Source organism: Aureimonas sp. SA4125, assembly GCF_019973775.1.
Taxonomy (GTDB): domain Bacteria; phylum Pseudomonadota; class Alphaproteobacteria; order Rhizobiales; family Rhizobiaceae; genus Plantimonas.
On sequence record NZ_AP025032.1, the window covers coordinates 3,050,228 to 3,106,421 of the forward strand.

Here is a 56,194-nt window from a genome sequence, read left to right on the forward strand (position 1 = left end):
ACTGGAGGGTCTGGGCGCCAAGGGCCCCGGTACGCGATACTTTTCCCGGAGGCGGAGGCGTCTTTCGTCGCTCCCCAGTTATCGCAGGCAGGTGTTACTCATCCTCTAACGCCGCGCATTTCTGTCGGCCAGAACAGCCCTTACCGGGCCCGGGTCCCGTGATTGAAGCCAGCGAATGGCCGGAATGAAATGACGCACACGCCTCCGCCCGATGGCCTTACCACGCGCTCGCCCCGCCGCGCCCTGGGTAGTGTCCGCGCTCGTGGTGGAAATTCCGACATTGAAAGGTGTGGCTGAGGCGGTCACCGGATAGGGCGGCTAAGGTGGAGTTGCGAGACTTCAACCTGACCGGAGAACCCGATGACCGAGGACAGACTACCGCTTGCCGAGCTTTTTGCGAAAGCCGGGGACGGCGATTTCCTGAGAACGATAGCCGAGAGCGTGATGCAGCTCCTTATGGAGGTCGACGTTGAAGGCATGATCGGCGCCGGGCGCCACGAACGGACGCAGGAACGGGCGACTTATCGCAATGGCTACCGCGACCGCTCGCTCGACACGCGGCTCGGCTCGTTGCAGCTTCGGATACCCAAGCTTCGGCAGGGCAGCTACTTCCCGCCGTTCCTGGAGCCGAGAAAGCTCTCGGAGAAGGCCTTGGTTGCCGTCATTCAGGAAGCTTGGATCAGCGGCGTTTCCACCCGGCGGGTCGACGATCTGGTACAGGCCATGGGGCTGTCGGGGATCGGCAAGAGCACCGTATCGAAGCTGTGCAAAGACATCGACGAACGCGTCGGCGGCTTCCTCGACCGTCCTCTCACTGGCGACTGGCCCTACCTCTGGCTGGATGCGACCTACCTGAAGCAGCGCGAGGGTGGACGCATCGTTTCGGTCGCCGCCATAATCGCCGTGGCCGTGAACACGGACGGCAAGCGCGAGATCGTCGGCCTTCACATCGGCCCCTCGGAAGCGGAGACGTTTTGGTCGAGCTTCCTCAAGAGCCTCGTGCGCCGCGGCCTGTCCGGCGTGAAGCTCGTGATCTCGGATGCTCACGAAGGGCTGAAAGCCGCCATTCGCCGGGTGTTCAGCGCCTCCTGGCAGCGCTGCCGGGTGCATTGGATGCGCAACGCCCTGTCGTATGTCCCGAAGGCGCAGCAGAGCATGGCGGCGGCCGCGCTGCGCCAAGCCTTCGCCCAGCCCGATCGTGCTAGCGCCAGCCAGGCGCTGCGCCACGTCGCCGACCAGCTTCGGGGAAAGTGTCCAAAGCTCGGGGCCTTCATCGACAACAGCGAGACCGACGTGCTGGCGCACATGGATTTTCCCAGTCAGCACCGGACCCGGATCCATTCGACGAATTCCCTGGAGCGCCTGAACAAGGAGGTGAAGCGGCGTGCCGACGTCGTCGGAATCTTCCCGAACGAGGGATCCATCATCCGGCTCATCGGCGCCGTCCTTCTCGAGGCCAACGACGAATGGCAGATCCAGAACCGCTACATGCAGACCGAACCCATGGCCGACCTCATGGCCATGGGCAACACTGCAAAACCCGAACAGATTTCCACCGAAGTCGCCTGAAACGGAGCCGCTTCAGCTACACTCAATTTCCACCACGTTGACGGACACGACCGCGCCCTGCGTGGACACCCGTCCCCGACCCCAGCTCATCGGCCCGGCACCGATCCTCCGGGATCTCGTCGCGTTGCGGCCGCTAAAGCGGGATGGCTTTTCTTCGAATCGCCGAGCCGCTTTCGTTCTTTGTTTCCGCATGATCTCTTTCCGAAAGCCGGAGGCCACCTTTCGGGATCATGCTCTAATGCCGCAGAGACAACGGTCGCCGTCGCGTTCGGACATGTGCGCCATCTGTGGTGCCATAGGCTGACAGTGCCGAAACGATGCCAGCCGCAGGGAGGCGCCTCAATATCAAGCCTCGGTGCCTAGCACCCCGGGATTGGTTGAACACCTGCGTGATGGGTTCAGAATAAATCAGAAAACGGTTGGATTCGCAGACGTGACGGGCTAGCCTTGTATCAACACAACGGTCGTAGCGTAGTGCTTTCTGATAAAGTGCCGAATATGCAAGCATTGACTTGCTGCTAATGCGCTTCGTTGTGATTTCATTGGTGCATATTTTCTCTCGAAAGGCCGGATATGAAGAAACTTCTCGCATCGACCATTCTCGCTGCCTCGATTTTCGGCTTCGCTGGAGCCGCATCGGCCGCGGAAGACTGTGGCAGCATGACGATTTCTGCGATGAACTGGGCGTCTGCCGAGGTGCTGGCCTCGATCGACAAGTTCATCCTAGAAAACGGCTATGGCTGCGACGCCTCGCTCGTGCCGGGCGACACCATGCCGACTTTTGCCTCGATGACCGAGAAGGGCCAACCCGACATCGCGCCGGAAATGTGGGTTAACCAGTTCCGCGACCAGATCGACGGCGCCGTGAAGGACGGCAGGGTCATGTACGGCGCCGAGTCTCTGACGGACGGCGGCGTCGAAGGATGGTGGGTCCCCACCTATTTCGCCGAGGCACATCCCGAGATCAAGACGATCCAGGATGCGATGGAGCATCCCGAACTCTTCCCGTCGAGCGAGGATCCGTCGAAGGGGGCGGTCTACAACTGCCCGTCGGGCTGGGGCTGCCAGATCACCACGACGCAGTTCTTCAAGGCCTATGAGGGCGAAAAGAAAGGCTTCGTGCTCGTCGATACGGGCTCGGGCGCCGGCCTCGACGGCTCCATCGCCAAGGCCTACGAGAACAAGCAGCCCTGGCTCGGCTACTACTGGGCACCGACCGCCGTGCTCGGCAAATACGACATGACCAAGCTCGGCTTCGACACCACGTTCGACGAGGGCGAATGGAAGCGCTGTACCTCGGTTGCCGACTGCCCGGATCCGAAGATCAACGCCTGGACGAAGAGCGAGGTCTTCACCATGGTCACGCCGAAAGTCGCCGAATCCTCGAGCGGCGCGGCCGAATATCTGAAGACCCGCGGCTGGAGCAACGACATCGTCAACAAGCTGCTCGCCTGGAAGGAAGACAAGCAAGCGAACGGCGAGGACACGGCGCTGCACTTCCTCGAGAGCCAGCCGGACGTCTGGACCAAGTGGGTCCCGGCTGACGTCGCAGAAAAGGTCAAGGCGGCCCTCTAGGCCCCTTCCCGGCAGGAGCCGCACCGGCTGCTGCCAACCGACCAACCCGACGGGAGCCACAGGCTGGCTCCCGTCGAACTCCCTCTCCGCTTCGGGCTTGCCAGTCAGGGCTCGCCCCAGGGGAGCTGGCACCCCACAGGCCGAACGCCGCCGGTTTTGCGGCCCTGCTTCAGGCGCCATGGTGGATCTCCGGGATCAGCAGGCCGGCTGATCGGCCCGGCGACATCAGCCCCGAAGCAACGCGGCACGGCCCACCTCGTTGGATTGGTTGAAACTGTGCCGAACTGGTTTTATGAGTTCCCCGAGATGGACCGCGGCCTGCTCCGGGAGGGAACGCGCGCCGTCGACCAGGCCTACAAGGCTTTTTCCCGTGCCTGGGGCGACACGATCGAGGCGGTCTTTCGGCCGCTCCTCGACTTCCTGCTCTGGTTCGAATCTCTGTTGCTGACCACGCCCTGGTGGATCGTGCTGCTGGTCGCCACAGCCATCGTCTGGTTTTCCAGCCACTCCCGCAAGATCACGATCGGCACGGTTGTGGCCCTCCTCCTCATCGGCCTCTTCGGCATGTGGGAAGATACGATGCGCACGCTGTCGATCATCGTCGTGTGCACGCTCCTGTCGATCGTCATCGGCCTGCCGATCGGAATCCTGATGTCGCGCTCCGACAGGGTTCAGGCTGTCGTCTCGCCGATCCTCGACGTCATGCAGACCATGCCGTCCTTCGTCTATCTCATCCCCATCGTCATGCTGCTCGGCATCGGGCTCATTCCGGGCCTCCTCGTCGTCGTCATCTACGCCATGCCGCCGATCATCCGCCTGACCAATCTCGGCATCCGGCTCGTCGACAAGGAAGTGCTGGAGGCGGCCGACGCCTTCGGCGCGTCGAACTGGCAGCGGCTGACCGGCGTGCAGCTGCCGCTCTCGCTGCCGACGATCATGGCAGGCATCAACCAGACCATCATGATGGCGCTCGCAATGGTCGTCGTCGCCTCGCTGATCGGCGTGCGCGGCCTCGGCCAGCCGGTGCTGCAGGCGATCACCAATCAGTATTTCGCGCAGGGCGTGATGAATGGCCTCGCCATCGTCGCCATCGCCATCATCTTCGACCGCACCAGTCAGGCCTACGGGCGCCGGCTGCAGCGCCACCGGGAGGCCTCCCATGGATGACGTCGCGATCCGGATACGCTCGCTCTACAAGATCTTCGGCTCCGACGACCGCCGCCTGGTGGAGGAGGTCAAGGCGGGCATGAGCAAGGCCGAGCTGATGGAGCGGCATCAGCACGTCCTCGGCCTGAAGGACATCAACATCGACATGCCGAAGGGCGGCATTCAGGTGGTGATGGGCCTGTCGGGTTCGGGCAAGTCGACCCTCATCCGCCACATCAACCGGCTGATCGAACCGACCTCCGGCGAGATTCTCATCGGCGGCGAGGACGTACTGGCGATGTCGCCCGCGCGCCTGCAGGATTTTCGCCGGCACAAGATCTCGATGGTGTTCCAGCGCTTCGCCCTCCTGCCGCACAAGACCATCATCGACAACGTTACCTACGGCCTCTCGATCCAGGGCAAAAGCGAGGCGGAAAAGCAGGCCGCCGCCAAGCGCTGGATCGATCGCGTCGGCCTTTCCGGCTACGAGAACCGCTATCCCGCGGCGCTGTCGGGTGGCATGCAGCAGCGGGTCGGGCTTGCTCGCGCGCTCGCCACCGACGCCGACATCCTGCTGATGGACGAGGCCTTCTCCGCGCTCGACCCGCTGATCCGCAGCGACATGCAGTCCGTGCTGCTCGGCCTGCAGGATGAGCTTCACAAGACCATCGTCTTCATCACCCACGATCTCGACGAGGCCCTGCGCATCGGCAACCGCATCGCGATCCTGCGCGACGGCGAGATCGTGCAGCAGGGAACGGGCGAGGAGATCGTCCTCAAGCCGGCCGATGCCTACATCGCCTCCTTCGTCCGGGAGGTGAACCGGGGTCGCGTGATCCAGGTCCAGACCATCATGCAGCCGCCCTCGGCGGAAGGCGGCACGAGCGGGCCGGCGGTGGCCAAGGGCACGCTCATCGAGGAGGCGGCCCGTCTCATGTCGGAAAGCGGAAGCCAGTCGGCGCACGTCGTCAACGGCACGGGCCTGCCGATCGGCATCCTGACCCTGCAGGGCATCATGACCGCAATGGTCAACCCGCCGGACCATCCCGCCCCTTAGGGAGAACCTGGCGACGCCGGCATGGTGCAAATGCGGCAGTAGGCAGCAAAGGCCACCAAGGTGGTCTAACTATAAGGGGGCTCGAGAAGCGCCGCACCGCGGGATCCAACGGATCAACGCCGCAACGCATGCCGATGGCCTCGACGCATTTGCCTGCCGAGATCGCACCCGGAAACGGGCTACCCTTCTTGTGGCTTTTTGTACCGAATGCCGCAAAAATCCGGGAGCGCTGTGTTGCTTGGCCGGCTCCTGCTGCGACCGGATACGATCGGCGGGGGAAGGCGGACGCCCGGACTTGCAGAGCGGCTACACGGGTCGGCGCAGAACCCGGACCGGGCAGGCCGGATGTTGCACGCATCCAGGGACCGGACCCGTCTCACGCAGTCCGGCGCATGAAGCGAAAGTGTCGATGCGTCGTCGGCGCGCCCGAAGGCGCCGGCGCCACTCTATCCGCGGCGTGCGCCGGCAACGGTGCGCGGCATCGTCGCGAGGCACTCCTCAAGCGCTACGAGACCGCTCGGTTTTGCTGATTTCGTCAGCGATCCCTTGATCTTGCCCGGCTGGATGCCGGCGTTGATCAGCATCTGGACCAGAGCCCCCACGGTCACGTGGACGTCGTCCTGGTCGTTTTGGTGTTCCCTCTCCGGAAGCTGCGTCACGTCTTGGCGTCTCCTCAGGATCGTGAGGGGACTGTGTCTTACCGCCATTAAAGCGGGGTTAAGGACCGCCGCCGTTCCGCCACGAGAAAGGGGAGCCGCATGGCGACTCCCCTTTTGGCAGGCTGCTCTTCGTCAGCTTATCGCGCGACGTCGTTCACCGCAGCGCCGGTCGCATCGACCGTGTTACCTACGTCACGGCCGACGCCGCGAACGGTATTGGCGCAGGCCGAGAGCGTCAGGATGGCGGCGAGACAAAACGAGACGGCAGCAATTCGGTTCGACATAACTCAGGCTCCAATTACAATCTCTGTGGCGGCAAAACGGCCAAACCGTGAATTGGTTCCGTCGTCCGCATTGCCCGGAGGTGGACGGGTTCAAGCTGCGCTCCCGCGTCATCACGCTGCCATCGGCTCCATGCGATCAAGGCATGAGGCGGCCATCTGCCGGCTCTCCTGCCAGGAGCGCGACCATGCCCGCCCCGAATGCCCCCCCCCCCGAAGCGGCGATACCGCGTCGACGCATCTCGGCCATCCTGCGGGCCCTGGCCGCGTCCGAGCGGCCGACGACCTTCGGCGAGATGTCGACGGCCTTCGATGGTCGCGTCTTCGGTGCCTTCCTGATCCTCCTCGGCGCCTTCAACCTCATCCCGTTCCCGCCCGGCGCCTCCCTTGTCGCCGGCGTGCCGCTGTTCATGGTCAGCGTGCAGATGACGGCCGGGCGCCGGACGCTGTGGCTGCCGGCGCGGATGACCAGCCTGCCGATCTCGGCGGCAACGCTGACGTCCGTGATGCGCCGGCTCGGCCCCCCATTGCGCCGGATCGAGCGTCTGGCCCGCCATCGATTGTGGCCCGCGTCAGACGTCCTCCTGGCACGCTCCGTCGGCGCATTCACTCTCTTGCTGTGGATCCCCGTGATTCTGCCGATCCCGCTTTCGAACGTGCTTCCCGGGATCGGCATCGCGCTCCTCGGGATCGGGCTGACGGCGCGCGATGGGGTGTGGCTGACGGCGGGCTTCCTCGCCGGCATCGCGGCGCTAATCGCCCTGACGGTGATCTACGGGGCCGCGATCATGGCGGTTCTCCGCTTTATCTGAAACCGGGGCAATTTCGCCCAGCGGCCGAAACCTATTTGTTCGCAAATGCGAAATAGGCTGTGGGCGAGTGAACGCTCAGCGTCCCGCTGCGTTGTCGCGATGTGTAGTGCCACGTCGTAGCCTCCCGGAAAGCAATCCCGATGACCATCCCGACATACAGAGCTGCCACCGCCATGACGACGCTCGCCATGGAAGCCCCTTTCGTGATCGCCAGTCGCCTGACGGAGTTCTGGATGACGGCGGCGTCGCCGACGGCGAGCTCGAAGCGCGAGGCGTCGCAGATGGTCACTGAGAAACTGCAGGCCATGGGCGAAAGCGCCGTGGCGATGAACCAGGCGATCGTGAAGGTGGCGATGGAGACGACGATGAGCGCGATGACCGGCGTCATGCGCAGCTGCCATAACGATGCCGACGACGTTCTTTCCGCCGCCCTGCATCCATATTCCCGCCGCGTCACGGCGAACGGCAAGCGTCTGTCGCGCTAGCGCCGGATCGGTCTCGACGTGCGGTCGTGGTCCGGGATCGAATCGAAATGACAGCAGTGCGGGCGGGAGAGGCTGCAAGGCGAAGACGCTGCTCGCATGTCGCAGTCCGCGCTGGCCACGCGCTGGAGGCGCATTCGATCGCGGCGGTGGGCTAAACTTAAGCAGCACTCTGGAATCGGCGCAAAAATGATCGCAGGCGCTTGAATGCCTTCTGGATTCCGCGCACTTTGGAATGACGGCAAACAAGCCGCCCCGACCGAGTTGCCATGCTCCAGCTGCCTGTCCCAGTGCCCGTCCCGCAGCGGCCAGAGGCGTCGAAGACGCTGAAGCGCACGATCGTTTTCCTGCTCGTGCCGAATTTCTCCATGATTGCCTTTGCGACGGCCATCGAACCGCTGCGCATCGCCAACCGGCTGCTCGGCTACGAGGCCTATCGCTGGCGCCTCGCCTCGCCCTCGGGCGCTCCTGTCTTTGCCTCCAACAATGTCGAGATCACCGTCGGCGGATCGGTCGAAACGGAACGTCGGGCGCTGATGGGGGAAGGCAAGCCGTCGATGGTCTTCGTCTGCTCCGGCGTCTTCGTCGAGGATTTCAACGACCGCGCCAGCTTCTCCTACCTGCGAGAAACGCACCAGCGCGGCGTCTCCGTTGGCGGCCTGTGCACTGGTGCCTGGATTCTCGCCCGCGCCGGGCTTCTGGCCGAGCGGCGCTGCGCCATCCACTGGGAGAACCTGCCGGGCTTTGCCGAGGCATTTCCTCGGGCGGACGTGCATGCCGACCTTTTCGAGATCGACCACAACATCTTCACCTGCGCCGGCGGCACCGCCGCGCTCGACATGATGCTGGCGCTGATCGGCGAGGATCACACCGACGATCTCGTCAACCGGGTCTGCGAGCAGGCGCTGACCGATCGCGTCCGCGCCAGCCACGACCGCCAGCGTCTCCCGCTGCGCGCCCGCCTCGGCGTCCAGCACGCCAAGGTGCTGGCGATCATCGAGATCATGGAGGCCAATCTCGGCGAGCCGCTGTCGCTTGTCGAGATCTCGCGCCGCGTCTTCCTCTCCCGCCGCCAGGTTGAACGCCTGTTCGACAAGGAGATGAACCGCTCGCCGGCGCGCTACTATCTCGAGATCCGCCTCGACCGCGCCCGCCATCTCCTTCTGCAGTCGGCCCTCCCCATCGTCGAGATCGCCGTCGCCTCGGGTTTCGTCTCCGCCTCGCATTTCTCCAAATGCTACCGCGAACTCTACGGCCGCTCGCCGCAGCAGGAACGCGCTGCCAGGGCCGCGCTCAACGCGCCGCCGCCGGCGGTGGCGAAATACGGTTGAAAATCAGCCGCGGGCCCCGGGCTGATTGCGCTATGGATAGAGCGGACCGGCACGGGACGGTCTCGGGTTCGTCATTCTCGCGCGCAGCGCGGGGATCCATACCGCGGCCAGTCAAACCAATATCCGCCTCAATGGGCGCGCTATCCGTCGTGTCACGCGCGCGGCATGGATCCCCGGGGCCAAGGCCCCGAGGATGACGAAATCGAAGCTTGGCGTCTCTCGAAGAGCAAATTGGTAGGTGCGTCGTCTGCCGGGCAGGAAGCCACACATCTGAACGGCGCGGCTCGCCCCCCCTTCCTCGTAGCTCCCCATGCCTTCCCTATTTGTCGTCGTCGATCCAGAGACCCTGGCGCTGCTGCCATTGGCGCTCGCCGATGAGGCAGTCGGCCGCCGCGCGGCCGGCGACGGGCATGGCTTCCACCCGTTGCGCCGGCGGCGCCGGCCAGACGCTGGCGAGTTCCATGACCAGCTTGCGTCGGACGGCGTCGGGAAACTGGGCCCAGTCGTTGACCGGAATGACAAAGGCGCCGGGACCGCCGATGACGCAGTCGGCATAGTATGTGTCGAGGTTGGGTATGGAACCCCAGGAGAGATAGCCCGAGGACTCGCCCGACGTCATCAGCGGCAGGCCGTTGATGGTGATGCCGCGTTTGACCGCATCGTCGCGGGCGTGGTTGACCGCCCGCCCCTGGTTGTTCGGCCCGTCGCCGGACACGTCGATGACCTTGCGCAGGCCGGAAAAACCGTTGCCGTCGAAGAGGCCGGCGGAAAAGTCGATGGCCGAGGCGATCGACGTCCGGCGCTCGCGCGCCGGTTCCTCCTCGGCGAGCCGGTAGGCAAAGCCGTCGGCATCCGCCTTCGAACCGATGAGCGTCCAGGGCACGACAACCGACTGCGAGAAATTGCCGGCCCATTCGACATAGGTGACGGCGACCCGCTGGTTGCCCCCGTCGAGGATCGCCTGCTGGACCTCCGGGCTACGGAAGGCGGCGACATAGCCGTCGCGCTGCAGGCGCTGCTCGCCCGAATCCATCGACCAGGAGACGTCGACGGCCAGCACCAGTTCGACGTCCACCTCGGTCTCCCCCTCCGCGGCCACAGCAAACTCGGTCCCCGAAGCCATAAGGCAGCACAGGGAGAGAAGGCGGGCAGTCGTCGGGTCAAGACAAGCGCGCATGGTCGAAACGTCGCGCCGATCCCGCGGCGCGGCAATTCACGAGTCCGTCATTCCTGTCGGCCCGGAAGGGCAGCCATCGAGCCTCAGGCCCGCAGGCGTTCGTTTTCCGGATCGAACGGGCTTTCGCCGACCACCACGGCGTCGTGGAGCCTGCCAAGGATCTTGATCGTCAGCCGTGTTCCTTCGACGGCCAGGTCCGGGCGCAGCATCGCCAGTGCCAGGCTCTTGCCGGTGCGCCAGCCGAAGCCCCCGTTCGTCGCCCGGCCGATCAGTTCGCCGTTCTGATAGACCGGCTCGGAGCCGCGGGCGTCGGCATCGGTGACGCCGTCGACCTCCATCGTCGCAAAGCGCCAGCGCAGGCCCTCGGCCTCCGCCTTGAGGACGCCCTCACGGCCGATGAACGGCCCCTTCTTCGGCTGCACGAAGCGGTCGAGGCCCGATTCCAGCGCGTTGTACTCGATCGACATTTCGCGCGGCAGCTGACGATAGGACTTCTCCAGCGCCATGGCGTTCATCGCCCGTATGCCGAAGGGCTTGATGCCGAATTCCTCGCCAGCGGCCAGAAGCGCGTCGTAGAGCCGGTTCTGCATGCCGATCGGATGGTGCAGCTCCCAACCGAGCTCGCCGACGAAGTTGACGCGCAGCGCATGCACGCCGACTTCCGCGACGTCGATCGCCTTGCCCGTCAGCCAGGGGAAGGCGGCGTTGGACAGATCGGCGCGGGTGAGCTTGGCGAGAAGCTCGCGCGAGCGCGGACCGGCGATGACGAGGACGCCCAGGGCTTCGGTCAGCGGCCGGAGCGTGACGGAACCGTCCTTCGGCACCAGACGGGCGAGATTGTCGTGGTCGATCCGCTCGTAGCCGCCGGCCGAGACGAGATAGAACCGGCCCGGCGCCCACTCGTAGACGGTGAACTCGGCCCGGACGCCGCCGGTCTCGGTCAGGAGATGGCAGAGGGCGACGCGCCCGCGCGCCTTCGGGATGCGATTGGCGAGGATCGCGTCGAGGAAGGCGCGCGCGCCCGGTCCCGACACTTCCATCTTGGCGAAGGCGGTGAGGTCGAGGAGGCCGACCTTTTCCGTGACGTTCTTCACCTCGTTGCCGACATGCTCGAAATAGTTCGAGCGGCGGAACGACCATTTTTCCCGGATGACGCCCTCGGCATCCGCCGGCGCATGGTTCTCGTTGGTGAGCACGTCGGCGCCGAGGTCGAGTTCCTCCTTGGAGACCGACAGGCCCGCGGGGGCGAACCAGTTGGCGCGTTCCCAGCCGTAGACCGAGCCGAACACCGCGCCGAGCGCCTTCTGCCGGTCATAGGACGGCGAGGTCTTCAGCGGCCTTGCGGCGGCGCGTTCCTCGTCCGGATAGTGCGTGGTGAAGACGTTGGCATAGGCCTCCTCGTTCTTCTTGATGAGGTAGCCCTCGGTCGCATAGGGGCCGAAGCGGCGCGGGTCGACGCCGACCATGTCGACCGTCGGCATGCCGTCCGCCATCCATTCCGCCAGCTGCCAGCCGGCACCGCCGGCCGCGGTGATGCCGAAGGAATGCCCCTCGTTCAGCCAGAAATTCGTGAGGCCCGGCGCCGGGCCGACAATGGGCGAGCCATCGGGCGTGTAGGCGATGGCGCCATTGTAGACCTTCTTGATTCCGACCTCGCCGAAGGCGGGAACTCGGGCGATCGCGGTCTCGATATGCGGCATCAGCCGGTCGAGCTCTTCCTGGAACAGCTCGTATTCGGAATTGTCGTCGGGGCCGTCGAGATAGCAGCAGGGCGCGCCCTTCTCGTAGGGGCCGAGCAGGAGGCCGCCGGCCTCCTCGCGCATGTACCAGGCCGAGTCGCTCTCGCGCAGGACGCCCATTTCGGGAAGGCCCTGGTTCTTGCGCGCCATGATCGCGGGATGCGCCTCGGTGACGATGTACTGGTGCTCGACCGGGATGACCGGGATGTCGAGACCGACCATGCGGCCGGTGCGGCGGGCGAAATTGCCGGTGGCGGACACGACGTGCTCGGCGACGATGTCGCCCTGGTCGGTCGAGACCTTCCACTCGCCCGACGGCAGCTGCTCGATCGCGGTCACCGTGGTGTTGCGGTGGATCTTGGCGCCCCGGTCGCGGGCGCCCTTGGCCAGCGCCTGCGTCAGGTCGGCGGGCTGGATATAGCCGTCCTCGGGATGCTGGATGGCGCCGAGGATGCCGTCGGTCTCGCACAGCGGCCAGATCTCCTTCAGCTCGGCCGGCGTCAGCATCTTCACCTTCACGCCGATCGTTTCGGCGATGCCGGCATAGTACTGGAACTCGTCCCAGCGATCCTTGGTGCGGGCGAGACGGATGTTCGAGACGACGGAGAAGCCGACATTCATGCCGGTCTCTTCCTGCAGCTCGTGATAGAATTTGACCGAGTAGCGGTGCAGCTGGCCGACCGAATAGCTCATGTTGAACAGCGGCAGGAGGCCCGCGGCATGCCAGGTCGAGCCGGAAGTGAGTTCCTTTCGCTCGATCAGGACGCTGTCCGTCCAGCCCTTTTTGGCCAGGTGATAGAGCGTCGAAACGCCGACGACGCCGCCTCCGATGACGACAGCACGGGCATGGGTCTGCATGGCAACTCCTCGTCGGGCCCCCGGCCCTCAACACGGCGCGAGACTAGTCGAGCCGTTCCACCGGCCGCAGTCTCTTTGCGACATGACCTGTCGACGCAAGCCAAGATCTGGACGACCGGACGCGATGGACGCCGGCGGCAAATCCAAGCGAGCCAACCGATGGATAGCGCGAAACCACTGGCGGGCATCGCTCCGGCGTCGGGCAGCAGAAGCCGCCAGACGATCCGTCAGCTTTCGACCCTCTATCGTCGTTGACACAGAAGTCGCCGCATCCCAAAAAATTGACGTGCCACGATACCGTGCTGACTGAGGATCTCATGCTTCGACCGTTCGTGCCCGCAAAGAACTACGATCGATCACGGCAGTTCTACGAGGCTCTTGGCTTTGTCGCTGGGCTGGCGACAGATCGGATCACCGTGATGGCGCACGGTGACGATGGCTTCCTTCTTCAGAATTTCTACCAGAAGGATTTAGCAGAGAATCTCATGATCCAGCTAGCGATCAGCGATCTCGCGGGGTGGTGGCAGCGGCATGATCCCGAGCAGGTAGCAGCGCGCTTCGGAGCCAAGCCACCGTCTGGTCCGGCTCTCCAGCCGTGGGGACTGGTCGTGGGTTTCGTTCACGACCCCTCCGGCGTCCTTTGGCACTTTACCCAGGTGGCACGGTAACGCACGGCAGTTTCCCGGGCATTCCTCCCAAGGCGACTATTCGCTGTCCACCCGGATTGGCCATTTGTGCCCCCGCTTGAAAACCGCGCCGAGCTGGATGGGTGGTCTTTGCTATCGAATGCCGTTTCGTTCTGCCGGGAACGGCAGCTGCGGACGGTACGTCAGCGTTAGCTTAACCTTGCTGCGGCATTCTTGCACCAGTTGAAATTGGCACGGCGGGAGGCCCTGTTGTCGCAAATGGCCTTGGAACCGCGCTCCCTGCGAATGGGCCGTCACCTTTTTGCGCCGGTCGTTCTTCTGGCCGCAACCTGCCTCGCCCTGACCCTCCCGCTGACCGTGAAGACGACGCTCCCGGTCGGTCCGTTCTACTGGGATCTCTACATCTACTTCGACGCGGCCAACCGCATCCTCGATGGCCAGGTGCCGGGCGTCGACTTCTTCACGCCGGTCGGTGCGCTCGGCTACTACCTGTTTTCTCTGTTCGTGCGGATCTTTCCGGAAGGCCAGCCGCTTCTCGTCGTGCAATGGTCGCTGCTTCTCGTCACCGCGCCGCTCTTTGCCCTGGTGCTGGCAGACGTCGATCGCCGTTCGCGCTTTGTCGCGCTCTCCCTTCTCTTCCCCTTTCTCGTCTTCTCGATCCTGCCCTTCAATGTGGAGGAGTATTACTCCTATCCCGGCGTCGACGGCTTCGGCATCTACAACCGGCAGGTCGGCCTTCTCCTCTATGTACTGACGGCAGGGCTGGTCTTCGCAAAGTCCCGGCGGACGCTGCTCGTCCTCGTCGCGGGTTGCATGCTGGCCCTGCTCTTCACCAAGATCACCGGGGTCATCGCCGGGGCGATGCTGTGCTGCCTTGCGGTGGCGGCAGGTCGCCTTGCCGTGCGGACAGCGATCGCGGCGGCGTGCGCGTTTATCCTGATCCTTGCCGGGCTGGAGCTCCGGCTCGGCATCGTCAGCGCCTACGCCGCCGATATCCTGCTGCTCCTCGAAAAGAACGAGGAAAGCCTGCTGCCGCGTTTCCTGCAGGCGGCATCCCTGCATTTCGGCGTGTTCGCGCCCCTTGGCGCGCTGACGGTCGTCCTGCTGGCGTTGAACGGCGAGGCCTTGATCGGCCATGCCCGTCCCTTCGCGCGCCGCCCTGCCCTCTCCCTGGTGCCTGCGGTCTTCGATCACGATGCCCTCTGGCTCGGCGTATCGGTGATGGCGGCGCTGTTCGTCGAGACCCAGAACACCGGCGGCCTTGCCTTCATCTTCGTCTGGCCGGTGCTCCTTCAACTCCTGACCCGCTGCGGGCGATGGAGCGGCCGCAGCCTCGGCATCGTCCTGACGCTCGTTGCCGCCAGCGCGCTTCCGACCCTGGTGGGGGTCGTGCACCGCGCGGCCCGCGCCTTCGTCGGACAGCTGAACTACAGCGTCGTGAAGGTCGACGGACTGGGATCGCTCGCGGCCGTCTCGCAACGGGAGGCCATTCTGGCGCATGCTGCGTCCATGCTCGACGTCTACCGCAAGTTCCCCGACACCTGGCAATATCTCGCCGACCGGAACGAACTGCCCAACTTCACCCTCTATACCGCCCCGGATTTCCAGATCACCTGGCTGATGGCGGCAGAGGAGGCCGTCGAGGCGATCAAGGCGTATGAACGCGACAATGGCGTGCGCTTCGGGACGATCATGAGCCTCAACTTCGTCAACCCGTTCCCCTGGCTGCTCGACCGGCACGCGCCGCGCCGCATCGCCATCGGCGCCGACCCCTATCGCGCGGTTCCGGATCCCGGCGAGGCCGTGCTTCGCTCCGTCGGCTCTACCGATCTCGTGCTCTACCCGAAATGCCCGATCACGAACGCCAACATGGCGCTGCGCACCCTCTACGCACCCGGCCTGACCGGTCATCGCCTGATCAGCCTCTCGCCCTGCTGGGACGCCTATGTGAAGGTGCCTTCCGCACCAGAGTAGGGCGGCCGGGTTTCCGCGCCCTGCGCGCGCCAAACGAAAACGGCGCCGTCCCGGGGGAGAGCGCCGTTCGTTCGTCAGGGGATGGTCGTCTCCGGCTATCCCATCTGTGCCTTGATGAAATCCTTCACGATGCCGACGATGCCGCGGTCGAGGAGATCGTCGAGGGCGTCGCAGAACTGGTCGACATCGTCCTCCGAACAGATCAGCGGCGGCTCCAGGCGGATGACGTTGCGGTTGTACTCGGTAAAGGCGACGAGGATGTCGTAGTCGCGCAGAAGAAGCGCCCCGACGAAGCCCGAGAGCGAGCCCTTCAGCTTGTCGTCGAGGATGGCCACCACCGGTCGCAGCGCGAGTGGCAAGGTGCGCGAGAAATCGTGGAATTCGATGCCGACCATCAGGCCCTGGCCGCGCACTTCCTTGATCAGCGAGGGATAGCGCTGCTGGATGACCTTCAGCCGCTGCAGGAGGTAGTCGCCGACGACGGCGGAATTGCCGATCAGGTCTTCGTCGTAGAGCGTGTTCAGCGCCTCGATGGCGGTGACGCAGCCTTCGCCGATGCCGCCGAACGTGGCGGCGGCGTGGATCATCGCGGTCTTCGGCGTGCCATAGGCCTTCATGTAGACCTCGCGGCGGGCGATCATCGCGCCCATCGCCGCCTTGCCGCCGCCAAAGCTCTTGGCGAGCGCGGTGACGTCGGGGACGACATCATGGTGCTCGAAGGCGTAGAAGCGCCCCGTCCGACCGTAGCCGCACTGCACCTCGTCGGCGACCCACATCACCTTGTGCTTGTCGCACAGCGCCCTGACGCCCTGCCAGTAGTAGGTCGAGGCCTGGATGATGCCGCCGCCGCCCTGCACCGTCTCGAGCACGACGACGCCGATGTCGGGATCGCTCTCGACGCAGGCGGTCAGCGCCTCGAGATCGCCGAAAGGCACCTTGTAGCGGTTTTCGACCAGCTTGAATTCGCCCTGGTAGAGGGGCGAGTCGGTGATCGAGAGAACGCCCTTGGTCTTGCCGTGGAACGAGTTCTCGGCATGGACGATCTTGCAGTTCTTGCGACCCGAGGCGCGTTCGGCGACCTTGATCGCCGCCTCCATCGCCTCCGAGCCGGACGAGCCGAGGAACACCATGTCGAGATCACCGGGACTGACCGTGGCGAGGTTCTTGGCGAGCGCCGCGGCATACTGCGACAGGAAGGCGATGGCGATCTCGTGTCGCTTCTCGTCCTGGAACTCCTTGCGGGCGGCGAGGATGCGCGGGTGGTTGTGGCCGAAGGCCAGCGAGCCGAAGCCGCCGAAGAAGTCGAGGATCTTTCGGCCGTTCTGGTCGATGTAGTACATTCCCTCGGCGCGCTCGACCTTCACCTTGTGGAAGCCGAGCAGCTTCATGAAATGGTACTGGCCGGGATTGATGTGATCCTTGAAGAGGTCGGCCATGGTGCCGACATCCATCGCCTTGGCGTCGGCGACGGTCAGCATCTTCGGCTTGTCGGGCCCGCGGCGCACGGGGGCCTCGAGCGCGGGCGCTGCGACGGACGGACGATCCAGCATGGTCTCTCTCCTCATTCGGCGGCTTCGGCGAAGGCCGGCACCGCAGCGGCACCGGCCTTCTTGGCGCGGTACTCGCGATAGGCGGCGATCAGCATGTCCTCGTCGCGATGCTTCGGCACCCAGCCGAGCTGGCGCTCGCCCTTGCCGACGTCGAGGACGCAGTTCTCGTCGGCGATCAGATACTGTTCCGGATCCATCAACGGCTTGTTGAGGAGGTCGAGGAAATCGAGCGTCCGCTTCACCGCCCAGGCCGGCGTCGGCAGCAGGATGGATTTCGAGCCGGCATGCCGGATGAGGTCGCCGAGCAGTTTGCGCACCGGCGGCGGGTTGAGCGAGCCGAGATTATAGGCCTCGTCAGGCGTCCCCGCCTTCCAGGCAAGGCGAGCGGCCTCGGCGCAGTCGAAGACGGAGATGAACTGGTACGGGTTCTTGCCCGAGCCGATCATCGGCACCGGCAGGTTCGCATCGATCAGCTTGAAGAGCTTTTCCAGGATGCCGAGCCGGCCGGGCCCGATGATGAGGCGCGGCCGGAACAGCGTGATGTTCATGCCCCGACCCCGCCATTCCGCAGCGAGTTCCTCGGTCTTCCACTTCGACAGTCCGTATTCGCCGAGCGGCGCGACCGGGTGTTCCTCGGTCATCGGAAAGATCTTGGTGTGGCCGTAGATCATGTCGGTGGTGAAGTGCACCAGCCGCTGGGCCCCGGCCGCGTCCATCGCCTCGATGATGTTCTTCGTGCCGAAATAGTTCACCGGAAAGAAGAACTCGTGGCGCTTGGCCCGCGGCATGATCGGCGACAGCATCTTGGCCGACAGGTTGTAGACCTGATCCTCGGCCGAGATCGGCACGGAGCGGACGGCGTCCGCATCGGTGACGTCGATCGCCATGTGCCGGGCGGCGCCGTAGTGCGAAAGCTCGCTCTTGGCGATATCGGCAACGACGACCTCTTCGCCCTCGGCGACCAGGGCCGCCGCGAGATGGCGGCCGACGAAACCGTCGCCACCGAACAGGACATGCTTCATCGTGATACCTCGGCAGGGGGTGAAGAAGCGGCAGGGCGATCGTCGGCAAGGCGGGAACCACCCTGCGCGATGAACACCGTGCCGACGCAGATCAGAGCGATGCCGCCGATGCGATAGGCGTTGAGATCCTCGCGGAAGAGGAAGTACGCCGCGACCGCCACGACGACATAGGCGAGCGACAGGAACGGATAGGCATAGGAGAGCTCGACCTTCGACAGCACGTAAAGATGCGACGCCATCGAGATCACGAAGGTGCACAGCCCCAGGAACACGAAGGGGCTGAACACGATCTGCAGCAGCCGGACGACCGGATTGACACCCGCGAAACTGAGCTCGCCGAGCTGCATCATACCATGTTTCAGCAGCAGCTGTGCTGCAGCATTCGTGAATACCGTGAACAGAATGAAGGGGATATATTTGGACATGCACCCTTGCTTCGTCGATTGGAGCAAACCGGAGAGCTGTTTATCTAGCAGATCGAGGGGCGATAATTGTTAAGTCGCCCTGGAGTAACGGGCCTGTGACGTGACTTTGGCAATTTACGGTAAACAGGTTTTATCGGGCGACGCTCGAAGGAGAGTATTCCGACGCCTCGGCAGAAGCGCGGAGACCATTGGCACGGCTTTCTCGTTTCAGCCGCAGCGCCGTCCGGCGCCAGAAGTCGGACAGGATCGCGGGATCGCGCAGGTTTTCCAGAGTCTGCCACGCGGGAAACGACGCCGCGAAGGTTTCGGCGCCCATGCGTGCATCCTTGTAGGGATTCACGCGTCCGCCGGCGGCGATGGTGATCCGGTCCAACTCGTTGAGCATGCGCAGCGTCCCGGCGCCCCGGTGTGGGAAGTCGAGGGTCAACGTGTAGCCCGGCCGGGGAAAGGACAGAAGCCCCGGGCTCTCCCCGGCACCGAAGCGCTTCAGGACAGTCAGGAAAGACCCTTGTCCGAAGGCTCCGGCGCAGCCGAGCAGTTCGGCGACGACGGACTTTCCGTCGTTGAAGGGAACAAGGCTCTGGTGCTGGTGCAGCCCCCGTGGGCCGTACAACCGGTTCCATTGGCCGACCCGGTCGAGTGGATAGAAGAAGCTGTCGAAAGCGACGAGCCGCTCGCTCGTTCCCGCCGGCGACTTGCGGAAATAGGCCTCGTTGAAGGCGCGCAGCGGCCATCCGCGCAGCGGGCTCACCGGCGGGGTGAAGGGCACCCGCGCCAGCGGTGGGCGCGCGACGCCTTGCCGGTCGCCCTGGGCTGCATGGTCGCCCGCGATCAGGTGGCCGCGCCCGAGCGAACTGCCCCGGCTTAGCGAGTCGATCCACGCCACGGCATATTCGTGCCGCTCGTCCGCCGCCTCGGCAAGGTCGAAATAGTCCGCCAGCCGGTCGAAACGCGTCGTCGTCTCGCGGATCGTCAGCGACGGCACTCTCAGGAGCTGCAGGGTGGCGGTGCGCATGAGCCCGGTGAGGCCCATCCCGCCGATGGTGGCGGCAAAAAGCTCGGCGTTCTCCGTTGCGCTGCACGCGATCCTGCCACGATCCGAGCGCTCCAGGTCGAACGCCCGTACCCAGCAGCCGAAAGTCCCGCGTCGATGATGGTTCTTGCCGTGCACGTCGTTGGCGATGGCGCCGCCGAGGGTGACGAACTGCGTGCCGGGGGTGACCGGAAGGAACCAGCCATGGGGCGCGGCGAGCCGCGTGATGGCCGCCAGCAGCACGCCGGCCTCGGCGGTGACGACCCCGGTTTCGGCATCGAAGGACAGGATGGCGTCGGCGCAGCGGCCGTCGACCAGGGTGCCCTGATCGTTGAGGCAGCTGTCACCATAGGAGCGGCCGTTGCCATAGGGCAGGAACTCGCCCTCGCCTGCCAGGCGCACTCCGGATCCCGCGTCCACGACGCGACGGCCACGGTCGGGAAAGATCCGTCCCCAGCTCGACAGGTCGCGGTCAGACATAAGCGGCCACGACGAACATGACGGCGCCGGACGCGATCATGATCTGGCTGCGCCAGTCGCGCAGGATGAAGACGACCGGATCCTCGTGCATCTCATTGCGCCGCGCCAGGATCCAGATCCGGACGATGATGTAGAGCACCAGCGGGCAGAGCGGCCACAGCATCCACGGCAAGTCGTAGAGCTGGCGGATCTCGGGCGAGTCGAGATACAGCGCCAGCACCAGAACGGCGGCAAAGCCCGAGCTCATGCCGGCCTGTCCCAGCGTATCGAGGTCGACGTCGCGATAGCCGCGTCCCGTCCTCGCGCGGTCCGCGCCGGCGCCGAATTCGATCAGTTCGGTAAAGCGCTTGACCAGCGCCAGCGACAGAAAGAAGAACACCGAAAACGCCATCAGCCAGAACGAGGCCTCGATCTGGCCTGCGACGGAACCGCCGATGATCCGCACCGTGTAGAGGGCGGCCAGCGTCAGCACGTCGACGAGAAGCATCCGCTTGATCGAGAAGGAGTAGAGCGTCGTCGCGGCAAAATAGCCCGCCAGCACCATCTGGAAGAGCGGCCCGACCGCAAGGGACAGGAGCGCCGAGACGACCAGCAGCGTCCCCGCCAGGGCCAGACCCACCGGGATCGGAACCGAGCCGCAGGCAAAGGGCCGCAGCCGCTTGGTCTTGTGGCGGCGATCCGAGGCCAGATCGAGAAGGTCATTGATGATGTAGACCGAGGAGGCCGTGAACGAAAAACACACGAAGGCGATGAACGTCGCCAGCAGTCGCTGCAGGTCGAAATAGTCATGCGTCAGGACGAGCGGCACCAGAACCAGGACGTTCTTCGTCCACTGATGCGGCCGCATCGCCTTCAGGCAGTCCTTGACGAGGCGGCCGGCATTGCCGTCGACGACCGGCACGTCGGCGGCCCGACTCCACTCGGCAGCGGCCCGGTCCGGCGCGACGACGATCGCCTCCGTCGCAGCATCGAACAGGCAGAGATCGTCGCGGGAATTGCCGATATAGTCGAACCCGTCGGCGTCGCCCTCGGCGACGATCCGCGCCAGCTTGCGCTCGGCGGAAAGATTGGTTTCGTCGTCGCTCGCCAGGACCGCATCGAAGACGCCGAGATGATCGGCGATGGCCCCGGCCAGCCGTTCGTTGGCGGCCGTGGCGAGGACGACGCGGCGCCCGTCCGCACGGGCCTCGGCGAGGCGCTCGACCACGCTTTCGCGATATGGCAGGAGCGAGGCGTCGAAGGTGATCCGCCGGGCGATCTCGGCTTTCAGCTGGGCCTTGCCACGCAGGAGCCAGAGCGGCACGCGCCAGAGGGACCCCGGCGACTGGCGAGCGAGCATGAAGAACGATTCCCAGAGGAGATCGCTCTTGATCAAGGTCCCGTCGAGATCGACGTACAAAGGCCGATCGCTCTTTACCCGCATGTCCATCGGACTGCTCCTGCGCGCCGAGCCGATGCGACTGTGGCTCCTTGAGCTGAACCTAACCGGAAGGGTGTTGAGCGCGGGTGAATTCGGAGCGGCGCATAGGGAATCCGAAGCCGGAAATACATCCTATGGTTAGATGATGATTACCGGCGGCCGTTTCATTCTCTCTTGCCGGGCCCGTTCTTCCACCTGAAAACCCGCCGCGACTTGCCGCGGGATAGCGACATGCTGTGGTGCACCATGCGCGTAACAGCCTTTGATCCCGGTGCGGAAATCAGCAGAGCGTATCCGGCGCCAGCGGAGCGGCCACCGGAGTGAGGTCAGGTGATCTTTCGATCGGCAAGCTGCTCGATCTCGGTCCCATCCAGCCCGAGCCAGTCCCGGAGAACGTCTGCGGTGTCCGCGCCAAGCGCCGGCGGGGCGCGATCGTAGCGCACGGGCGTCGCCGAAAGACGCAAGGGACTGGCCACCAGCGACACCGCACCCGCACCCGGATGCGGGATCGCGACTTCCAGCCCCCGCGCCTTCACCTGCGGATCGGCGAAGACATCGGCGATGGTGTTGACCGGACCGCAGGGCACACCGACCGCCTCCAGCAGGGCAACCCAGGCGCCCGTGTCCCGCGTTGTCGCGACGGCTGCCAGGAGCGGCACCAGCACGGCGCGGTTCTCGACCCGCGCGCGATTGGTGGAAAACCGGATGTCGGCGCTCCATTCCGGATGGTCGAAAGTGTCCGCGAGCCGTGCGAACTGGCCGTCGTTTCCCACCGCGACGATCATCGCGCCGTCCCGCGTCGCAAAGCTTTGATAGGGCACGATGCTGGGATGGGCGTTGCCGAGCCGGACGGGCGTGACGCCGCCGGCAAGATAGCTCGACGTCTGGTTGGCGAGACTGGCGACCTGCGCATCGAGAAGCGCGATATCGATATGCTGCCCCTTCCCCGTGGCGTGTCGGGCATTCACCGCGGCGAGGATTCCGATCGTCGCATAGAGCCCGGTCACGACATCGGTGATGGCCACGCCGACCTTCTGTGGCCCGGCTCCGGGGGAGCCGTCCGGCGCGCCGGTAATGCTCATCAGGCCGCCCATCGCCTGGATCAGGAAATCGTAGCCGGCCCGCTTGGCATAGGGGCCGGTCTGCCCGAAACCGGTGATCGAGCAATAGATCAGCCGGGGATTGAGGGCGCTGAGGCTTTCATAGTCGAGGCCGTATTTCTCGAGCCCCCCGACCTTGTAGTTCTCGATCAGGATGTCCGACATGGCCGCCAGGCGGCGTATGAGGGCCTGTCCCTCCGGCCGGGCGATGTCGATGGTCACCGACTTCTTGTTGCGGTTGGCGCAGAGGAAATAGGCGGCGACGTCGGTCTCCTCGCCGTCGGCATCGCGGAGATAGGGCGGTCCCCAGCCTCGCGTATCGTCCCCGGCATCCGGCCGTTCGACCTTCACCACCTCGGCGCCGAGGTCTCCCAGCGTCTGCCCGACCCAGGGGCCGGCCAGAATGCGCGACATGTCGAGGACACGAAGGCCCGACAGCGCCCCAGCCTGTCCTTCCGCCGAATTGACTGTGGCCTCATCGCGCATGGCTCGACTCCTCGTCCCTGCGGCTTCCGGCAAGGGCCGGCCCGCTCTGGAAGCGGTGATAGACCGAGAGCGACGTCAACGAAACAGCCGCGACGCCTCGATCCGCGGCGTGCCCGCTGCGTCGACCCATGCGCAGCCGAGCGGCGCCGGACGGGTTTCTGACGGGGTCGCCTTGTGCGTTGCCGACCCGGCCACGGCGAAAAAGTCGCTCCTGGCTCTTGCAGACCAGCAAGACTGAACTCAAATACCATCCAGATGGATGTCATATGGATGGTTTTATGAGCAATGATGTGAGGATCAGAACGGCCGACAGCGAGAAGATCACGCTCAACCTCGGCTTCGTGGATCTCGGTCATGTCGACTTGCTTGTGGCGGAAGGCTTCTATTCCAACCGCTCGGACTTCATCCGAACCGCCATCCGCAACCAGCTCGACCGGCAGGGCGACACCGTCCGCCAGACCATCGCGCGGCGCGGGCTCGACCTCGGGCTTCGCAATATCGGTCGGCGCGAGCTGGAAGACCTGCGTCAGGCGGGTGAAACCCTTTCCGTTCGCGTGCTTGGCCTTGCCGTCATCGCCGACGACGTCACCGCCGAACTCGCCCGCGCCACCATTGCCTCGATCGAGGTTCTGGGAGCGCTTCAGGCAAGTCCGTCCGTGAAGACGGCCCTCGGCGATCGCATCCGTTGACCTCCTCCCCTCCCCGCTTACCGACCCAGGATTTGCTGCCATGAACTTTCTCTCCAAATCAGACATGCGCGAGGCGACCCGCCTGACCCGCGAGGGACGGCTGGTCGAGGCGCTGGCGATCCTGCGCGGCGACCGCTCGGGGGCTCGCGAGAAGGCGCAGCGCCCGGCGCAGAGGACCGGTGGCAGCGCCGGCGTCCTGCGGATGGCGCAGTCGATGGCGAGACGCTTCGCACCGCCGGCAGCAGGTCGCACTTCCGCGCCGTCTCGGGATGCCGCGCCGACGCAGGATGAGCCGGGACTGTTCGAGACCCGGTCCTTTTCGGGTGCTGCCGGTTCCAGAGACTACAAGGTCTACGTCCCGCAGAACCGGCCGGCCGGTCTGCTGCCGCTGGTGGTGATGCTGCACGGCTGCACCCAGTCGCCGGACGATTTTGCCGCGGGCACGCAGATGAACCGGCTGGCCGAGGAGCAGGGATTCATCGTCGCCTATCCCGCGCAGTCGCGCGCCGCCAATGCGCAGAAATGCTGGAACTGGTTCAGCGTCGCCGACCAGCAGCGCGAGACGGGCGAGCCCGCCATCATTGCCGGGATCGTCGCAGCGATCGTCGCGGCAGACGGCGTGGACCCGGCAAAGGTCTATGTCGCAGGCCTCTCCGCCGGCGGCGCCGCGGCGGCGATCATGGCGAACGCCTACCCCGACCTCTTCGCCGCCGCGGGCGTCCATTCCGGCCTCGCCTGCGGCGCCGCCCGCGACCTTCCCTCGGCGCTATCGGCGATGCGCATGGGCGGCGAAGGCGCGGCGCCGGGATCCAACGGCAGGCGAGTGCCGACCATCGTCTTCCACGGAGACCGCGACGCGACCGTCCATCCCATCAACGCCGACCATGTCATCGCGCAGTCGGGCGTGGACGGAACCACGGTGCAAGACGAGACGCGCGGACGCTCGGAGGGCGGCCTCGACTACACCCGCACCGTCCACAAGGACGGCCAGGGACGTCCCGTGCTGGAGCAGTGGCAGGTGCATGGCCTGGCGCATGCCTGGTCGGGCGGCAGCGCCGCCGGATCCTACACCGATCCGAAAGGCCCCGACGCCAGCCGCGAAATGCTGCGATTCTTCTCCGAATGCCGTGCGGCAGCCAAAGGCGGGCCTTCGCCAGCCCGCTGAAGTCGGCGCCAGGCAAACCGATTTCACTGAACCGAGACAATTCGTTAACCATAACCGCCATATCTCTTGTGCATCGGGCAGCACCAGAGAGATAAGATGCAGACTTGTTTACTTCGCGTCGCGGGCCTCGCGGTGCTTGCCCTTCTCTTTTCCGGCTGTGCCACCCCTCTGAAGCCTGCGGCGCAGCTCAGCACGCCGGTCCTGTCCTTCGCCGAGACTCATCGCGACGGCCTGGCCATCGCCGGCCCCTATCTCGGCGATCGCCACACCGGCCTCACCGGGCGCACGATCGTCGTCGATTCCATCCACGACATCGTCCTCAGGGACCACGAGGTCGTCCTGACCTTCGACGACGGCCCCGTGCCCGGCAAGACGGCCAGCGTTCTCGATGCGCTCGACGCCAAGGGCGTCAAGGCGACATTCCTGATGGTCGGCCAGATGGCCCGCAGCTACCCCGCGCTCGTCCGGCAGGTCGCCGCGCGCGGCCACACCATCGGCACGCACACGCAGGACCACACCAACCTCTCCAAGGTCGGGCTCGACACGGCGCTCGCGGAAATCGACAAGGGTCAGAGAAGCGTCGCGGCGGCCCTGGTGCCGATGCGCGCCCAGCCCGCCCCCTTCTTCCGCTTCCCCTACCTCGCCGACACCCCGGCCCTGCGTCGCACGCTGGCTGGCCGCGGCACCGTCGTGATCGACGTCGACATCGATTCCAAGGACTATTTCGTCTCCACGCCCGACGATCTCAACGCGCGCGGTCTCGCCCGGCTGGAGGCGCGCGGCTCGGGCATCATCCTGTTCCACGACATCCATGCGCGCACCGTCGCCATGCTCCCGGCGTTTCTCGACGCGATCGAGGCGCGCGGCTATACGGTCGTCAACCTCGTCCCGGGATCCGCCGGCGCGCGGGAGATGCTGCTGTCGCAGGCGGGTTCCTGACGCGAGGCCAGTACCGGCCGGGAAAGCCCCGGAGGTTTCGTCGCCTAGCCGTGCGCGATCATCACATGGCGGACGGCGGTGTAGTCCTCGAGCGCATAGAGCGACATGTCCTTGCCGTAGCCCGACTGCTTCAGCCCGCCATGCGGCATCTCGTTGACCAGCATGAAATGCGTGTTGATCCAGGTACAGCCGTAGCGCAGCCGCGCCGCCGTCTCCATCGCCCGCCCGACATCGCGGGTCCAGACGGACGAGGCGAGGCCGTAGTCCGAATCGTTGGCCCAGGCGACCGCCTCGTCCGTATCGGTGAAGCGGGTGACCGAGACGACCGGGCCGAACACCTCGCGCCGGACGATCTCGTCCGACTGCAGGGCGCCGGCGATCACCGTCGGCTGGAAGAAGAAGCCGCGATCGCCCGAGACCTTGCCGCCGGTGGCGACCTCGATGTGCTTCTGCTCGGCCGCCCGCTCGACGAAGCTCGAGACCCGGTCGCGCTGGCGCCGCGAGATCAGCGGGCCGATCTCGTTGTCGGCGTCGTCGGCCTGGTTGAAGCGGATGGTCGAGACCGCCGAGGCGAGGTCGGCGACGAGCCGGTCATGGATTTTCGGCCCGGCATAGATGCGGCAGGCGGCGGTGCAGTCCTGGCCGGCATTGTAGAAGCCGAAGGCCCTGAGGCCGTTCACCACGGCGTCGAGATCGGCATCGTCGTAGACGATGACCGGCGCCTTGCCGCCGAGTTCCAGATGCGTGCGCTTCACCGAGCGGGCGGCCGCCTGCAGCACCTTCTTCCCGGTCGCGACGTCGCCGGTGATCGAGATCATGTCGACGCCGGGATGATTGATCAGCGCATTGCCGACGCTGTCGCCCCGGCCGAGGATGATGTTGACGACGCCCTCGGGAAGGATGTCCGCCAGGATCCGCGCCAGCATCAGCGCCGTCAGCGGCGTCTGTTCGGATGGCTTGAACACCACCGTGTTGCCCCCGGCGATCGCCGGGGCGAGCTTCCAGGCCATCATCATCAGTGGATAGTTCCAGGGCGCGATCGAGGCGACGACGCCGATCGCGTCGCGCCGGATCATCGAGGTGTGGCCGGCCATGTATTCGCCGGCGAGCGGCCCCGGCATGGTGCGGATGGCGCCCGCGAAGAAGCGCCAGCAGTCGACGATGGCCGGCATCTCGTCACCGAGGACGGCGTGCATCGGCTTGCCGCAGTTCAGCGCCTCCACTTTCGCAAATTCGGCGGCCTTGCCCTCGATCGCCGCGGCGATCCTCAGGAGATAGCCCGAGCGCTCCGCCGGCGTCGTCCGCGACCAGGTGCGGAAAGCCTTGCCGGCAGCGGCGACGGCCGCATCGATCTGCCCAGGCGAGGCCTCGGCGAGCATCAGGATGGTCTCGCCGGTCTTCGGATCGAGGATCGCCTCCTCCGTCTCCGTGCCGGTCTCGAATGCGGCGCCGATCAGCATCTGCGTGTCCATGGAAAATCTCCTCGGGTTCTACTTGGCGGCGCCGGCCGTCTCGTCGCCATCGCGGGTGAGCAGGAAGGCCAGCAGGATGGGCAGGAAGGTGACGACCACGACGACCAGCGCGACGACGTTCGTCACCGGGCGCTGGCGCGGACGGATCAGTTCCTCCAGCATCCAGAGCGGCAGCGTCTGCTCCTGGCCGGCGGTGAAGGTGGTGACGATCACCTCGTCGAAGGACAGAGCGAAGGCGAGCATCCCGCCGGCCAGAAGCGACGTCGCGATGTTGGGCAGGATAATATGGCGAAAGGTCTGGAAGCCGTCGGCGCCGAGATCCATCGACGCCTCGATCAGCGACCCGGACAGGCGGCGGAAGCGGGCCACCGCATTGTTGTAGACGACGACGATGCAAAAGGTCGCGTGGCCGAGCACGATGGTCCAGAACGAGAAGGGGATGTCGAGGATCGAGAAGGCCGAGCGCAACGCGATGCCGGTGATGATGCCGGGCAGCGCGATCGGCAGGATGACGAGGAGCGAGATCGTCTCGCGACCGAAGAAGCGGCTGCGGCTGACGGCGGCGGCGACGAGCGTGCCGAGCACCAGCGCCAGGACCGTCGATACCGTGGCGACCTGCAGCGACAGGCCGAGCGCCTTCCACACGTCGGGCCGCTCCCAGGTGACGGCGAACCATTTCAGCGTCAGCCCCGGCGGCGGCCAGACAAAGCTCTTTTCCTCCGTCGTGAAGGCGTAGACGAAAATGATGAGAAGCGGCGCCAGCAGAAAGGCGAGCCCCGCGCCGGCGAAGAGTTTGAGCGGCAGCGGCGTCTCAGAGCGCATCGAAGGCCCCCCGGCGCTTCGCCATCCAGAGATAGAGGCCCATGATGACGATCGGCACCACGGTGAAGGCGGCGGCGAGCGGGATGTTGCCGGCCGTTCCCTGCTGCACGTAGACGGCCTGCCCGATGAACAATCTGGATGAGCCGACGATCTGCGGGATGATGTAGTCGCCGAGCGTCAGCGAGAAGGTGAAGATCGAGCCGGCGACGATCCCCGGCAGCGCGAGCGGCAGCGTCACGTGGCGAAACGTCTGCAACGGCCTTCCGCCGAGATCCGATGAGGCGTCGAGGAGATTGGCCGGCACGCGCTCCAGCGCCGCCTGGGTCGGCAGGATCATGTAGGGCAGCCAGACATAGACGAAGACGAGAAAGGTGCCGATGTAGCTGACGGACAGCGAATTGCCGCCGATCACCGGGATCGACAGCACGGCCTCGAGCAGCGGCGTCAGCTGCAGCCTGGCGAAGACCCAGGTGAGGATGCCCTCCTTGGCGAGGATGAGCTTCCAGGCATAGACCTTGACGAGATAGCTCGACCACAGAGGCAGCATCACCGCCAGATAGAACAGCGCCTTCCACCGCCCCCGCGCGTGCCGAGCGGCGACATAGGCAATGGGAAAGGCGATGACCGCGGAGGCGAGCGTCACGGCGACCGCCATCCCGACGGTGCGCAGGATGATGTCGAGGTTCGAGGACCTGAGCAGCGCCCCATAGGTCGCCAGCGTGAACTCCTCGACGATCACGCCGGAAAAATCGTCGAGCGCGTAGAAGCTCTGGACGAGGAGCGCCACGAGAGAGCCGATATAGACGATGCCGAGCCAGGCGAGCGGCAGGGCCAGCAGCGTGCCGACAAACACCCCGGGGCGCCGCCACAGCATGTCCGCGAGCCCGCCGAGGGCGCCCGGCCGGCGCGCGAGGATCGGCGTCGCGCTCACGCCTCTGGCTCCATCAGGTGGAGAGCGGTCCGGTCGAAGGCGATCCCGACCGGCGCGTCGAGCGTCACGGCCGTCTCGGCCGGGACGATGGCGTGGAGGGCGAGGCCCCCGAGATCGATGCCGAGGCGCGTCGTCGCGCCGAGAAAACTGCGCGTCGTCAGCCGTCCGACGAGGTGCGGGGCGGCCGCCTCGGGCGCGACGAGCCGGATCGCCTCGGGCCTGAGACTGGCCCAACGCCGCTCTCCCGCGATCGCCTCGACGAGATCGGGGGGCAGGACATTGGACGATCCGACGAAATCGGCAACGAAGCGGGTTGCGGGACGGCGGTAGATTTCCTCTGGCGTGCCGATCTGACGGATCTTCCCCGCATCGAAGACGGCGACCCGGTCGGCCATCGACAGCGCCTCGCTCTGGTCGTGGGTGACGAAGACGAAGGTGATGCCGAGCCGCCGCTGCAGGCTCTTGAGCTCGTCCTGCATGGATTCCCTCAGCTTCAGGTCGAGCGCGCCCAGCGGTTCGTCGAGGAGAAGCACCTTGGGCCGGTTGACGAGGGCGCGGGCGAGCGCGACGCGCTGGCGCTGGCCGCCGGAGAGTTGGGCCGGCTTTCGGTCACCGTAGCCGGCAAGCCGGACCATCTCCAGCGCCGCCTCCGCCTCGGCGTTTCGCTCGGCCTTGCCAACCTTCCGCAGCATCAGCGAATAGGCGACGTTGGCTCTGACATCGAGATGGGGAAACAGCGCGTAGTCCTGGAACACGGTGTTGACCGCACGGCGATAGGGCGGAACCCCGGTCGCATCCTCGCCGAAGATGGCGATCGTGCCGCCGCTCGGCTGCTCGAATCCGGCGATGAGACGCAGGCAGGTCGTCTTCCCCGAACCCGACGGCCCCAGCATGGCGAAGAACTCGCCCGGCACGATCTCGAGATCGACCTGATCCAGCGCCCGGACGGTGCCGAAATGGCGCGAGACGCGTGTCAGGGAGACGGCAGAAGGTGCGGGCATGAGGTCCATTCAGGCTGAGAACACGAGGCGAGCCCCCACGGCTCGAGGTCGAACGCCGCCATGGGACATCAAAAGGCGCGCGCCATTCTTCTCCCCGCCGGGGAGAAGGTGGACGGCGCGAAGCGCCGGCCGGAAGAGGGGGCGGCGACGACAGAATGAGGAACGACGGCGACTGCCGGAAGAGCTAAGTCTGGAGGAGCCGCGCTCCCCTCTTCCCGCTGCCGCGACCCTCTCCCCGCGGGGGAGAAGAAACGCGTCCGGACCCGCCTCCCCCGTCGTTCACCCCCTAGCCGCCCATGACCGCGATGTAGTCGGACACCCAGCGCGAATAGGGCACGCATTCGCCGGAGGCGCACTGCGTCGTCGGGGTCCGCCAGAAACGGATCTTGTCGAAATTGTCGAAGCCGTTCGTGGCACAGCCTTCGGGCCCGAGAAGATCACTGGCCTTGCAGGCGTCGGGCACGGCGGGAACCGAACCGAACCAGGCGGCGATGTCGCCCTGCACCTTCGGATCGAGCGAGTGCTCCATCCATTTGTAGGCGCAGTTCGGGTGTTCGGCGTCGGCGGCCAACATCGTCGTGTCGGCCCAGCCGGTCGCGCCTTCCCTTGGGATGGTCGAAGCGATGGGCTGCTTGTCGGCCGTCAGCGTGTTGACCTGGAAGGGCCAGGACCCGGAGGCGACGACGCCCTCGGTCTTGAAGTCGTCGACCTGCACCGCAGCGTCGTGCCAGTAGCGCCCGATCAGCGCCCTTTGGCCCTTCAGGAGTTCCAGCGCCGCGGCATACTGCGCCTCGGAAAGCGCATAGGGGTCGGTGATCCCGAGTTCGGGCTTGGCACCCATCAGATAGGTCGCCGCGTCCGCGATGTAGATCGCGCCGTCATAGGCCTGGACGCGGCCCTCGTTCGTCTTGCCATCGGGCAGATCCATCTTCTCGAAGACGACGTTCCAGCTCTCCGGCGCCGTCTTGAAGACGTCCGTGTTGTACATCAGAACGTTCGGTCCCCACTGATACGGCACGCCGTAGTGCTCGCCGCCGACCGTGTACCAGGGCGCGTCCTGCAGGCGCTTGTCGACCTTGCTCCATCCCGGGATAAGTTGGGTGTTGACCGGCTGGACCTTCTTGCCGGCGACGAGACGGAGCGAGGCATCGCCCGAGGCGGTGACGAGATCGAAGCCTCCCTGGTTCATCAGCGTGACCATCTCGTCCGAGGTGGCGGCGGTCTTCACGTTGACGGTGCAGCCGGTCGCCTTCTCGAAGGAGGTCACCCAGTCATAGGCCTTGTCGGTCTCGCCACGCTCGATATAGCCGGGCCAGGCGACGATATCGACCGCCCCCTCCCCCTCGCCGATCTCGGTCATGGCAGCCTGCGCCATGGCCTGGCCGGAAAATACCGTGGCCATCATCAGAGCCGTCGCGGTCCTCAATGCTGCCTTCATGGTGGTGCCTCCAAAATCCCGGAGCCGCGCCCGATGCCCAGCCTTTCCCGAGGTTTTCACGCCTGTGAGGTCACGGCAAATTCATTCGTCCGATAGATCTCTTCGGATTTTCCGATATCAGATCAGAGGCGAAGCCGCGCCAGGCGCGGCGACTGCGCGAGGGCGATGAAGTCGCGCGCCGCCTCCGACAGGCCCGATCCGCGGCGCCATACCATTCCCACCTGCACCACCGGCAGCGGGTCCGCGATCGAGCGGCTGACGATCCGGTCGCCTTCCAGCGACCAGGGCCGGTAGACGAGGTCGGGCAGGATCGCGATGCCCGCGCCCGTCGCGACGAGGCTGCGCACCGCCTCGACCGACCGCGTGCGGAACGCCACGTTCGGCTTGGCCCCGAGAGCCGAGAGCAGGCGCCCCGTATTCTCCTCGGTCTCGTCGACTGTCAGCATGATCAAGGGCTCGCGGCCGATGTCGGCGATGGCAATGCCCTCCGTCGCGGCCAGGCGATGACCGACCGGCAGCCACAGCCGGTAGGGCGAGGTCTCGAAGATCTCCGCCTGCAGCGCCACGCGGTCGCGAAGGTTCGAGATCACCATGACGGCGACATCGAGTTCGCCGCCGACGAGGAGATGCTCGAGATACTCGCCATTGTCCTCGTTGGCGCTGAGCACGATGCCCGGAAAGGCACGGCGATAGCGCGCGAGAATGTCGGAGAGGACGTAGCCGGCGACGAGCGAGGTGACGCCGACGTTCAAGCTACCGGTCGCAGCTTCCCGGTTGTCGCCGAAACTCGAGCGGGCATCGGCGACGGCGCTGAGAATGCGGGCGGCATGGCGCTGGAACTGCTGGCCCTGATGGGTAACCCTCAGACCGCGGCGGTGGCGATCGAAGAGCTTCACGCCAAGATCGGTCTCCAGTTCCTTGATCGCCTCGGTCACGGCCGACTGCGAGACCGACAGGCTCTGCGCCGCGCCCGACACGGTGCCCCCCTCGGCGATGGCGAGGAAGTAGCTGAGCTGGCGGAGGGTGAAGGCCATGGATCTTTCCGGCGCCGATGACCGGCATGGCCGTAGCTTGGCAGAGATCGCCGCGACCTGCAGCATCAGGAGCGCAATTTCCAGAGCTGTTGTCGCTGGTGGCCGGTGGGGGAGACATCCGCATTGCCGCAAAGGACCGGCCGCACCATCTCGTCGAGGCGCGCATGCATGTCGTTGCCACGATCGAGGAGACCGCGATGTCCGACGAGACGGAAACGCCCGAGAGCAAGCTGACCCGGACGAAGCAGGAATGGGCCAGCCAGGGGAAATTCCTGACCGGCCGGGCGTCGCGACCGGAAGCGGACCGCCTGCCGCCCGGCCAGCATCTCGTCCAGAACTGGCCCATCCTCGATCTCGGCCTGCGCCCCGATACGACGCCGGCAAGCTTCCGGCTGCGCGTCGACGGCGCCGTCGATGCGCCTGCCCTCTGGGATTTTCCGCAACTGATGGCGCAAAAGCAGACGGAAGCTGTCTCCGACATCCACTGCGTCACCACCTGGTCGCGCTACGACAACCGCTGGTCAGGCGTCGCAACATCGGATCTTCTTGAGACCGTCCGGCCCAAATCCGGGGCCGCCTTCGTCGTCCTCCACTGCGACGACGGCTATACCACCAACCTCGCGCTCGCCGATTTCGCTGCCCCCGGCGCCATGCTCGTCCATGCCTGGGAGGGCCGCCCCCTCGCGTCGGAACATGGCGGACCGGTGCGCCTCGTCGTGCCGCATCTCTACTTCTGGAAAAGCGCGAAATGGCTGAAGCGCATCGAATTCCGGACGAAGGACGAGCCGGGGTTCTGGGAGGTGCGCGGCTATCACAATCGCGGCGATCCCTGGAACGAGGAGCGCTATTCGGACTGACGGCCGGCAGCATCTGATCGGTCCTCATGCCAGATTGCGGAGCATCGGGCGGTCCCCTTTTGCACACGCCATGACCGCGGGTCTCACCAGCAATGCAAGCCGCCCGACGAGCGCCACTGGCGAAAGTGGCGGCTCTGCCCTACAGGCTTGCCGTCGCCGACCGCGACACCATTTCTGCAGGTCGGGACGTCGGGAGAAAACCAACATGCGCATCAAAATCATTGCCGCGGTCGCGGCCGGGATCGTCGTCACGCTCTCGGGCTGCGTCGACGAAGGACCGCGCCATGGCGGTGGGTATCGTTCTCCGGGGCCCGTCTACATCGGCGGCGACCGCGGTTACGACCGCCGCTATTCGGACGGCCGCGACTATCGCGACCGTCGCGATCGTTCCCGCGATTTCGGCCGGGATGGCCGGCGCGACGACGATCGCCGCTATGGCGAGAACCGCCGTGACGACGACCGGCGCGGCGACGGCAGGCGAGACGACGACAGGCGAGACGAGCGCCGGGGCGGTGATCGAACGGACGGACGCCGGGGCGACGAGCAGGAGCGCCGTAACGACGCCGGCCCGAGGAACAGGCCTGCCACTGCGCCCGCACGCTCGGGCGTCGACCCGCGGTCTCTGCGCCTGGCATGTCCTGAAGGCAGCACTCCGGAAGAGTGCCGTCGCACGCCTGCCCGTTCGCACGGCGGCTGAGGTCGGCGACGGCGCGATTGCGGTGCCGCACAGCGGATGCCGAGACAAGGCCGCTTCACCGGTTCGCGCGGTGGCGCGAGCTGTGGCAGCCGAAGGTGGCTGGACTTGTCTCCACCACGCCGCTAGCAAAGACGCATGAAACAGAACACGCTTTATCTTCTCCTCGGCGCCCTTTTGGTCGTCGTCATTGGTCTCGGCATCTATGTCTATCGCGAGGAGACCAAGCCACAGGGCGTGGAACTCAAGATCGACGACAGCGGCATCTCGCTCGAAGGCCAGTAGTTTCTCAAGCGGTGCCCGGTGCCAGTCGACCGTCAAAGCATGCGGCCGCCGATTTCTAGGAACGGCGGCCTTTTCGTGCGCGAAACCGCAGGCCGGCGAACTCTCTAAAGCTCGGCGTCTCGGCAAGCTGGCAGCGCTGTCGATTACGTCTTCCAGGTGCGACCGAGAACGCTCAGCCAGTTTCGCCAGGCGATTTTTTCCAGGAGCGCCGCGCTGTAGCCGGCTTGCGAGAGATGCTCGAACAACAGCGGCAGCCCCGCCGCCGAGCCGATGACCTGCGGGATCAGCGCGCCGTCGAAATCCGAGCCGAGTGCGATGCCGTCCTCGCCGAGAACCTCCAGCATCGCATCGAGATGCCGCCGCATCGTCTCGAGTGGCGTATCGGCATCCATCCGCCCATCGGCGCGCAGGAAGCCGGTGGCGAAATTGAGACCCACCACACCCTTCGACCGGGCGACAGCGTCCAATTGCGGGCCGGTCAGGTTGCGGCTGACGCCCGACAGGGCGTGGACGTTGGAGTGCGTCGCCACGAGCGGCGCGTCGGAGAGGTCGGCGACCTCCCAGAAACCGGCCTCGTTCAGATGCGACAGGTCGAGAAGGATGCCAAGCTGGTTGCAGCGGGCGACGAGCCGCCGGCCGGCTTCGGTCAGGCCCGGCCCGGTATCGGGGCTCGAGGGAAAGCGCATCGGCACGCCGTGGCCGAAATGGTTCGGCCGGCTCCACACCATGCCGACCGATCGCAGGCCCGCGGCATGGAGCACGTCGAGCATGCAGAGGTCAGGATCGATCGCTTCGGCGCCCTCGATGTGGAGGACGGCGGCAAGGCTCTCGCGGGCGATCGCCGCCTCGATATCGGCGACGCTGCGGCAGACCGTCAGGCGCCCGGCCGACGCTTCCTCCAGGCGAAAGAGGATCGACGCCATGGCAATGGTGGAGTCGAGACCGAAAGGATGCACCAGCGGCTCGGGCAGCGGCAGGTCGTAGCCCGACATCGCCATCCGCGCCGACAGGTCGTCGCTGCGCGGCGACGGCGGGAAGATCGCGAACAGGCCGCCGACGAGCCCGCCCGCGCGCGCCTTCAGAAGATCGATATGCGCGTCCGATCCGCCCGTGAGGAAGGCATCGAAGGCCTTCCCCGTGGGGTCCTGGTAGATGCGCAGCAGCGCGTCGTTGTGACCGTCGAAGACCTGCATGGATTTCCCTCTTGTCGCTGTCGCCGCCGGCTGAAGGCTGGTCGCCCTCAGGCGCCCGAGACCCGCCAGATGACGTCGCCGACGTCGTCGGCGACGAGAAGCGCGCCGTCCGGCCCGAGCGCCACGCCGACGGGCCGGCCGTAGGAGCTCTTCTCGTCCGGCGCGAGGAAGCCCGACAGGATATCGCGCGGCGGGCCGGAGGGCTTTCCGTTCTCGAAGGGCACGAAGACGACCTTGTAGCCCGACAGCGTCGAGCGGTTCCACGAGCCGTGCTGGCCGATGACCATGCCCTCGGGAAAACCGGGCAGCGTGCCGGCCGGCAGCCAGCAGAGGCCGAGCGAGGCCGTGTGGCCGCCGAGCGCGTAGTCCGGGCGGATGGCGGTCGCAACCAGCGCCGGATCCTGTTTCACCCGCTCGTCCACCGTCTGGCCCCAGTAGCAATAGGGCCAGCCGTAGAAGCCGCCGTCGCGGACGGACGTCAGATAGTCCGGCGGCGTCTCGTCGCCGATGCCGTCGCGCTCGTTCACGACCGTCCAGAGCGACCCGGTCGAGGGCTCGATGGCGAGGCCGACGGGATTGCGCAGACCGCCGGCGAAGATGCGGGCCGACCCCGTGGCGAGATCGAGCTCGTAGATCGCCGCCCGCCCCTCTTCGGCTTCCATGCCGTTGTCGCCGATATTGCTGAGCGAACCGACGCCGGCATAGAGCTTTTGCCCGTCGGCGCTGGCCAGGAGGCTGCGCGTCCAGTGCCCGCCCGGCTTGAAGGTCGTCAGCCGGCGGCCGGGCGCGGTGATCCGCGTCGAACCAGGAGCATACGGAAAAGCGAACACGCCGTCGGTGTTGCCGACGTAGAAGGTCTCGCCGACGAGCGCCATGCCGAAGGGACGGTTCAGGCCGTCCAGAAAGGTCTGACGAACCTCCGCCACGCCGTCACCATCGCCGTCGCGAAACAGCGTGATGCGGTTCATGCTGACGCCGATGGCCGCGGCGCGCTTCATCGTCGCCTGCATGGCGTAGTCGAAAACGCTTTTTACCGACATATCCTCGCCCATCGCCTCTGCGACCAGCACTTCGCCGGTCGGCAGCGTGTGGATCCAGCGCGGGTGCTTGAGGTCCCGGGCGAAGGCGTTGACCTTCAGGCCGGGGGCAGCGACGGGTGTCTGGTTGCCGGTCCAGCCCTTGGCCGTCGGCATCTTCAGCGTCGGCAGGCTGCCCTGCGGCCTGGCCTTCGGAATGGCGGGCGCGGTGCCCAGCGCCTGTGCCTGGCTCCGCCCGTCCTGCCGCCGCAGCACGATGGCGGCAGCGCCGACCTGCGCGACGACGCGCGCGAAAACATCGGTGAAACTCATCGCAACTCTCTCCCTGGATCGCGCGGGACGCTAGCGGAAGCCGGCCGGCGTTGGAACCTCCGAATTGCCGCAGCGCACCCCCGTCCGCCCGGAGAAGTGGACAGGGCGCCATAAAAATCCCCGGGGGCTGAAGACGTGCCGGCTCGTGGGAGTCGCCTCGTTCTTCTGCTAGAGTGTGCAAACAAGATTTCGATGCGGGAGATCGCGATGCCGGGAACACTGAACCGACCTGCCGCTTCGGAGACGTTTCGCGAGCGATTGCAGCAGATCATCGATCGCTCGGGCCTGAACCAGGCGGCTTTTTCCCGCTTTGCCAAGGTCGACCGCTCGACCCTGTCGCAGCTGCTGACGGCGGACAGTCCGCGGCTGCCGCGGGCCGATACGCTGATCGCCCTTGCCTCCGCCTGCCGAGTCTCCGTCGACTGGCTGCTGGGCCTCACGCAGCGCGAGGAAATCGGCGCCGAGATCATCGAGGCGATCCTGCAGATCGAGCCGCATGCGCGCGCGCCGATCGACGAGCTCTTCGTGAAATGGATGCGCGAGGCCGAGGGGTTCCGCATCCGCACGGTGCCGGAGACTTTCCCGGACTTTCTGAAGACCGAGGATGTCCTGCGCTACGAGTACCGGCGCGCGGCCTTCGGCTCGCCCGAGCATGCGGTGGATTCGGTGGACGCGCGACTTGCGCTGATGCGCCGCCCCGACAGCGAACTCGAGGTCTGCATCTCGCTGCAGGCCTTCATCACGCTCGCCCATGCCCACGGCAAGTGGGACGGGCTGCCTGCCGCCATGCGCGTGGCGCAGCTGAAGCACCTGATCGAGCTCTATTCCGAGCTCTACCCGAGCCTTCGGATCTACTGCTACACGCTGAGCGAGGTCTATTCGAGCCCCTTCACCGTGTTCGGTCCGAAACGCGTCGCGCTGTTTCTGGGCACCAGCTACCTCGTCCTGAACACGGTGGAGCATGTCCGCCTGTTCGGCCGGCGCTTTGACGAGCTGATCCGGCTGGCCGTCGTCCAGCCACACCAGATTACCCACTTTCTGACCGAACTGATCAGCGAGGTGAGGTGACGAGGTCCGCTCGCACGCCAGCGGGATGCACGACGCTGTCGTGATCCCTGAACAGGAATCGCCGGGCAACCTCGCCATAACCGTCATAGACATGGTCGCCGTTCTCCTGCAGCAGGCGGGCGCGGTTTTCGTGATACCAGGCGGGGATTTCGTACCACGGCATGGTCGGGCGCTCGTGATGGGCGGCGTGAAGATTGTTGAACAGGAAGAGCGGGCCGAGGAACCAGGCGTTCTCGACGATGGCGGTGCGTTCGGCGACGCCGTCGGCCGCCTTGTGCTCGGCGAAGGAGCGGATAAGCAGAAGCGAGATCGCGGGATAGACGATGGCCAGGGCATAGAAGGCGGGATCGATCCCGCAGACGGCGACAAGCCAGAACGACACGGCGGCGACGCCCACGGCGTGCTCCGTCCAGGCACGGATCGCCGCGCGGTCCCCCCGCCAGAGTTTGACCGCCTCGTCGGCGAAGAAATGGCTGACAGCCCAGGCTGGTCCGATCACGAGGCGTCCCGCCAGCGTCTTTTGCAGACGCAGGAGCAGGCGCGCCGGCCGCGACAGCGCCCGCCAGTCGGCTGGCGTCAGATAGCGCGATTCCGGATCGTCGAGCGGATCGGTCAGGCGGTCGTCGTCGTGATGGCGCAGATGCGACTGGCGATAGGTCTCATAGGGCAGCCAGAGCGAGATCGGCACGATGGCGATTGCCCGGTTGATCACACGCGAGCGGGTCGGATGGCCGTGCAGGATCTCATGCTGCATCGAGCCGTGCCAGGCCACCAGCCAGGCGCAGGCCGGCGCGAAGACCCAGGCCGGCAATGCCGCATGATGAAAGGTGAGGAGCGCGAAGCCGCCATAGATCAGGACGGCCAGCGCGACGGTCGGCCATTCGATACCACGCCGGTGACGCCCGCTCTCTCCGCCCTGCATGCCCTCGCGCCCCATCGTTCGACCCTCTCGGTTCCGTGATCAGGGTGAACCTCGCGAGGATTCGACACAACGATTGTGTTGCGGCATCCCAATACGGATCAAGACAAATCAATCGCCGATGATTGAAAACAAAACGAATGATGGCAAACGAATTGGTGCGATGCGCTATTGACCGCTTTGTGCCTGTTTCTGCCCAGAGGAGCGGCCATTTCAGTCGGCTACCGGGGCGCCGGAGAAAAAGCAGGATGCGGGCTCGGCTTCCCGGCAGGCCCCAAGACGCCGTCGATCACGCAGCAGGGAAGCCGGCAACAGGGGCGTCATAATCGTCCTGCCCGGTCAGCCCCTGAGAACCGACTGGACATGCCGGGCGATGACGCGCTCCTCGTCCGCCGGGATGACGAGAACGCCGACGCGGCTGCCGCCGGCTGAGATGCAGGGCCCGCCACGATCGTTCACCTCGGGATCGATGACGACACCGAGCCAGGCGAGGCGCGCGCAGATCGCGGCACGGATCGGTGCCTGATGCTCGCCGATGCCCCCGGTAAACACCAGTCTCTCGATGCCGCCCAGCGTGTTGGCCATGACGGCGACCTCGCGGGCGACGTGGAAGGTAAAGAGATCGACCGACTCGGCCGCGTGCGGATCCGAACTGGCGAGAAGGTCGCGCATGTTCCCTGTGATGCCCGAGACACCGAGCAGCCCGGCCTCGTGGTAGAGGATGTCCTCCACCTCCGCAGCACTGAGCCCCATGTGCCGCTGCAGGTACAGAATGGCCCCGGGATCGATCGCTCCGCAGCGCGTCGCCATCGGCAGCCCGTCAAGGACGCTGAAGCCCATGCTGGTGTCGTGGCTGCGCCCGTCCTTCATGGCGCAAAGGCTGGCGCCGCTGCCCAGATGGGCGACGACCGTCGGGGATCCGGTGTCCCTTCGCATCGTCTCGAGCCGGTCGGCGATGTGCTCGTAGGAAAGACCGTGAAAGCCGTATTTGCGGATGCCTTCCTTCTCCTCGAAGCGGCGCGGCAAGGCATAGCGCCGCACGGTCGCATCGATGCTGCGGTGGAAGGCCGTGTCGAAGCAGCCGACCTGCACGAGGTCGGGAGCAAGCTCCGCGATGACTCGCACCGGAGCCAGGCAGCGGGGCTGGTGCAGCGGCGCCAGCGGCGTCAAGGCTTCGAGAGCTTCCATCCGTGCGGCCGTCAGGACCGCCGGCTCGAAGAAATCATGGCCACCATGGACGATCCGATGGCCGACCGCCGCCAACCGCCTTTCCCCCAAAAAGTCCCCGATCCAACCGAGAAGCGCGGCAAACACCTCGGATGCGGGCACGCCGTGGGCGAGCTCTCGATGAACGAGAAGATTGCCGACGGCATCGCTGGCCTCGAACCCAGGGGTGGTCTTGTCGTCCAGCGTGCCACGCGCGAGGGCCGGCGCCGCGGCGTCCGCGAACAGCGCGAACTTCACGCTGGACGACCCGCGGTTGATGGCGAGCGTCAGCCCGCCAGCCGGCGGCGTCGCATCAGTCACCGCCCGAGGCCCCTGTCCCGTAGCGCCAGCCCCAGTCGCGAATCTCCGGCATGTCCTCGCCGTGCTCGACGATGTAGCGCTTGTGCTCGCCCAGCCGATCGCGGAACCCCTGACTGATCGCCGCGGCGCTTTCATTCAGCCCCCGCACCCGAGCGATCACCTCGATGGCAAGGTGAAAGCGGTCGAGTTCGTTCAGCACCACCATGTCGAAGGGGGTCGTCGTCGTCCCCTCCTCGATGAAGCCGCGGATATGGAAGTTGGCGTGGTTCGTCCGCTTGTAGGTCAGGCGGTGGATGAGGGCGGGGTAGCCGTGGAAGGCGAAGATGACCGGCTTGTCGCGGGTGAAGAGGGCGTCGAACTCCGCATCCGAAAGACCGTGCGGATGCTGGTCCGGAGACTGCAGCGCCATCAGGTCGACGACGTTGACGAAGCGGATCCTGAGGTTCGGCAGAGCCTGCCGCAGGAGATCGGTCGCCGCCAGCGCTTCCAGCGTCGGCACGTCGCCGGCACAGGCCATGACGACGTCGGGCTCGAGGCCCACATCATCGGTTCCGGCCCAGGTCCAGAGGCCGATACCGGCCGAGCAATGCGCCCTCGCCGCCTCCATCGACAGCCACTGCGGCGCCGGCTGCTTGCCGGCGACGATGACATTGACGCGGTCGTAAGTGCGCAGGCAGTGGTCGGCGACCCACAGCAGACTGTTGGCATCCGGCGGAAGATAGATCCGCACCGTGTCGGCCCGCTTGTTGGCCACGAGGTCTATGAAGCCGGGGTCCTGATGGCTGAAGCCGTTGTGGTCCTGGCGCCAGACATGCGAGGTCAGAAGGTAGTTCAGAGACGAGATCGGCTCTCGCCACGGCAGCGCCTTGGAGGCTTTCAGCCATTTGGCGTGCTGGTTGAACATGGAATCGACGATGTGGATGAAGGCTTCGTAGCAGGAAAACAGGCCGTGCCGACCGGTCAGGAGATAGCCTTCCAGCCAGCCCTGGCAGAGATGTTCGCTGAGGACCTCCATCACCCGCCCGTCCGCCGACAGCGCGACGTCATAGGGCTCGACCGCCTCCATCCAGGCGCGGTCCGTCGCCTCGAACACCGCGCCGAGACGGTTCGAGGCGGTCTCGTCGGGGCCGAAGAGGCGGAAATTCGCCGCGTCCGCGTTGAGTTCGATCGCACGCCTGAGGAAGCGGCCGAGCGCGCCTGTCGCTTCGCCGAGCGTTGAGCCGGGAGCGCCGATCTCGAGCGCGAAATCGGCGATGTCGGGAAGGATCAGTTCGCGCCGGAGGAGCCCGCCATTGGCCTGCGGAACCGCGCCCATGCGGCGCTCTCCCAACGGCGCGAGCGCGGCGAGAGCTGGATCGAGCGCACCGGATTCGTCGAACAGTTGCTCGGGCTCGTAGCTGCGCATCCAGTCTTCCAGCTGTCGGAGATGCGCCGGACTGGTGCGGGGATCTGATATCGGCACCTGATGCGACCGCCAGAATCCCTCGACCCGCTTGCCGTCGACTTCGGCCGGTCCCGTCCAGCCCTTCGGGCTGCGCAGGACGATCATCGGCCAGCGCGGGCGCCCGACGCCGCCACCGGCGCGCCACTCCCCCTGGATCGCGGCGATCTTGTCGAAGCAGAGATCCATGGCCACGGCCATGGCGCTATGCATCGGCATCGGATCGTGGCCCTCGACGAAGATCGGCTCGTAACCGTAGCCCGAAAACAGGTCGTGCAGCTCGCTGTTCTCCATCCGGCCGAGAATGGTCGGACCTGCGATCTTGTAGCCGTTGAGGTGCAGGATCGGCAGCACGGCGCCGTCGTGCCGGGGGTTCAGGAACTTGTTGGAGTGCCAGGAGGCAGCCAGTGGTCCCGTCTCCGCTTCGCCGTCGCCGACGACACAGGCGACCACCAGATCAGGATTGTCGAAGGCCGCGCCATAGGCATGGAGCAGCGCATAGCCGAGCTCGCCGCCCTCGTGGATCGATCCCGGCGTTTCCGGCGCGACGTGGCTCGGAATGCCGCCGGGAAAGGAAAATTGGCGAAACAGCCGTTTCAGCCCGGCGGCATCGCGGCTGATGTCGGGATAGACCTCGCTGTAGCTGCCCTCGAGATAGGTATTGGCGACCATGCCCGGGCCGCCATGCCCAGGACCGCACACGTAGAGCACAGCCGTCTCGCGCTGGCGGATGACCCGGTTGAGGTGGACGTAGACGAAATTCAGTCCGGGCGTCGTTCCCCAGTGACCGAGAAGCCGCGGCTTGATGTGCTCCGGCTTCAGCGGCTCGCGCAGCAGCGGATTATCGAGGAGATAGATCTGGCCGACCGACAGGTAGTTCGCCGCCCGCCAGTATCGGTCGAGGAGCACGAGGTCGTCGGTGGCGGGAAAGGCTTCGGCCATGGTCATGCGCGGTTCCTCGAAGGGTTGCGGCGAATCTGGCGGGTCTTGCGGAGACACGGAGCGGCACTGAGCTTGCGGCAGGGCCACGGGAAGGAACGGGCCACCGGCCGAGGTCGTGTCCGTCAACGTGGTGGAAATTGAGTGTAGCTGAAGCGGCTCCGTTTCAGGCGACTTCGGTGGAAATCTGTTCGGGTTTTGCAGTGTTGCCCATGGCCATGAGGTCGGCCATGGGTTCGGTCTGCATGTAGCGGTTCTGGATCTGCCATTCGTCGTTGGCCTCGAGAAGGACGGCGCCGATGAGCCGGATGATGGATCCCTCGTTCGGGAAGATTCCGACGACGTCGGCACGCCGCTTCACCTCCTTGTTCAGGCGCTCCAGGGAATTCGTCGAATGGATCCGGGTCCGGTGCTGACTGGGAAAATCCATGTGCGCCAGCACGTCGGTCTCGCTGTTGTCGATGAAGGCCCCGAGCTTTGGACACTTTCCCCGAAGCTGGTCGGCGACGTGGCGCAGCGCCTGGCTGGCGCTAGCACGATCGGGCTGGGCGAAGGCTTGGCGCAGCGCGGCCGCCGCCATGCTCTGCTGCGCCTTCGGGACATACGACAGGGCGTTGCGCATCCAATGCACCCGGCAGCGCTGCCAGGAGGCGCTGAACACCCGGCGAATGGCGGCTTTCAGCCCTTCGTGAGCATCCGAGATCACGAGCTTCACGCCGGACAGGCCGCGGCGCACGAGGCTCTTGAGGAAGCTCGACCAAAACGTCTCCGCTTCCGAGGGGCCGATGTGAAGGCCGACGATCTCGCGCTTGCCGTCCGTGTTCACGGCCACGGCGATTATGGCGGCGACCGAAACGATGCGTCCACCCTCGCGCTGCTTCAGGTAGGTCGCATCCAGCCAGAGGTAGGGCCAGTCGCCAGTGAGAGGACGGTCGAGGAAGCCGCCGACGCGTTCGTCGATGTCTTTGCACAGCTTCGATACGGTGCTCTTGCCGATCCCCGACAGCCCCATGGCCTGTACCAGATCGTCGACCCGCCGGGTGGAAACGCCGCTGATCCAAGCTTCCTGAATGACGGCAACCAAGGCCTTCTCCGAGAGCTTTCTCGGCTCCAGGAACGGCGGGAAGTAGCTGCCCTGCCGAAGCTTGGGTATCCGAAGCTGCAACGAGCCGAGCCGCGTGTCGAGCGAGCGGTCGCGGTAGCCATTGCGATAAGTCGCCCGTTCCTGCGTCCGTTCGTGGCGCCCGGCGCCGATCATGCCTTCAACGTCGACCTCCATAAGGAGCTGCATCACGCTCTCGGCTATCGTTCTCAGGAAATCGCCGTCCCCGGCTTTCGCAAAAAGCTCGGCAAGCGGTAGTCTGTCCTCGGTCATCGGGTTCTCCGGTCAGGTTGAAGTCTCGCAACTCCACCTTAGCCGCCCTATCCGGTGACCGCCTCAGCCACACCTTTCAATGTCGGAATTTCCACCACGAGCGCGGACACTACCCCGGCCGATCCGTTTCGGCCAAAAAACAGGCCCGCCTACCGTTCGTTTTCGGCGTCGCCGGACTTTGGCCAGAACGGTGCATGCCGGTCGCTGGCCGGCGCACCGCGCAGGCTCCTCGCTGCAGCGAGAAGTCCGCGCCACACCCGGCTGCCGAACCGCTCGATCCGGCTTTTCAGGAGAGCTTCCTCATCCTCGACGGCATCGATGATCTCGTCGCGCAGTGCCGGTTTCTCGTCAGCGGGCATGGCATCCTCCCTGGACTATCTGGAGAGAACACGATGGCCTGCGACTGCACATTGATCGAACGCAAGTCCGGCTGCCAATCCGCGCGTCGAACGGCCGCCGGCGGCACGATCGGGCTGAAAAGCTCGGATCAGCGCAAGGAGGCGATGTAGGCGACGAGGTCGTCGATCTCCTGCCGCGTCAAGCTCATGTCGGCCATCACGGGGTGCGGATCGGCGAGGAAGCCCGCCAGGGTGCCCGGATTGTCCCCGGCTCTCTTAGCAATGGACATGAAGGAACGGACGTCGGCGCTTCCGGTCTTCTGTTGCGGCGAGACGATGTGGCAGGCGGCGCACCAGCACTCGGCAATCTGCCGTCCGCTGGCGGCATCCTCCCGCGGCCCGGCGCTGGCCGCATGGCCGAGAACAGAAGCAGCGCGAGGGCAAGAGCGGGGCGAGACATGACAACCTCCTCGGGACGCTGCGCGGCGGACACGCCGGCTGGCCGGGCGGTCGGCTATGTCGTCGACACCGCCGACCTGCTCGATCTGCCTCGGGCTCATCACCACGACGCGGTCGGCAGCGCTCCAGCGCCTCCTCCGGGTCATGTGTGAGGAAGACCGTCATGTGCCGCGTCTTCCCGTGCATCTCCCGCAGCCAAAGGCGGAGCTCCTTGCGCATCTTATCTGCCTCGAGGGCGGGAATTCGAGGCCGGCGATAAGGCGCAGCAGCAATGAAGCGGGCCGTGGAAGCGCTGGCGATCGAAAAAGACCGGCAGCTGCTGCGGCCCCTCGCCACGAGATCGAAGGGAAGATCGATGATGGAATTGCCCGTGTCTTCCATCGCGACCCTGAGTATCGTTGCGCGACTTCAGAGATCATGGGTCGCGTCCGCGTAAGATAGGCACGCCGACATGCCTTCAGCTCAGACTTCAGCACCCTCCTCCCGTCATCATGACGCCAGATTTTGGATACATTACAGACAGGAAACGAACTAAATCTGAACGATATCTGCCGTGGCTGGTTGATGAAGGGAGGCAGGACGATCCCAGTCCGTGCAAACGGAAGGAGTTCATCATGAACCGCTTTGCCATGATCACCGCCACGACCGTTCTCTTGGCCAGCCCGGCGCTCGCCCAGACTGACACGCCTGCGGCACCGACGACCACGACGCCAGCAAATGGTACCGCGACCACTTCGTCTGCGATGGCGGCAGGTGCCACAGTCACCGGAACCCAAGGTGGAATGACGATGGGCACGACTTCGACGGTCGCGCTGAAGTTCGTCGAGTTCTCGTCTGCCGATGTCATGTCCTCCCGCCTCGAGGACCTCGACGTCTACAACAATCAGAACGAGGAGATTGGCGAGATCGAGGACCTCGTGATCAAGGACGGCAAGACGATCAGCGGCGTCGTCGTGAGCGTCGGCGGGTTTCTCGGACTAGGAGACCGTTATGTTCTTCTGGACCCTTCGAGCATCGTGCTCGGCGAGCAGGACGGCACCATGCGGGCGCTCGTGAACACGTCGAAGGACGAACTCACGGCCGCTCCCGAGTTCAAGTACGAGCGTGACTGAGCCGACCCGATGAGCCTTGGCGGCCGGCGGCGTGCCAGGGACACCCTCAGCGCGTCGGTCGCCGTGGCCGCGACGATGGCATGCATCGGTGGAAGCGATCGAAGGGAGTTTGACCGATGAACTGGGGGAACATGCTGTTTCAGGATTGGCAGGGGATAGTCCGCACGATCTTCGTCGGGGTCCTGGCCTATGCCGCGCTCGTGGCTTTCCTGCGGATTTCCGGCAAGCGCACGCTGGCGAAGCTGAATGCCTTCGACCTGGTCGTGACGGTCGCCCTCGGCTCGACCCTTTCGGCGATCCTCCTTCAGGAGTCCATCGCACTCGCCGAGGGTGTGGTGGCCTTGGCCCTGCTGATCTCGATGCAGTTCCTCGTCGCCTTCATGTCCGTCCGCTGGAAAGGCTTTGCCAAGGTCGTCCGGTCGGAGCCGACGCTGCTCGTGCGCAAGGGCGAGTTCTGCGACGCCGCCCTCCGGTCCGAGCGCGTGACACGGGATGAGGCCCTCGGGGCGGTTCGTTCCAACGGCGGCCGCGGCGTCGAGGATGTCGAATTTCTCATCCTCGAAAGCGACGGCACGATGAGCGTCGGCCTGATGTCGGCAAATGATCGTCCGGGCGGGCGACCCTGACCGGAGATCGATCAAGCCCGGATCCCAGCAACGGAATGGATGCACGATGACCAACACGAACATCCCAACGCGGCCGCGTGACACCGATGCCGCAGTGACAGAGACCGACCTTTCGCAGGAGCGGATGGGCAACAATCAGCTCCAGGCGAACGACCAGGAAGACGTCCACAACCAGCGTCAGGCGGTCCCCGGCGTGACGACGAAGACCGAGGGCGTCATCGAGAGCTTCGAGAACATGGAGCCGACGGTTCGAGCGGAACGCGAGAACCAGCGCTGACGCCGCGAAGTGATAACGCCGAAACCGGCGCAGCCGCATTGCGCGCCGGCTTGATCCCGAACCGGACCACCGACCGAAAGGCAAGACCCATGCACAAGCTAATCCCCCTCATCGCGTTGACGCTCGCAGCGGGCACGTCGCTCGGCCAGGCTCAGGACGTTGCGCCGACCTGCCAGGGCAATGTCACGGTCGAACGGGGCGACACGCTCAGCGCGATCGCCGAACGCTGCGACCTTTCCGAGGCACGCATTCTCGCCGCCAATCCGTCTCTCGAAGGTTCCAGCGACCTGGTGATCGGACAACGGCTTTCGACCGAAACCCCTGGCGCACAGGTTGGAAATCGCCTGTGGAGCGGCTTCAAAGGGGCCGTCGGCCAGACGGGCAACGCTTTGGAGAGCATCGCGAAGGGCGTCAACTCGTCGGCCCAGGACATCCTCGACAAGAACCCGGACCTTCGTTCACGGGTGGACAGCCTCGGCGAGAACCTCAACCTCACAGGCGGTCAGTCCTCCGCCAGCGTTTCCGTGACGCCCGTGTCGACCACGCCTGAAGCAGACGTCGAGGTCGTGGCGACGGGCCTGCCGGCGAACGAGGCAGTTCGCATCAATGTCGGAGCCGTCGGCGCCGCGTCCGAGAGCGTGGCCCAGGCGCGCACTTCCGCGGACGGGACACTGCGGCACGTCACGCAGCTCCCCAGCTGGCTTCCGGCCGGGAAACAGGCTGTTCTGACGATCACAGGCGACAGTCAGACCGTACTGGCCCGCTCTCCTCGGTTCAGCCAGAACTAGCGGAACAGACGCCTCTGATGACGCGGCGGCCGCGCCGTCCGGGTGACTTCGCTCGTGCGCGGTCACGGCCGCGACGATCTCCCTCCGGCAGGGCAGCTGGCCTTATTCAGATCGCCGCAGGGTTCATGCGCCCCGGCAGACGCGCAAACTGCGCGCCTGTTCCTGGCCCACCGCGTCGCAACACTCTTCCAGCCTGTACTCTTCCAGCCTGGGCATGACACCCTACATGCCCGGACCGTTTGGATGAGAGTGATGCCAGCCACTGCGTGCGGCTGTCCGAGCCGCGCGAAAGATACCGAATAACGGGAGCAATGCTCGATGTGTGGAATTTGTGCTGAGATTCGGTTCGATGGACAATCAGCCTCGCCTGACCGGATCTCGCAGATGTCCGCCTGTCTGGCGCGTCGAGGGCCCGATGGCGGGGGCCAGGTGGTGCGAGGGCGCGTCGGCCTGGGGCACCGCCGCCTGAAGATCATCGACCTTTCGGAAAAAGCCGAGCAACCGATGGTGGACGCCGAACTCGGCCTCACCATCGCGTTCAACGGCTGCATCTATAATTACTCCGAGCTTCGGCGGGAGTTGGAGGGCAAGGGCTACCGCTTCTTCTCGACGGGCGACACGGAAGTCATCCTCAAGGCCTATCATGCTTACGGTCCGGACTGCGTGAAGCGCTTCCTCGGCATGTTCGCCTTCGTCATCCACGAGCGCGACAGCGGACGCGTCGTCCTTGCGCGCGACCGGTTCGGGATCAAGCCGCTCTATCTCTCGCACAACGCCGAGCGGCTCTACGTGGCCTCGTCTCTCCCCGCGCTTCTTCGCACCGGCGACGTCGACACCTCGATCGACCGGGTCGCGCTGCACCATTACATGAGCTTCCACGCCGTCGTGCCGGCCCCGCTGACGATCCTGAAGGGCGTGCGAAAGCTGCCGCCCGCGACCGTCCGGGTCGTCGAACGGGACGGCAGTTTCAAGGACGAGGTCTACTGGTCGGCGCCCTTCGGCCCGCGTCTTGGCGACGAAAAGCTGAAGCCGGACGACTGGCGCGATCTCGTGCTGGAATCGCTGAGGACCGCCGTCGCCCGCCGCATGGTCGCGGACGTGCCGGTCGGGGTTCTGCTTTCGGGGGGCGTCGATTCCTCGCTGATCGTCGGGCTCCTCGCCGAAGCCGGCCAGGCAGGGCTGACGACATTCTCCATCGGCTTCGAGGAGGCCAATGACGAGAAGGGCGACGAGTTCATCTATTCCGATCTCGTCGCAAACCATTACGGCACGAAGCACCACAAGATCTTCGTGCCGTCGAGCGAGTTGATGGAGCACCTGCCGGGCACGATCGGCGCCATGTCGGAGCCGATGGTTTCCTACGACAATGTCGGCTTCTATCTCCTCTCCCGCGAGGTCTCCCAGCACGTCAAGGTCGTGCAGTCCGGCCAGGGGGCGGACGAGATCTTCGGCGGCTATCACTGGTACCCGCCGATGGCGGGCGCCGCCGATCCCGTCTCGACCTATGCGAGTGCCTTCATCGACCGGAGTGACGCCGTCCTTCGCCGGCAGCTCTCGCCGGACTGGCTGGCCGAGGGCGACGAGAGCCGCGCCTTCGTCGAGCGCCACTTCGCCATGCCCGGGGCGACCGATCCGGTGGACAAGGCGCTGCGGATCGATGCGAACGTCATGCTCGTGGATGATCCGGTGAAGCGCGTCGACAACATGACCATGGCATGGGGGTTGGAAGCGCGCGTGCCCTTCCTCGACCACGAACTGGTGGAACTCGCTGCACGAATCCCCGCCGCCGAGAAGCTGAAGCAGGAGGGCAAGGGCGTCCTGAAGGAGGCTGCCCGTCTTGTCGTGCCGCACGCGGTTATCGACCGACCGAAGGGCTATTTTCCCGTGCCCCAGCTGAAGTACATTTCCGGACCCTATCTCGACATGGTTCGCGATCACCTGAGATCTGAACCCGCTCGCGCTCGGGGCCTTTTCCAGGAGAGCTACCTCGAAACGCTTTACGCCGATCCGAGCGCCCACATCACGCCGCTGAGGGGTTCGGAGCTTTGGCAGGTGGCGCTTCTCGAGATGTGGCTCCAGCAGCATGGAGTGGGCGGATGACGGGAACCGGCGCCGGTGCCGCGACGCGAAACGTGCATGTCGACTGCGGGTGGGGTCGGCTGATCTTCGGGCAGACCTTCGACGACGCGAAGGGGCTGATCGATGTCCTGCGCGACGAAGGCTCGGATCGGCGAGATATCGGCTTCTACATCCGAGACCCCCATGTGGTTCTCGCCCATGCACCGCAGGAGGTCTTTCTCGACCCCTCGCACAGCTTCCGGCTGGATCTCGCCCGCTATGACGAGACCGCCAACCCGGCGGCAGGCATCAAGATCCGGCGCCTCTCGTCGCGGGCCGATGCGAGAGCGATGAACCGGATCTACCAGATCCACGGAATGGTCCAGGTCAGTCCGGACTTCGTCTGGGCGAACCGCGACAGCGCGGTGCTGACTTACCTGCTTGCCGAAGACGAGGCGACGGGCGCGATCGTGGGCACCGTGATGGGCGTCGACAATGCCGGCGTCTTCGACGATCCAGACAACGGCTCCTCGCTCTGGTGTCTCGCCGTCGATCCGCAGACGCCGCGCCCGCGCGTCGGCGAGATGCTGGTACGCCGCCTCGCCGAGCATTTCCGACACACCGGCCGCTCCACGATGGATCTATCGGTTCTCCATGACAACGGCTCGGCCATCGCGCTCTACGAGAAGCTCGGCTTTCAGCGGCTGCGGGTCTTCGCCGTCAAGCGCAAGAACGAGATCAACGAGAGGCTTTTCGTCGGCGCTACCGACGGCTACGAGTGCCTGAACCCATACGCCCGCATCATCGTGGACGAAGCGCGTCGGCGCGGGATCCATGCAGAGGTGACGGACGCCGAGGGTGGCTTTTTCCGCCTGAGCTATGGCGGACGCTCCATCCACTGCCGCGAGAGCCTTTCCGAGCTGACCTCGGGGGTTGCGGTCTCGGTCTGCGACGACAAGGCCGTGACGCGCCGCATCGTGCGGGCAGCCGGGGTCGTCGTGCCCGAACAGATCGAGGCCGGCGACGATGCCATGCGGCTCGGCGCCTTCATCGAGACGCATGGCTCGATTGTCGTCAAACCCGCGCGTGGCGAACAGGGACGCGGCGTTGCGGTCGGGATCACGAGCGTCGCGGACGCGGAGAAGGCGATTGCCGTCGCCCGCACACAGTCCGAGCGGGTGCTGCTCGAAGCCTGCTTCCAGGGCGAGGACCTCCGCCTTGTGATGATCGACTACGTGCTCGTCGCCGCCGCCCTGCGCAAACCGCCGATCGTGGTCGGTGATGGACGTTCCACCATTCGCCAGCTGATCGAGCATCTCTCCCGCCGGCGCTCGGCGGCGACATCGGGCGAAAGCCGCGTGCCGATCGATGCGGAAACCGAGCGCTGCGTCGAGCAGGCCGGCTGGCGTATGGATGACATCATCGGCAAAGGCGAGCAGGTCTCCGTCCGGCGAACGGCAAACCTTCATACCGGCGGTACAATCCACGACGTGACCGCGGACGTTCATCCAGATCTGGTTGCGGCCGCTGTCGAAGCGGCCCGCGCCATCGCCATTCCGGTCTGCGGGATTGATTTCATGGTAAAGTCACCGCAAGAGCCCGACTACGTCTTCATCGAAGCGAACGAACGTCCGGGACTGGCAAACCATGAGCCTCAGCCGACGGCCGAGCGCTTCGTCGATCTTCTTTTCCCGCAGAGCGTGCCCGCCTCCGCACGTGTCGGCAGAACTTCCTGACCAGACGGACACCTGATGCCCCGCCTTGCGATCGACACCGCCTACCTCAGCAACCAGTTGAAAGCACTGCTCTCCATCCCGAGTCCGACCGGCTATACCGACACGATCGTGCGTCACGTCTCCCTGGAGCTGGAGCGGCTTGGCCTTAAGGTGGAGCTGACCCGGCGTGGCGCGATCATCGCGGTTCGCCCGGGCACCGGTCGAGCCTCCTCGCGCGCCATCGTCAGCCATGTCGACACCCTCGGCGCGCAGGTAAAGGCCATCAAGCACAACGGTCGGCTCGAACTCGTCCCCATCGGCACATGGTCGGCGCGCTTTGCCGAAGGGGCAAGGTCGACGGTCTTCTCGGAGAAGGGTGCCTACCGCGGCACCATCCTGCCCCTGAAAGCCTCGGGCCACACCTACAACGAGGAAATCGACTCGCTGCCGATCGGCTGGGACTATGTGGAGCTGCGGGTTGACGCATTGGCACGCAGCCGCGCCGAGGCCGACCGACTGGGCATCGAAATTGGCGACATCGTCGCCATCGACCCGCAGCCGGAATTCCTGGACAACGGCTTCATCGTCTCGCGCCATCTCGACAACAAGGCGGGCGTCGCGATCACGCTGGCCGCGATCCAGGCCCTGGAGCGCGAAGGCGCGGTGACCCCGGTCGACACGCATTGGCTCTTCACGATCGCCGAAGAAGTCGGCGTCGGCGCGGCGTCGATCCTCGAACCCGATGTGGCCTCGATGCTCGCGATCGACAACGGGACCTCGGCGCCCGGCCAGAACTCGTCCGAATTCGGCGTGACCATCGCCATGGCGGACCAGACCGGGCCCTTCGACTACCACCTGACCAAGAAGCTCGTCCGCCTCTGCAAGGACCAGGACATCAAGTATCAGAAGGACATCTTCCGCTACTACCGCTCCGATTCCGCCTCGGCGATCGAAGCCGGCCACGATGTGCGCACCGCGCTGATCACCTTCGGCGTCGACGCCTCGCACGGCTGGGAGCGCATCCACATGCATGCCCTGCGCTCGGTCGCTGAACTCGTTACGGCCTACGCCATCTCGCCCGTCGAGATCGAGCGGGACCTGCGAACGCATGCCGGCCTTCGGGGATTTACGCACCAGCCGGTCGCTGAGGCTTCCGAGGAGTTCACCACCGTTTCGGTTGTGGAGTCGTCCTCCGACGAACCCTCCTGATGCGCTGCAGTTTCCTCCCGCGGTCTTCGCTCGTCGTAGCTCTGCGCAAACGGCGACCGGGGTCTCGGCGCCCGCGCTAAGAACCCGCACGGAGCGCGTCCCTTCGCTGCGTCAACAATGCGCCGTCGCACTGTGGGACTGGGCAGCAGCGCGACAGCCGGCTGCCGTCGAGGGCGAGGGTCGGGAGCGATGGGGCCGGATATGCAGACGTTCCGCTTCAGGCGTGAATTCGTCCTCTCTCGGTTCGGAACCTTGCGATTTGTCGTGAAACCCAGACCTGCCGGATCAAGCGACGTCATCCCGAAAGCGGACGGGATGACGGAGCGGCAAGAGGGGTTGCCATCCTGCGCACGACACGCCATGAAGGCCCCACGTATGGACCCATTCAATTGGGTGGCTACGCCGGGCGCCGATCCCCCGGCCAACCAAGTCAGCCGAGCGCCTACCAGTCCGCCGAGTGCAGACGTCGCGATCCGCCCACTACCTGAAGAACCTCATGACCTCATTTGAAACGCTCCGCCAGGAGTGGTTCGGGAACGTGCGCGGCGATCTCCTCGCCGGCATCGTCGTGGCGCTTGCGCTCATTCCCGAAGCCATCGCCTTCTCCATCATCGCCGGCGTCGATCCGAAGATCGGCCTCTACGCCTCATTCACGATCGCCGTTCTCACGTCGATCTTCGGCGGCCGCCCGGGCATGATCTCGGCTGCCACCGCGGCCACCGCCGTCCTGATGATCACGCTCGTGCGGGACCACGGCCTCGAATATCTCCTCGCCGCCACGGTGCTGGCGGGCCTCCTCCAGATCGCCGCAGGATTCCTGCGCCTCGGCAACGCGATGCAGTTCGTGTCGAAATCGGTCATGACGGGCTTCGTCAACGCTCTCGCCATCCTGATCTTCATGGCGCAGATACCCGAACTCGTCGGCGTGCCGTCGATGACCTACGTCATGGTCGCGGCAGGGCTTGCCATCATCTACCTCTTTCCCCGGATCACCACCGCGATCCCCTCGCCGCTCGTCGCGATCGTCGTCCTGACGGCGGTGTCGCTCGGCTTCGGGATGGACCTGCGCATCGTCGGCGACATGGGCGCGCTGCCCGATACGCTGCCCGTCTTCCTGATCCCGAACATTCCGCTGACCCTCGAAACCCTCATGATCATCCTGCCCTACTCGGCGGCGGTCGCGGTCGTGGGTCTCCTGGAATCCCTGATGACGGCGCAGATCGTCGACGAATTGACGGACACCGGATCAGACAAGAACCGCGAATGCGTCGGCCAGGGCGTTGCCAATACCGTCACCGGCTTCTTCGGCGGCATGGCGGGCTGCGCGATGATCGGCCAGTCGGTCATCAACGTGAAGTCGGGCGGCCGGGGCCGGCTGTCCTGCTTTGCCGCCGGCGTCTTTCTTCTCTTTCTCATCGTCGTGCTCGGCGACTGGGTCCGCATCATCCCGATGGCCGCGCTCGTCGCGATCATGATCATGGTCTCGATCGGCACCTTCTCCTGGGGATCGATCAAGAACCTGCGCGACCATCCGCGCCGGTCCTCGATCGTCATGCTGGCGACCGTGGTCACGGTGGTGTGGACGCACAACCTCGCCATCGGCGTCATCATCGGCGTGATGCTCTCGGGTGTCTTCTTCGCCTCGAAGGTCGCCCAGCTCTTCCGTGTCGCATCGAGCCTCTCGCCCGACGGGCTGACCCGCACCTACACGGTGGAGGGGCAGATCTTCTTCGCCTCATCGGAACGCTTCGGCACCTCCTTTGACTTCAAGGAGTCGGTGGACCGCGTCGTGATCGACGTCACCGGCGCCCATATCTGGGATCTCTCCGGCGTCGCCGCGCTCGACCGCGCGATCCTGAAGTTCCGCCGCGAAGGCGCCGAGGTGGAAATTCTCGGCCTCAACGAAGCGAGCGCGACCATCGTCGACAAGCTCGCCATCCACGACAAGCCCGGGGCCATGGACAGCCTCACGGGCCACTAAGGGAGGAACGTCCACATGTCGAAGATCATCGCCTGCATCGACGGGTCCATCTACGCGGCCAGCGTCTGCGACCATGCCGCCTGGGCAGCCCAGCGCCTTGCCGCGCCGGTCGAGGTCGTCCACGCACTCGGTCGCCGCGACACGACGAGCGCGCCGCTCGACCTCAGCGGCAGTCTCGAATTCGGGGAGCGCGAGGCTCTCCTGAACCAGCTTGCCGAGCTCGACGCGCAGAAGGCCAAGGTCTCGCATCTGCGTGGCCGCCACCTCGTCGCCGATGCGGTCTCGCGCATCAGGGCCGCGGGCACGCAGACCGTCTCGGAGATGCTGCGTCACGGCGACGTCGCCGACACGGTCCGGGACCTCGATGGCGAGACGCGGCTTCTGGTCATCGGCAAGCGCGGCGAGGCTGCCGACTTCGCCAAAGGGCATCTGGGATCCAATCTCGAGCGGGTCATCCGCTCGGCCAGGAAGCCCGTCCTCGTCGTCTCGCGCGCCTTTGCTCCCATCGCGAGCTTCCTTGTCGCCTTCGACGGGGGACGTAGCTCGGGGCAGGTCGTCGAGCGGCTCGTCGCTAGTCCGCTCCTCTCCAACCTGCCCTGCCACCTCTTCATGGCCGGCGACGGCGCCGGCGAAGCCGGCAACCGGCTGAGGGCCGCTGAAGGCGCTCTCAAGGCGGCAGGTTACGCCGTCACCGTCGGCATCGAGGCCGGGGAACCGGAGACCGTCATCGCCGCCAAGGTCAAGCGGGACGGCATCGGTCTCGTCGTCATGGGCGCCTACGGCCACTCCCGCATCCGCAACCTCATTGTCGGCTCGACGACGACGGCGCTGATCGAGTCCTGCACGGTCCCCGTGCTCGTCATCCGGTGAGCCGATCCCAGGCGCCCATCGGGGCGGCTGGGTCATCCGGCATCGGATTGCCCGGCGGACCGATCCTCGTCACCATTGACGGAAGTCACTGCGATCGGCTGCGCAAGGCCTTCGAGGTGCAACTCAGGATCGCCGACCTCCTCGAATGGCTTGCCGATCCGTCCCGAGCGCGGCGGTGCCTCTACTATCGCGACCTTCGCGACGAGACCGAGGCTGGACGTCTGAGGGGAATGATGGGGCGACTGGCGGCCGAAGGCATCGAGGTGAAAGGTGCCCAGCCCGCAGACTTCGAACGCGGACAGAAGGAACGCTACGGCACCAACCTCGTGGAACTCGCCGTCGACCTCCTCCGGCTCGCGCCCGGCTTCGAGCGCGTCGTCCTGGTTGCCGCCGACCGTAAGCTCGTACCGCTGGTGCGGGCGCTGCGCGACGGCGGGACATGGGTCACGCTAGCGACCGCGCTCGACGTTCCCGTGGCGATCCGGGCCTCGTCCCATCTCGTCGAGGCCGCCGACGACCATGTCGATTTCGGCGATTTTCTCCTGTCGGCGCGGGGCGGTCTCCACTAGAGCATGATCCCGAAAGGTGGGTTCCGGCTCGGGATCATGCGAGGACAAGGACCTAAAGCGGGTCGGCGATTCGAAGAAAAGCCATCCCGCTTTAGAAGACGGGCGTGTGAGCGGGAGACATGACGTGCAGGCATTCGGGCGGTTCATCGCCGACAACGGCCGATGGCTCGGCGGCGGCTTCCTCCTCACCTTCTTCTCCTCGTTCGGGCAGACCTTCTTCATCTCGCTGTC

At 65.7% G+C, this 56,194-nt stretch carries 51 protein-coding genes, 1 pseudogene and 1 other annotated feature (1 of these 53 only partly in view); of the genes and pseudogenes, 27 read left to right on the top strand and 25 right to left on the bottom strand.

Going from position 1 to position 56,194, the window contains the following annotated elements:
• The first annotated feature begins 360 nt into the window (after window positions 1-360).
• The 4 genes from Sa4125_RS14350 to Sa4125_RS14365 all read left to right on the top strand — a co-directional run bounded on the left by Sa4125_RS14350 (window position 361) and on the right by Sa4125_RS14365 (window position 5,347).
• Complete coding sequence (locus Sa4125_RS14350; RefSeq protein WP_223998301.1) at window positions 361-1,569, top strand: IS256 family transposase; 1,209 nt, start codon at window positions 361-363, stop codon at window positions 1,567-1,569.
• A 573-nt stretch (window positions 1,570-2,142) separates the two neighbouring features.
• Window positions 2,143-3,144, top strand: a complete 1,002-nt coding sequence (locus Sa4125_RS14355) for an ABC transporter substrate-binding protein (protein ID WP_223998811.1) — start codon at window positions 2,143-2,145, stop codon at window positions 3,142-3,144.
• 306 nt (window positions 3,145-3,450) lie between these two features.
• Window positions 3,451-4,311: a proline/glycine betaine ABC transporter permease gene (locus Sa4125_RS14360; protein WP_223998813.1), complete on the top strand. Its 861-nt coding sequence runs from the start codon at window positions 3,451-3,453 to the stop codon at window positions 4,309-4,311.
• Complete coding sequence (locus tag Sa4125_RS14365; RefSeq protein ID WP_223998815.1) at window positions 4,304-5,347, top strand: glycine betaine/L-proline ABC transporter ATP-binding protein; 1,044 nt, start codon at window positions 4,304-4,306, stop codon at window positions 5,345-5,347. Before Sa4125_RS14360 ends, Sa4125_RS14365 begins: the two co-directional genes overlap by 8 nt.
• Before the next feature lie 446 nt (window positions 5,348-5,793).
• Here Sa4125_RS14365 and Sa4125_RS14370 read toward each other — a convergent pair whose 3' ends face one another.
• Window positions 5,794-6,006, bottom strand: coding sequence for a hypothetical protein (locus Sa4125_RS14370; protein WP_223998817.1), 213 nt, complete (start codon window positions 6,004-6,006; stop codon window positions 5,794-5,796).
• Between the two features lie 137 nt (window positions 6,007-6,143).
• Window positions 6,144-6,290: a hypothetical protein gene (locus Sa4125_RS14375; protein WP_223998819.1), complete on the bottom strand. Its 147-nt coding sequence runs from the start codon at window positions 6,288-6,290 to the stop codon at window positions 6,144-6,146.
• A gap of 185 nt (window positions 6,291-6,475) precedes the next feature.
• Here Sa4125_RS14375 and Sa4125_RS14380 point away from each other — a divergent pair, with 185 nt between their 5' ends.
• From Sa4125_RS14380 to Sa4125_RS14390, 3 genes are all read left to right on the top strand, one after another.
• A complete protein-coding gene (locus Sa4125_RS14380) occupies window positions 6,476-7,099 on the top strand; it encodes an exopolysaccharide biosynthesis protein (RefSeq protein WP_223998820.1) in 624 nt (207 codons plus the stop codon).
• Between the two features lie 140 nt (window positions 7,100-7,239).
• Window positions 7,240-7,584 carry a hypothetical protein gene (locus tag Sa4125_RS14385; protein WP_223998823.1) on the top strand — a complete coding sequence of 115 codons (345 nt, stop codon included), beginning with the start codon at window positions 7,240-7,242 and terminating at the stop codon, window positions 7,582-7,584.
• A gap of 266 nt (window positions 7,585-7,850) precedes the next feature.
• Entirely contained in the window at window positions 7,851-8,912 is a 1,062-nt protein-coding gene (locus Sa4125_RS14390; RefSeq protein WP_223998825.1) for a GlxA family transcriptional regulator, read from the top strand.
• A 319-nt stretch (window positions 8,913-9,231) separates the two neighbouring features.
• On the opposite strand, the gene Sa4125_RS14395 is transcribed toward Sa4125_RS14390, so the two are convergent.
• Window positions 9,232-9,987 carry a DUF1194 domain-containing protein gene (locus Sa4125_RS14395; RefSeq protein WP_345944276.1) on the bottom strand — a complete coding sequence of 252 codons (756 nt, stop codon included), beginning with the start codon at window positions 9,985-9,987 and terminating at the stop codon, window positions 9,232-9,234.
• 185 nt (window positions 9,988-10,172) lie between these two features.
• Complete coding sequence (locus Sa4125_RS14400) at window positions 10,173-12,686, bottom strand: FAD-dependent oxidoreductase (RefSeq protein WP_223998829.1); 2,514 nt, start codon at window positions 12,684-12,686, stop codon at window positions 10,173-10,175.
• Between the two features lie 317 nt (window positions 12,687-13,003).
• On the opposite strand from Sa4125_RS14400, the gene Sa4125_RS14405 reads away from it, so the two are divergent.
• On the top strand, window positions 13,004-13,354 hold the full coding sequence (locus Sa4125_RS14405; RefSeq protein ID WP_223998831.1) for a VOC family protein: 351 nt from the start codon (window positions 13,004-13,006) through the stop codon (window positions 13,352-13,354).
• Between the two features lie 264 nt (window positions 13,355-13,618).
• A complete protein-coding gene (locus tag Sa4125_RS14410; protein WP_223998833.1) occupies window positions 13,619-15,307 on the top strand; it encodes a hypothetical protein in 1,689 nt (562 codons plus the stop codon).
• 95 nt (window positions 15,308-15,402) lie between these two features.
• On the opposite strand, the gene Sa4125_RS14415 is transcribed toward Sa4125_RS14410, so the two are convergent.
• The 6 genes from Sa4125_RS14415 to Sa4125_RS14440 form a co-directional block, all read right to left on the bottom strand.
• Window positions 15,403-16,785: an aspartate aminotransferase family protein gene (locus tag Sa4125_RS14415; RefSeq protein WP_224007826.1), complete on the bottom strand. Its 1,383-nt coding sequence runs from the start codon at window positions 16,783-16,785 to the stop codon at window positions 15,403-15,405.
• Window positions 16,786-16,868: 83 nt separating this feature from the next.
• The gene (locus Sa4125_RS14420) at window positions 16,869-17,879 is read right to left on the bottom strand and encodes an NAD(P)-dependent oxidoreductase (protein ID WP_223998835.1); all 1,011 of its coding nucleotides are present in this window, start codon (window positions 17,877-17,879) and stop codon (window positions 16,869-16,871) included.
• Window positions 17,876-18,304: an EamA family transporter gene (locus Sa4125_RS14425; protein ID WP_223998837.1), complete on the bottom strand. Its 429-nt coding sequence runs from the start codon at window positions 18,302-18,304 to the stop codon at window positions 17,876-17,878. Before Sa4125_RS14425 ends, Sa4125_RS14420 begins: the two co-directional genes overlap by 4 nt.
• A gap of 130 nt (window positions 18,305-18,434) precedes the next feature.
• Window positions 18,435-19,817, bottom strand: a complete 1,383-nt coding sequence (locus Sa4125_RS14430; protein ID WP_223998839.1) for an FAD-binding oxidoreductase — start codon at window positions 19,815-19,817, stop codon at window positions 18,435-18,437.
• Window positions 19,810-21,246, bottom strand: coding sequence for a UbiA family prenyltransferase (locus tag Sa4125_RS14435; protein ID WP_223998841.1), 1,437 nt, complete (start codon window positions 21,244-21,246; stop codon window positions 19,810-19,812). The genes Sa4125_RS14430 and Sa4125_RS14435 overlap by 8 nt, the downstream gene beginning before the upstream one ends.
• Before the next feature lie 317 nt (window positions 21,247-21,563).
• The gene (locus tag Sa4125_RS14440; RefSeq protein WP_223998849.1) at window positions 21,564-22,823 is read right to left on the bottom strand and encodes a CaiB/BaiF CoA-transferase family protein; all 1,260 of its coding nucleotides are present in this window, start codon (window positions 22,821-22,823) and stop codon (window positions 21,564-21,566) included.
• A 278-nt stretch (window positions 22,824-23,101) separates the two neighbouring features.
• On the opposite strand from Sa4125_RS14440, the gene Sa4125_RS14445 reads away from it, so the two are divergent.
• The 3 genes from Sa4125_RS14445 to Sa4125_RS14455 all read left to right on the top strand — a co-directional run bounded on the left by Sa4125_RS14445 (window position 23,102) and on the right by Sa4125_RS14455 (window position 25,616).
• Window positions 23,102-23,512 carry a CopG family transcriptional regulator gene (locus Sa4125_RS14445; RefSeq protein WP_223998851.1) on the top strand — a complete coding sequence of 137 codons (411 nt, stop codon included), beginning with the start codon at window positions 23,102-23,104 and terminating at the stop codon, window positions 23,510-23,512.
• Between the two features lie 40 nt (window positions 23,513-23,552).
• Window positions 23,553-24,677, top strand: a complete 1,125-nt coding sequence (locus tag Sa4125_RS14450) for a PHB depolymerase family esterase (protein ID WP_223998853.1) — start codon at window positions 23,553-23,555, stop codon at window positions 24,675-24,677.
• A gap of 96 nt (window positions 24,678-24,773) precedes the next feature.
• On the top strand, window positions 24,774-25,616 hold the full coding sequence (locus Sa4125_RS14455) for a polysaccharide deacetylase family protein (protein WP_223998855.1): 843 nt from the start codon (window positions 24,774-24,776) through the stop codon (window positions 25,614-25,616).
• Between the two features lie 44 nt (window positions 25,617-25,660).
• Here the strand turns inward: Sa4125_RS14455 and Sa4125_RS14460 are convergent, their stop codons facing one another.
• From Sa4125_RS14460 to Sa4125_RS14485, 6 genes are all read right to left on the bottom strand, one after another.
• Window positions 25,661-27,088, bottom strand: coding sequence for a gamma-aminobutyraldehyde dehydrogenase (locus Sa4125_RS14460; RefSeq protein ID WP_223998857.1), 1,428 nt, complete (start codon window positions 27,086-27,088; stop codon window positions 25,661-25,663).
• 18 nt (window positions 27,089-27,106) lie between these two features.
• Window positions 27,107-27,910, bottom strand: coding sequence for an ABC transporter permease (locus tag Sa4125_RS14465; protein ID WP_223998858.1), 804 nt, complete (start codon window positions 27,908-27,910; stop codon window positions 27,107-27,109).
• Window positions 27,900-28,784: an ABC transporter permease gene (locus tag Sa4125_RS14470; protein ID WP_224007829.1), complete on the bottom strand. Its 885-nt coding sequence runs from the start codon at window positions 28,782-28,784 to the stop codon at window positions 27,900-27,902. Before Sa4125_RS14470 ends, Sa4125_RS14465 begins: the two co-directional genes overlap by 11 nt.
• A gap of 53 nt (window positions 28,785-28,837) precedes the next feature.
• Window positions 28,838-29,842, bottom strand: a complete 1,005-nt coding sequence (locus Sa4125_RS14475; RefSeq protein WP_223998859.1) for an ABC transporter ATP-binding protein — start codon at window positions 29,840-29,842, stop codon at window positions 28,838-28,840.
• A gap of 286 nt (window positions 29,843-30,128) precedes the next feature.
• Window positions 30,129-31,280, bottom strand: a complete 1,152-nt coding sequence (locus Sa4125_RS14480) for an ABC transporter substrate-binding protein (RefSeq protein ID WP_223998860.1) — start codon at window positions 31,278-31,280, stop codon at window positions 30,129-30,131.
• A 122-nt stretch (window positions 31,281-31,402) separates the two neighbouring features.
• A complete protein-coding gene (locus Sa4125_RS14485) occupies window positions 31,403-32,314 on the bottom strand; it encodes a LysR substrate-binding domain-containing protein (RefSeq protein WP_223998861.1) in 912 nt (303 codons plus the stop codon).
• Between the two features lie 197 nt (window positions 32,315-32,511).
• On the opposite strand from Sa4125_RS14485, the gene Sa4125_RS14490 reads away from it, so the two are divergent.
• From Sa4125_RS14490 to Sa4125_RS14500, 3 genes are all read left to right on the top strand, one after another.
• The gene (locus tag Sa4125_RS14490) at window positions 32,512-33,171 is read left to right on the top strand and encodes a sulfite oxidase-like oxidoreductase (protein WP_224007833.1); all 660 of its coding nucleotides are present in this window, start codon (window positions 32,512-32,514) and stop codon (window positions 33,169-33,171) included.
• A gap of 205 nt (window positions 33,172-33,376) precedes the next feature.
• Window positions 33,377-33,868, top strand: a complete 492-nt coding sequence (locus Sa4125_RS14495; RefSeq protein WP_223998862.1) for a hypothetical protein — start codon at window positions 33,377-33,379, stop codon at window positions 33,866-33,868.
• A gap of 135 nt (window positions 33,869-34,003) precedes the next feature.
• Entirely contained in the window at window positions 34,004-34,150 is a 147-nt protein-coding gene (locus Sa4125_RS14500; RefSeq protein ID WP_223998863.1) for a hypothetical protein, read from the top strand.
• Between the two features lie 143 nt (window positions 34,151-34,293).
• Here the strand turns inward: Sa4125_RS14500 and Sa4125_RS14505 are convergent, their stop codons facing one another.
• A complete protein-coding gene (locus tag Sa4125_RS14505; RefSeq protein ID WP_223998870.1) occupies window positions 34,294-35,343 on the bottom strand; it encodes a dipeptidase in 1,050 nt (349 codons plus the stop codon).
• Between the two features lie 47 nt (window positions 35,344-35,390).
• Window positions 35,391-36,692 (bottom strand): sorbosone dehydrogenase family protein, encoded by a 1,302-nt coding sequence (locus Sa4125_RS14510; protein WP_223998871.1) that lies wholly within the window; start codon window positions 36,690-36,692, stop codon window positions 35,391-35,393.
• 207 nt (window positions 36,693-36,899) lie between these two features.
• Between Sa4125_RS14510 and Sa4125_RS14515 the strand changes: the two genes are divergently transcribed.
• Window positions 36,900-37,760, top strand: coding sequence for a helix-turn-helix transcriptional regulator (locus Sa4125_RS14515; RefSeq protein WP_223998872.1), 861 nt, complete (start codon window positions 36,900-36,902; stop codon window positions 37,758-37,760).
• Here Sa4125_RS14515 and Sa4125_RS14520 read toward each other — a convergent pair.
• The 7 genes and pseudogenes from Sa4125_RS14520 to Sa4125_RS14550 form a co-directional block, all read right to left on the bottom strand.
• Complete coding sequence (locus Sa4125_RS14520) at window positions 37,744-38,697, bottom strand: fatty acid desaturase (protein WP_223998873.1); 954 nt, start codon at window positions 38,695-38,697, stop codon at window positions 37,744-37,746. The genes Sa4125_RS14515 and Sa4125_RS14520 overlap by 17 nt on opposite strands.
• A 321-nt stretch (window positions 38,698-39,018) precedes the next feature.
• Window positions 39,019-40,206 carry an acetate/propionate family kinase gene (locus tag Sa4125_RS14525; protein ID WP_223998874.1) on the bottom strand — a complete coding sequence of 396 codons (1,188 nt, stop codon included), beginning with the start codon at window positions 40,204-40,206 and terminating at the stop codon, window positions 39,019-39,021.
• Window positions 40,199-42,595 (bottom strand): phosphoketolase family protein, encoded by a 2,397-nt coding sequence (locus Sa4125_RS14530; RefSeq protein WP_223998875.1) that lies wholly within the window; start codon window positions 42,593-42,595, stop codon window positions 40,199-40,201. The genes Sa4125_RS14525 and Sa4125_RS14530 overlap by 8 nt, the downstream gene beginning before the upstream one ends.
• Window positions 42,596-42,752: 157 nt before the next feature.
• Complete coding sequence (locus tag Sa4125_RS14535; RefSeq protein ID WP_223998301.1) at window positions 42,753-43,961, bottom strand: IS256 family transposase; 1,209 nt, start codon at window positions 43,959-43,961, stop codon at window positions 42,753-42,755.
• Window positions 43,962-44,110: 149 nt separating this feature from the next.
• Entirely contained in the window at window positions 44,111-44,320 is a 210-nt protein-coding gene (locus Sa4125_RS14540) for a hypothetical protein (RefSeq protein WP_223998877.1), read from the bottom strand.
• Between the two features lie 128 nt (window positions 44,321-44,448).
• On the bottom strand, window positions 44,449-44,589 hold the full coding sequence (locus Sa4125_RS14545) for a hypothetical protein (protein WP_224008204.1): 141 nt from the start codon (window positions 44,587-44,589) through the stop codon (window positions 44,449-44,451).
• 207 nt (window positions 44,590-44,796) lie between these two features.
• A pseudogene (locus tag Sa4125_RS14550) lies at window positions 44,797-44,995 on the bottom strand (sulfate ABC transporter ATP-binding protein); the annotation flags it as partial.
• Window positions 44,996-45,372: 377 nt separating this feature from the next.
• Here Sa4125_RS14550 and Sa4125_RS14555 point away from each other — a divergent pair.
• The 11 genes from Sa4125_RS14555 to Sa4125_RS14605 all read left to right on the top strand — a co-directional run.
• A complete protein-coding gene (locus Sa4125_RS14555; RefSeq protein WP_223998879.1) occupies window positions 45,373-45,870 on the top strand; it encodes a PRC-barrel domain-containing protein in 498 nt (165 codons plus the stop codon).
• Between the two features lie 116 nt (window positions 45,871-45,986).
• Window positions 45,987-46,496: a YetF domain-containing protein gene (locus Sa4125_RS14560; RefSeq protein ID WP_223998881.1), complete on the top strand. Its 510-nt coding sequence runs from the start codon at window positions 45,987-45,989 to the stop codon at window positions 46,494-46,496.
• 46 nt (window positions 46,497-46,542) lie between these two features.
• On the top strand, window positions 46,543-46,773 hold the full coding sequence (locus Sa4125_RS14565) for a hypothetical protein (RefSeq protein WP_223998883.1): 231 nt from the start codon (window positions 46,543-46,545) through the stop codon (window positions 46,771-46,773).
• An 89-nt stretch (window positions 46,774-46,862) separates the two neighbouring features.
• The gene (locus Sa4125_RS14570; RefSeq protein WP_223998885.1) at window positions 46,863-47,561 is read left to right on the top strand and encodes a LysM domain-containing protein; all 699 of its coding nucleotides are present in this window, start codon (window positions 46,863-46,865) and stop codon (window positions 47,559-47,561) included.
• Window positions 47,562-47,879: 318 nt separating this feature from the next.
• The gene (locus tag Sa4125_RS14575) at window positions 47,880-49,661 is read left to right on the top strand and encodes an N-acetylglutaminylglutamine amidotransferase (protein ID WP_223998887.1); all 1,782 of its coding nucleotides are present in this window, start codon (window positions 47,880-47,882) and stop codon (window positions 49,659-49,661) included.
• The gene (gene ngg / locus Sa4125_RS14580; protein ID WP_223998888.1) at window positions 49,658-51,355 is read left to right on the top strand and encodes an N-acetylglutaminylglutamine synthetase; all 1,698 of its coding nucleotides are present in this window, start codon (window positions 49,658-49,660) and stop codon (window positions 51,353-51,355) included. The genes Sa4125_RS14575 and ngg overlap by 4 nt, the downstream gene beginning before the upstream one ends.
• 15 nt (window positions 51,356-51,370) lie before the next feature.
• Window positions 51,371-52,543 carry an osmoprotectant NAGGN system M42 family peptidase gene (locus Sa4125_RS14585; protein ID WP_223998891.1) on the top strand — a complete coding sequence of 391 codons (1,173 nt, stop codon included), beginning with the start codon at window positions 51,371-51,373 and terminating at the stop codon, window positions 52,541-52,543.
• 374 nt (window positions 52,544-52,917) lie between these two features.
• Window positions 52,918-52,970, top strand: a sequence feature (sul1 is cis-regulatory element that is thought to sense ions involved in sulfur or methionine metabolism; They are found in Alphaproteobacteria).
• A 69-nt stretch (window positions 52,971-53,039) separates the two neighbouring features.
• A complete protein-coding gene (locus Sa4125_RS14590) occupies window positions 53,040-54,524 on the top strand; it encodes a SulP family inorganic anion transporter (RefSeq protein ID WP_223998893.1) in 1,485 nt (494 codons plus the stop codon).
• A gap of 15 nt (window positions 54,525-54,539) precedes the next feature.
• Window positions 54,540-55,394, top strand: coding sequence for a universal stress protein (locus tag Sa4125_RS14595; RefSeq protein WP_223998894.1), 855 nt, complete (start codon window positions 54,540-54,542; stop codon window positions 55,392-55,394).
• On the top strand, window positions 55,391-55,963 hold the full coding sequence (locus Sa4125_RS14600; protein WP_223998895.1) for an NYN domain-containing protein: 573 nt from the start codon (window positions 55,391-55,393) through the stop codon (window positions 55,961-55,963). The genes Sa4125_RS14595 and Sa4125_RS14600 overlap by 4 nt, the downstream gene beginning before the upstream one ends.
• A 124-nt stretch (window positions 55,964-56,087) precedes the next feature.
• Window positions 56,088-56,194, top strand: the beginning of a protein-coding gene (locus tag Sa4125_RS14605; protein WP_223998896.1) for an MFS transporter. The gene runs 1,129 nt beyond the window's last position; 107 of the gene's 1,236 nt are visible here — the first part of the coding sequence; the start codon lies at window positions 56,088-56,090; the stop codon falls past the right edge of the window.

What these genes read in the sequence shown, in the direction of transcription:
- Sa4125_RS14350 (WP_223998301.1), top strand. Translation starts at nt 361, where the DNA reads ATGACCGAGGACAGACTACCGCTTGCCGAGCTTTTTGCGAAAGCCGGG.
- Sa4125_RS14355 (WP_223998811.1), top strand. Translation starts at nt 2,143, where the DNA reads ATGAAGAAACTTCTCGCATCGACCATTCTCGCTGCCTCGATTTTCGGC.
- Sa4125_RS14360 (WP_223998813.1), top strand. Translation starts at nt 3,451, where the DNA reads ATGGACCGCGGCCTGCTCCGGGAGGGAACGCGCGCCGTCGACCAGGCC.
- Sa4125_RS14365 (WP_223998815.1), top strand. Translation starts at nt 4,304, where the DNA reads ATGGATGACGTCGCGATCCGGATACGCTCGCTCTACAAGATCTTCGGC.
- Sa4125_RS14375 (WP_223998819.1), bottom strand. Translation starts at nt 6,290, where the DNA reads ATGTCGAACCGAATTGCTGCCGTCTCGTTTTGTCTCGCCGCCATCCTG.
- Sa4125_RS14380 (WP_223998820.1), top strand. Translation starts at nt 6,476, where the DNA reads ATGCCCGCCCCGAATGCCCCCCCCCCCGAAGCGGCGATACCGCGTCGA.
- Sa4125_RS14385 (WP_223998823.1), top strand. Translation starts at nt 7,240, where the DNA reads ATGACCATCCCGACATACAGAGCTGCCACCGCCATGACGACGCTCGCC.
- Sa4125_RS14390 (WP_223998825.1), top strand. Translation starts at nt 7,851, where the DNA reads ATGCTCCAGCTGCCTGTCCCAGTGCCCGTCCCGCAGCGGCCAGAGGCG.
- Sa4125_RS14400 (WP_223998829.1), bottom strand. Translation starts at nt 12,686, where the DNA reads ATGCAGACCCATGCCCGTGCTGTCGTCATCGGAGGCGGCGTCGTCGGC.
- Sa4125_RS14405 (WP_223998831.1), top strand. Translation starts at nt 13,004, where the DNA reads ATGCTTCGACCGTTCGTGCCCGCAAAGAACTACGATCGATCACGGCAG.
- Sa4125_RS14410 (WP_223998833.1), top strand. Translation starts at nt 13,619, where the DNA reads ATGGGCCGTCACCTTTTTGCGCCGGTCGTTCTTCTGGCCGCAACCTGC.
- Sa4125_RS14415 (WP_224007826.1), bottom strand. Translation starts at nt 16,785, where the DNA reads ATGCTGACCGTCGCCGACGCCAAGGCGATGGATGTCGGCACCATGGCC.
- Sa4125_RS14420 (WP_223998835.1), bottom strand. Translation starts at nt 17,879, where the DNA reads ATGAAGCATGTCCTGTTCGGTGGCGACGGTTTCGTCGGCCGCCATCTC.
- Sa4125_RS14425 (WP_223998837.1), bottom strand. Translation starts at nt 18,304, where the DNA reads ATGTCCAAATATATCCCCTTCATTCTGTTCACGGTATTCACGAATGCT.
- Sa4125_RS14430 (WP_223998839.1), bottom strand. Translation starts at nt 19,817, where the DNA reads ATGTCTGACCGCGACCTGTCGAGCTGGGGACGGATCTTTCCCGACCGT.
- Sa4125_RS14435 (WP_223998841.1), bottom strand. Translation starts at nt 21,246, where the DNA reads ATGGACATGCGGGTAAAGAGCGATCGGCCTTTGTACGTCGATCTCGAC.
- Sa4125_RS14440 (WP_223998849.1), bottom strand. Translation starts at nt 22,823, where the DNA reads ATGCGCGATGAGGCCACAGTCAATTCGGCGGAAGGACAGGCTGGGGCG.
- Sa4125_RS14445 (WP_223998851.1), top strand. Translation starts at nt 23,102, where the DNA reads ATGAGCAATGATGTGAGGATCAGAACGGCCGACAGCGAGAAGATCACG.
- Sa4125_RS14450 (WP_223998853.1), top strand. Translation starts at nt 23,553, where the DNA reads ATGAACTTTCTCTCCAAATCAGACATGCGCGAGGCGACCCGCCTGACC.
- Sa4125_RS14455 (WP_223998855.1), top strand. Translation starts at nt 24,774, where the DNA reads ATGCAGACTTGTTTACTTCGCGTCGCGGGCCTCGCGGTGCTTGCCCTT.
- Sa4125_RS14460 (WP_223998857.1), bottom strand. Translation starts at nt 27,088, where the DNA reads ATGGACACGCAGATGCTGATCGGCGCCGCATTCGAGACCGGCACGGAG.
- Sa4125_RS14465 (WP_223998858.1), bottom strand. Translation starts at nt 27,910, where the DNA reads ATGCGCTCTGAGACGCCGCTGCCGCTCAAACTCTTCGCCGGCGCGGGG.
- Sa4125_RS14470 (WP_224007829.1), bottom strand. Translation starts at nt 28,784, where the DNA reads ATGCTGTGGCGGCGCCCCGGGGTGTTTGTCGGCACGCTGCTGGCCCTG.
- Sa4125_RS14475 (WP_223998859.1), bottom strand. Translation starts at nt 29,842, where the DNA reads ATGCCCGCACCTTCTGCCGTCTCCCTGACACGCGTCTCGCGCCATTTC.
- Sa4125_RS14480 (WP_223998860.1), bottom strand. Translation starts at nt 31,280, where the DNA reads ATGAAGGCAGCATTGAGGACCGCGACGGCTCTGATGATGGCCACGGTA.
- Sa4125_RS14485 (WP_223998861.1), bottom strand. Translation starts at nt 32,314, where the DNA reads ATGGCCTTCACCCTCCGCCAGCTCAGCTACTTCCTCGCCATCGCCGAG.
- Sa4125_RS14490 (WP_224007833.1), top strand. Translation starts at nt 32,512, where the DNA reads ATGTCCGACGAGACGGAAACGCCCGAGAGCAAGCTGACCCGGACGAAG.
- Sa4125_RS14495 (WP_223998862.1), top strand. Translation starts at nt 33,377, where the DNA reads ATGCGCATCAAAATCATTGCCGCGGTCGCGGCCGGGATCGTCGTCACG.
- Sa4125_RS14500 (WP_223998863.1), top strand. Translation starts at nt 34,004, where the DNA reads ATGAAACAGAACACGCTTTATCTTCTCCTCGGCGCCCTTTTGGTCGTC.
- Sa4125_RS14505 (WP_223998870.1), bottom strand. Translation starts at nt 35,343, where the DNA reads ATGCAGGTCTTCGACGGTCACAACGACGCGCTGCTGCGCATCTACCAG.
- Sa4125_RS14510 (WP_223998871.1), bottom strand. Translation starts at nt 36,692, where the DNA reads ATGAGTTTCACCGATGTTTTCGCGCGCGTCGTCGCGCAGGTCGGCGCT.
- Sa4125_RS14515 (WP_223998872.1), top strand. Translation starts at nt 36,900, where the DNA reads ATGCCGGGAACACTGAACCGACCTGCCGCTTCGGAGACGTTTCGCGAG.
- Sa4125_RS14520 (WP_223998873.1), bottom strand. Translation starts at nt 38,697, where the DNA reads ATGGGGCGCGAGGGCATGCAGGGCGGAGAGAGCGGGCGTCACCGGCGT.
- Sa4125_RS14530 (WP_223998875.1), bottom strand. Translation starts at nt 42,595, where the DNA reads ATGACCATGGCCGAAGCCTTTCCCGCCACCGACGACCTCGTGCTCCTC.
- Sa4125_RS14535 (WP_223998301.1), bottom strand. Translation starts at nt 43,961, where the DNA reads ATGACCGAGGACAGACTACCGCTTGCCGAGCTTTTTGCGAAAGCCGGG.
- Sa4125_RS14540 (WP_223998877.1), bottom strand. Translation starts at nt 44,320, where the DNA reads ATGCCCGCTGACGAGAAACCGGCACTGCGCGACGAGATCATCGATGCC.
- Sa4125_RS14545 (WP_224008204.1), bottom strand. Translation starts at nt 44,589, where the DNA reads ATGTCCATTGCTAAGAGAGCCGGGGACAATCCGGGCACCCTGGCGGGC.
- Sa4125_RS14555 (WP_223998879.1), top strand. Translation starts at nt 45,373, where the DNA reads ATGAACCGCTTTGCCATGATCACCGCCACGACCGTTCTCTTGGCCAGC.
- Sa4125_RS14560 (WP_223998881.1), top strand. Translation starts at nt 45,987, where the DNA reads ATGAACTGGGGGAACATGCTGTTTCAGGATTGGCAGGGGATAGTCCGC.
- Sa4125_RS14565 (WP_223998883.1), top strand. Translation starts at nt 46,543, where the DNA reads ATGACCAACACGAACATCCCAACGCGGCCGCGTGACACCGATGCCGCA.
- Sa4125_RS14570 (WP_223998885.1), top strand. Translation starts at nt 46,863, where the DNA reads ATGCACAAGCTAATCCCCCTCATCGCGTTGACGCTCGCAGCGGGCACG.
- Sa4125_RS14575 (WP_223998887.1), top strand. Translation starts at nt 47,880, where the DNA reads ATGTGTGGAATTTGTGCTGAGATTCGGTTCGATGGACAATCAGCCTCG.
- ngg (WP_223998888.1), top strand. Translation starts at nt 49,658, where the DNA reads ATGACGGGAACCGGCGCCGGTGCCGCGACGCGAAACGTGCATGTCGAC.
- Sa4125_RS14585 (WP_223998891.1), top strand. Translation starts at nt 51,371, where the DNA reads ATGCCCCGCCTTGCGATCGACACCGCCTACCTCAGCAACCAGTTGAAA.
- Sa4125_RS14590 (WP_223998893.1), top strand. Translation starts at nt 53,040, where the DNA reads ATGACCTCATTTGAAACGCTCCGCCAGGAGTGGTTCGGGAACGTGCGC.
- Sa4125_RS14595 (WP_223998894.1), top strand. Translation starts at nt 54,540, where the DNA reads ATGTCGAAGATCATCGCCTGCATCGACGGGTCCATCTACGCGGCCAGC.